Here is a 57,671-nt window from a genome sequence, read left to right on the forward strand (position 1 = left end):
ACAGGTTGAAAGTACCGGTTCCATACGTGCATAAATTCGGTATGCAACGTGCAGTGCCATTACTTTTTCACGGCTTGTGCCTTCAAACTCCGCAGAGCGCGCAAACAACATCGCCTCTGTTTTAAGTGAATGAATACACAGGGCTAAAACAACGTCTTCTTTGCTACAAAAATGGTTGTATATCGTCCCTTTTGAGTAAGAGCTTGCAGCGGTCAGCTTATCCATAGTTAAGTTACCAAAACCCTGCTCTCGAACGATATCTCTTGCCAACAACATAAGCTCTACCTCGCGTTCTGCGATCGCTTGTTGTTTTTTAGTCATGCCCGAGACACACCCTAGCATTCCTTTTATTTCATCTTTGCAACCTAAGCCAAACTTCATGTTTAGTCCGTACCTTAACTCAGCCTATATAATGGCATGGTCTGTTTTAAACCTTGTCTGTATTAAACAATACTCCTACTCAATATAATAACATGAATCCCATAATCATGTACGCTGCCATTTTGTGACGCTTCGTCATTTTTGACTTATCGTCATAATAGCGCAAACATTGATCAGATCAAGTTGATTTTATAATATTATTCGACTGATGAATCATTTCTGGTAATTACTCAACCAAGCTCATACATTTTCAAATGTCAGATACGACAAACACTTCATTCTCAAACGTTTATGAAACTAAAATGTGTCGCTTTAAAACTGAGGCGCGACTTTCAATACTGAACGATGGTTAATATTTGTTTAGCTGACATTGATTTAGGTGAAGTTGCTATAAATTCCGTTGAGTGTGGCTTACAATGGGGACATGAGTTGTACTTTATCAAGAGCATCATTTTGAGCGCCAAATTTACCTATCTTACTTGGAAAATTAATACCAGCAGCCCAGCTGAAAAGTTGGTGATGCTTTTACTCGCAGACAATGCCGATGATGAAGGCTACGCAACGATTGAACTTAACAGAGCTTCTGCGCTGACGGCCCTATCTGTTTTTGGATTAGCGGACTGCTTGAAAGCCCTAGTCGACAATGGTTGGCTAGATAAAGTGAAAGTCGAGCGCAGAGACAATCAAGAAATTCACGTGTTTAAGATGCTGCTGGAACAAGAGCAACCAACACAACCGGTCAACTCCATTCCAGTTTATTCACCTGCACCTGCACCTGCACCTGCACCTGCACCGAAATATCAGCCTGCTCCAGCGCAAATGCAAGTGATGTCGACCTCCCCTCGCCCACAAAGCCGGGGGGGAATGAACGGCAACACAATTTCGACTCACGATCTGGACGAAGAGAACATTCCATCTTGGGCTGAACGTGCATTTAAGTTTTCCGGATTGTCCGGTGACCATAATCTAATATGGAAGAAGTTTGTCCTTTGGTACAAAGCCAAAGCCAATGAATTAATGCCAATATCTCGAATTGAATCTAAGTTGCAGTACTGGCTAGTTAACGAGAAGCAAAATGAAAGACAACAACCGAAAACCGCTCAATATTCAGGAACTTCAGGACAAACTCAAGGAAATGGGTATCGACAAAAGCTTAGCCCATCTGAGCGCTTCAGGCAGCAACTCATCCAGAAAGGCAAAAAACCAACTTTCTGATCCTGAGCCTGCTGTTACTCCAGAAGTTCTGCCGGCCGCTGCTTCGCCCTCGGCACCTGTTGTTGAGTCAAATACAGGATCTAATCAACAAGTACCCGTTGTTGACCAAGATCCGGCTGATCTGGAGCTGTCTGACTGGTGCATCCATGTCTTTGGTTCTTTCCTAAGTGTGTATGAAACGCAGTGGGAGTATCAATACGGCAGTGAGCCAAGCGGCAAGTTCATCGAGTTCGCTAATACCATCGACTCAGACGGGTTGAATCGCGTACTGATGCACTGCCATGAGCGTATTCAACTGGGTAACAGCTGGCCTCCTCAAATGGGTGAGTTGTGGATCTTAAAAGATTCACTGACAGAAGAAGAGCTATTGGATAGCCGCATTCGTGTATTGTCGCGCTCTGCTATCAACCCAATTGAAAAATGGCTGATTCAGAACAAGCTATACGACTTGAAACGCACGGCTGAGAACAAGCTTGATGCCTTGTTTAAGAAGTACTACTTGGAAGCGAAAAGACTTGATGAGAAAGGCATGCTTCATACTGAACTGCCACAACATTTACTGGCTGCTAACTCAGTGAAGAACCTCAACGACTTGAAACGTGAAGAGTACGAAGAGAAGCACGGTAAGGCTCTGAACCCGAGAATCCAACAGATTCTAGACAGTAAAAAGTCTCGCTAGACTAGTTAGTTGTAATAGAGCTAGCTCCTTACAATAAACTTAGCTGTTCGCAATAAACTCGCTACTAAAAGCCCAAATACAAAAACGCCAGCAATTACGCTGGCGTTTTTATTAATTCGTTGTTTTTGGTGCTGTTCTAATCGAAAGCGCCAAAATGACGACTCACTGCTATAGAAAAATCTTACAGTAGGTGGATTGTCGCGTTTAGCGTGAATACACCTGAGTCATCGTCTTTCATCTTGAAGTTCTGGTAGCTTGCACCAACAGATAGTGGGCCAAAGATGAAGTACTCTGCACCAACACCGTACATGATATCAACATCGTCTTGCTTGAAAGAATCGCCCTTCAGCTCGTAAGAGTGCAGACCGCCTTTCGCGTAAACGTGTAGAGGGCCGAAGTCGATGCTTGGTTTAATAGCTAGGTATGCCGTGCTTGCATCCATGTTCTGAACGGTACGGTTACCGTACTTAACGCTATCGAAAGAACCTAGATCCCAGTAACCCGCTTCTACACCGATGATAGGTAGAATACCAGTACCTACGTGGATACCAACTGCCGTTTCTTTCTCGTTGCCTAGTGAGTTTTGGCCACCCATTACGCCACCGTATAACCATGAATCAGCCATCGCTGTTGAAGATGCACCTAGCAGAGCTAGCGCTAATAACGTTTTTTTCATACTTGACCTTCTCGTCCTAGCGACGCTTAAGTGGTAAATGATTGCCACTAAAACGTCTTTTTGTAATTACTATCCAATTAACAAGAAAATAAGCAAGATTCATACCTAAACCTTGCTCGTTATCTCGCTCTATCCTTAACAAGCATCGATAGCGTTTTTAACACGCTTATCCGATACTGGGTACGGCGTGCCAAGTTGCTGTGCGAAGAAGCTTACACGAAGCTCTTCTATCATCCAACGCACCTCTTTGACATTTTCTGGAACCGCGATCCCTTTTGGTACCTTATTCAGTAACTCTTTGTAGTCGTTCATTACTGATTCGACTTTAATCATGTGTAAGCGATCTTTGTTCGGGTCAATCGGCAGTTTTTCCATACGACGCTCAATCGCACGCATGTAACGTAGGATGTCCGGCAAACGCTTCCAACCACACTCAGTCGCAAAGCCCTTGAATATTAACCCTTCTATCTGCGCTTTGATATCCGACAAGGCAAATGCCATCGATAGATCAACACGCCCTTTCAGCTTTTTGTTGATGTTGAAAGCCGTGGTCAGAATGGTTTCAACTTGCTGAGCGATCTCTACAACCGTGTCACCAAGCTCTGCGCGAACGTGTTCTTTCAGTGCTTCAAACTGCTCTGGTTCCCAAACCAAACCGCCCTTCTCTTCGATAAGCTTATCGATACCACAAGCGATACAATCATCAATCAAATCAAGGACTTTACCGTAAGGGTTAAAGTACAGACCTAGCTTAGATTTGTTTGGCAGGTTCGAGTGTAGGTACTTAATTGGCGATGGTACGTTAAGTAAGATCAGACGACGCTGACCCGCTTTCATTGCTGAGATCTGCTCTTGCTCAGTTTCGAACAGTTTGATCTCTACGCTGTCTTTGGTATCCACTAACGCTGGGAAGGCTTTTACGTCGTAACCGCCACGTTTCTGTTGGTACACCTTAGGCAGTTCGCCAAAGCTCCACGTGTGAAGGTTCTGCTGCTCGATGTCGTCATCAGCCACTTTCGATAGTGTCTCTTGAACCTTGTCTTTCAAGCTCTCTTTCAGCTCGTGCAGTTCTTTGTGCTCTTTCAGCTTGCGGCGACGGTGGTCTACCGCGCGGAACGTTACTTTCAAGTGCTCTGGGATCTGGTCAAGTTTCCAATCATCACGCACTACTTCAACACCTGTCATGCGACGCAGCTCTTTCTCAAGAGAATCGAGCAGCGGCGCTTCAAGTGGAGTTACTCGCGCAAGGAATGCATCTGCATAGTTTGGCGCAGGCACAAAGTTACGCCGTAACGTCTTAGGTAGCGATTTGATAAGGCTAATGACAAGTTCTTGACGTAACCCTGGAATCTGCCAGTCAAAGCCACTCTGCTCTACTTGGTTCAGAATCGGCAGTGGTACGTGAACGGTCACACCATCGTTGTCATCGCCCGGCTCAAATTGATAGCTCAGTTTTAGCTTCAAACCATTTTGGTGCCAGAAGTTCGGGTAATCTAAATCGGTAACATGGCTCGCATCGCCACGGAACAGCATCGATTTCTCGAAGTTCAGTAGCTCAGGCGTCTGTTTGCTGGTTTTCTTCCACCACGTATCGAAGTGACGGCCAGAAACCACCTCTTCGCCAACGCGTTGGTCGTAGAAATCAAACAGCTCATCGTCATCAATCAAGATGTCACGACGACGCGATTTATGCTCTAGCTCTTCCACTTCTTGCAGAAGCTTGCGGTTCTGTTTGAAGAAAGCGTGTTTGGTTTCCCACTCACCTTCAACCAGTGCGCTGCGTACAAACAGTTCACGACTGACGGTCGGGTCAATCGCACCGTAATTCACAAGGCGCTTAGGTACGATTGGAATGCCGTAAAGCATCACTTTCTCGTGAGCCATGACCGCGGCTTGCTTCTTCGACCAATGTGGTTCGCTGTAGCTGCGCTTAATTAGGTGCTTAGCTAACGGTTCAATCCACTCTGGCTGAATCTTTGCGATGATGCGACCCCAAAGTTTTGAAGTTTCCACCAGCTCAGCGGACATGATCCACTTTGGCTGCTTCTTAAACAGACCAGACGCCGGGAAGATATGGAAACGAGCGTTACGCGCACCTTGGTACTCGTTCTTCTCTTGGTCTTTCATACCAACGTGCGATAGCAAGCCTGAAAGTAGCGACTGGTGAATACCTTCGTAACTACCTGGTTCATCGTTAAGCTTGGTATCTAACTCACGCATCGCTTGGTGGATTTGGAAGTAGACATCTTGCCACTCACGAATACGCAGGTAGTTCAGGTAATCTTGCTTACACTGTTTGCGGAACTGGTTGCTCGACAGCGCTTTTTGCTGCTTCTTGATGTAGTCCCACAGGTTCACAAAGGTGATGAAATCTGAGTCTTTATCGAAGAAACGCTTGTGCTTATCGTCAGACGACTGCTGTTTGTCAGACGGACGCTCACGCGGATCTTGAATCGACAATGCAGACGCGATAACCATCACTTCGTGTAGACAGCGATTGTTAGGTGCTTCAATAACCATACGCGCTAAACGCGGGTCGATCGGCAGCTTAGATAGCTTACGACCAATAGCGGTTAGCTTCTTAGTATCGTCACCTTGGTTCTTGTTCTTGCTGTTTGGTTTACCCGATGCAATCGCACCCAACTCTTCAAGCAGTCTTACACCATCTTGGATGTTGCGTTTGTCTGGCGCTTCTACAAATGGGAAGGCTTGGATATCACCTAGGCCAAGCGCCGTCATCTGTAGGATGACCGACGCTAGGTTGGTACGCAGAATCTCTGGATCAGTAAACTCTGGACGTGATTCGAAATCTTCCTCGGAGTAAAGACGAATACAGATACCTTCAGCCACACGACCACAACGACCTTTACGCTGGTTAGCACTCGCTTGAGAGATAGGCTCAATCGGTAGGCGCTGCACTTTCGTACGGTAGCTGTAGCGACTGATACGCGCAGTACCTGGGTCGATTACATACTTGATACCCGGAACCGTTAGCGAGGTCTCCGCTACGTTGGTTGCCAGTACAATTCGACGCCCCGTGTGAGATTGGAAGATGCGGTTTTGCTCACCCGCTGACAAACGAGCATACAGAGGCACGATTTCAGTATCACGCAGGTTACGTTTATTCAGTGCATCTGCCGTATCACGAATCTCTCGCTCACCGTTCATGAAGATCAGGATGTCACCTAAGCCTTCATCACATAGCTCATCAACCGCTTCGAAGATACCTTCCATTTGGTCGCGGTCAGAATCACTGTCTTCACCACCGAGAGGGCGGTAGCGAGTTTCTACTGGGTACGTACGACCTGATACTTCAATGATTGGTGCATTATTGAAATGCTTAGAGAAGCGTTCAGGGTCGATGGTTGCCGACGTGATGATCACTTTCAGATCAGGACGCTTTGGCAACAACTCTTTCAAGTAACCCATGATGAAATCGATGTTCAAGCTACGTTCGTGCGCTTCATCGATAATGATGGTGTCGTACTGGTTTAGATAGCGGTCGTGCTGAATCTCCGCCAGTAGAATACCATCGGTCATCAGTTTGATTTGAGTGTTGTCCGAGATTTGATCGTTAAATCGAACCTTATAACCCACAAACTCACCCAGTTGGGTTTCCATCTCTTCTGCAATACGGTTCGCTACCGAGCGCGCAGCTAGACGACGTGGCTGAGTATGACCAATCAGGCCATAGCGACCGCGTCCAAGCTCAGAACAGATCTTAGGAAGTTGAGTTGTTTTACCTGAACCCGTTTCACCCGCCACGATCACCACTTGGTTCTCTTCAATTGCCTTAGCGATATCGTCGCGCTTTTGGCTTACTGGCAGGATTTCTGGGTATTCGATGGTTGGCTTTTGCGCAGCGCGCTGGGTTGCCGTCATCATCGATTGGGCAATATCTAGTGCAATCTCGTCAAAGACGGCGTGTTTCGATTTCTCGTTTTTAATTCGGCTAGCACCTGCAATTCGCTTACTCAGACGGAAGCGATCGCGCATCATACATTCTTTGAGCGCTTTACGAAGAGAGGCAGGTGTATTTTGGGAGGCCTTAGCCTTAGAAGCAGAATTCTTGTCTGCCGCGTCCGAACGTGCGGCGTCTTGATTCTTATCTGCTTTTTCCGGAGACGAAGTCAAAGCGTGTCCTATTCTTTTCATTACATAAAACTTTGCGAATTGTAGCACACAAGGGCTAGAACAAGATAACGGAAAGCACCTTACGGATAGTACCCTTCTAGAGTTATTCAATTTTTTCGAACAACTTAAGCGAAACTATCGCCTTTTTAGCTTTCTTTGTTCCTCTATAATGCATCACATTACAAGAAAGCACTCATTCAAGGAAAACCATTATGTCTCGTGTATTAGCCCTAAAATCAAGCATCCTAGGCGACTACTCTCAATCAACCAAACTGGTAGAAGAGTTCATCAAGAATGTAGACCAAGACAAACTGACGGTTCGCGACCTAGCTGCAAATCCACTTCCAGTGTTGGACTTTGCGGTAGCCACTGCGCTTCGCGCAACGGAAGATCTTTCTCAAGATCAGCAAGCGATTGTTGACCTATCTGATACGCTAATCGAAGAGATTAAAGCGGCAGATACGCTAGTGATTGCTGCACCTATGTACAACTTCACTATCCCAACTCAGCTGAAAAACTGGATTGACCTAATTGCTCGTGCTGGCGTGACGTTCACTTACACAGAGAACGGCGTGAAAGGTCTAATCGAAGGTAAGAAAGCGATCGTGGTAACGACTCGTGGTGGCATCCATAAAGACGCAGCAACTGACAGCATGACACCTTACCTGCGTACAGTACTTGGCTTCGTTGGCATTACAGATGTGGAATTTGTTTACGCAGAAGCACTAAACATGGGTGAAGACGCAGCAGCAAAAGGCATCTCAGAAGCGCAGAGCAAACTGGCTGAATTGGCATAAGAGCACCCAACAACGTATGCGCGAACATCGAGCGTAGACGCTAAAAATTGCAATTAAAAAGCCTCATCACTATGAGGCTTTTGTCGTAAAATCGGGTTGGAGTTAAAACTCATACTGGAAATAGATGGTGTTATAGTTACTGCCACCTTTGATGCGACCAAACTGTGACGCATTTTCGAAGATAGCCGAACGGTGATGCAGTGAATAACCAAACCACAGATTGTTGAGATCACTCTTGCCGAACAGATCGCCTACATTGACATCAAACGAGAAGTCTAGGTAGTTCAATAGATGACTTGCCGTGTAGCCTTTGCGTTCCATTTCCGTCGCTTCAATATAAGTAATTGAATCGATGTATGACATACCTTCTGCCACACCAAAACGCCATTGAGTCGGCCAGTTGAAGGTGTAGTAAGCCTTAATTGCAACCACATATTCCGTACTGCTTGATTGAACCTCTGAGCTCCAGTGGTGAACGATACCGGGCGTTAGATAAATATCTAACGGGAAACCAAATATCTCATCCGTCAGTGGATGACCGTAGAAGAATGAGGTCAGTTGGTTATTGAACTCATCTTTCTCGCGATTGAACTTCATGATATCGCCGATGTTTGATGGCGTTGCCCAACCGTGTGCCACGCGCAAATAAGCAGGGTTACTTAATCGTGGTTTGGGCGCTTTCTCTTTGTCATTGAAGAAACCGAAACCAACGTAAAATTCACCTTGATAGCGATCTTCAACAATCGACGATTGGTAGGCGTTATCATCTAGACGAGTGACACTCGTCGAACCAAGCAGGTACAAGTTGGAAACAACATGGTATTTGGCTTCAATGCCCACATTGAAATCGGCACCAGCACCTATAGACTTTCCATCGACTTCGTAATATTCAGTGTTAAAGTCTGCACTCTTATAACGAAGTGTCGCACTAGGTGTGAACTCCCAATCTCCAACCTCGTAGTACCCTTTGGCTCTAAAATTGCCATGAAAACGGTAAGAGTCATCAGCCATCAGTTCGGTTTCTAAGCGCCATTGATCATCCAGTTGATAGGTAAGCTGCGCACCAAAATCAGCGGTATCTCCCTCAATCGCATTCTGTTCAGATGCGGGAATGTCGATAAAGCGCATACGCGAAATGGCGTTCAGTTGCCACTTTTCATCCTCTGACTCGAGCAGGTATGCCCCCATTTCTGTACCATCAATAAAGACATAATCATTTTTAAAAAACAGCATAGGTACAAACGAGCTTACCGTTTGATCGCCACCGGACGTGTCGTAGGGAATACTCGCCGTTCGATACATCGCGGCAATACCCCACTCCTGCTCTTCAATCGCTACCGCATTACCACAGCTAAGTAGCGCGCCCGAGCTCATCATGGTTGCTATTAATTTATTCTTCATTACTGTTTTTTTCTCTATTTATCCGATTTCTGCTAACGAATAAGTATTTCTTGACCAATTTTGGTTAACTAACTTAATTTTAAGTAACTAACTTTAGGTTTGATCGCCATTGATCGTTACAATGGCGATCATCCTATGGTCAATTTAAAGTATTGTGAAAGTTTCCGAATTACAAAACATTATAAACCAGCTTCCGAACGATGCAGATCCTGACGTCGTTATGGGAGAGGCTTGGTTACCTGAAAGACTTATCGACACTACGCTCGATGGTGAGCTTCTTTTTCTTCAATTTGATAACGCTCCTGAAGAAACACAGGGAGACGAAGAAGGTCGTGGTTTTGTGGAGCACGAAGTTACCATGATCCGAGAAAAACTCGAACAAATACTTGATGCTCCCTCAGACACAAAAACAAAAGCCGACGCGATGCTGGCTCTATTTTTGATGGCGCATGAACTTTCTAGCTCGGAAGTTATCGAAATACTCGAAACACCCGAATCAGATAAAGACTCAATATAACTATAGAATCGTCCACCACCTCGATTTTAGGAACACTGTGAAGCATTCGACACCTAAAACACTCCCTTTGCTTATTGCTGGTCCAATACTGCGTAAAACGACCAAGAACGAAATTGTAATCTGGATCGTTACCAGTCAACCACTTGTGGGCAGGATCTCGCTCTACCATCGCGATCAAGATCGTGCCTTTTTTCAGTCAAAGTTGGCTGAGCAGCAAAGCTTGAGAATTGGTGTGTCAGCTTGGGTAACGCTTATCCACCTTGAAGGAGATTTCCCAACCAATACGCCGCTCGAGTACGATATCGAGACGAACCAAGGCGGACTTAAAGCGTTAGCGTCACATCTTACTTACAAGGATCGCCAGCGTGTTGAGTTTGTTGTCTCAGAAGAGTCGAACTACATACTTCATGGCTCTTGCCGTAATCCACACCACCCAAGTAAAGACAGCTTGGTTGCCGCTGACAGCAAAGTTGAAACACAGCCTCCGCAAGAACGCCCTAATCTACTAATGATGAGTGGCGACCAAATTTACGCTGACCATGTAGCAGGGCCAACGCTAGATGCCATTTACCAAGTGATCCAACTGTTAGGATTGCCGGATGAACGCTTACCAACAGACGCTCAGGTGGGTCATATTCATGACGGCCAATCTCTGTTTGGAAGTGAATATCACCTGTATCAACGCCACCATTACCTGCCACATCACAAGCAATCAGACTCTTTGCTAGATAAGCTGTTTCCCAACCGAAAAGTGGCAATTTTCAGTTCTAGCGACTGTGAAAACCATCTAGTGACCTTGTCTGAATTTGTTGCAATGTACCTATTGGTCTGGTCACCTACCCTATGGCAATGCATTAACCGCGAGCGTTTGATTGAAAACAACTTTGTGCAAGGGGGGCGAAAGCTCACACCACTCGAGCAACAACAGTGGCGTGATGAAACTGAAATCATTAACGATTTCATCGAAGGTTTGCCGCAGGTTCAACGCTTGCTCGCCCACATCCCGACTTACATGATCTTCGATGACCATGATGTGACTGATGATTGGAACCTAACCATAGGGTGGGAACAAGCGGTACTGCAAAACAAACTGGCTACACAAGTGATTGGTAATGGTCTCGCGTCATACTGGCTTTGCCAAGGTTGGGGAAATGCGCCCGAAAAGTTCAATGATGAATTTATCGATCACGCTAAATCGGTGTTTGAGACTCAAGCCTCACAAGAGAACTCGCACCTTCAACACATGATCGACGAACAAACACATCAAGCGTTCATCGAATATTTGAACCGCTTTGAAGATTGGCATTACACCATCGATCTATCACCAAAAGTCATAGTGCTTGATACTCGTACACGTCGCTGGCGTTCAGAATCACGCATGAATAAACCGTCAGGCTTGATGGACTGGGAAGCGTTAATTGAGCTTCAACATCAACTTATGCATCAAGACAAGGTGATTATTATCTCTGCGGCTCCGATGTTTGGCGTTAAGTTTATTGAAGCTTTGCAGAAAATCATGACGACTTGTGGTCAACCGCTGCTGGTTGATGCGGAAAACTGGATGGCTCACCCTGGTAGTGCTAACACATTGATCAGCATTTTCACTCACACCAAAACACCGACCAATTTCGTGGTGCTTTCTGGAGATGTACACTACTCATTTGCATACGACATCAAGCTTCGTTATCGCAAGAACAGTCCAAACATCTATCAAATCACCTGTAGCGGGATTAAGAACAACTTCCCACCATCGCTGCTTAAGTTCTGTGACGTATGTGATCGCCTGCTCTACAGCCCACGTTCAATACTTAACTATTTCACTAAACGCAAGCGTTTGAAAATTGAGAAACGAAGCCCAGACAACCAAAACTTCTATCGCCTTTCAAACCGTAGCGCGATTGGTGAACTCAAGCTCGATGATTCGGGAAAACCTATTTCAATCGCTACCTTAAGTGGTGATGGCAAAGTAACTCGCTTCCCTGAGCCTGATAAAGAGTGATGGCGATTCAAACGACCTATAATTTTGTCAGCATCGTGTAAACCCGCTTGGGATTGACCAAATCAATCCCAATGTTATTAGCATTAGGGCGGCCTATCAGCCAACTATTGTTATGTTGAGCCTGCAAATAAATCCTGTTTCGTACGATTGGAGCTTATTATGTTTAATTCTCTTACCTCACTGTTCAAACAACTGATTGAAGGTGAAGACCTCAGTCAAACCTCAAAAGCATCACCCAATATTGCGATAGCGAGTTTACTGTGTGAAGTCGCAGGCGCTGATCACGAAATTGGTGAGAAAGAGCAAGCCGCTAAACTCATGCTGATTCAACGTCTGTTAGGTTTAACTGAAGAAGAAGCCGCTCAATTGCTCGATAAAGCGCAGCCACAAGTAGACCAATCGGTGTCTCTGTATGATTTCACATCGCAACTGCGCGAGCTTTCACAATCTGTACGCATCGACTTGATTAAGGCGATGTGGGAAGTGGCTCATGCTGATGGTGAGATTGATCCAATGGAAGATGCCGTGATTCGTAAAACCGCAGAACTGCTCTACGTAGACCACAGTGATTTCATCAAAACAAAACTGAGTGTTATTGGCAAACAGTAGCTTCACAGCCTTCCCTTCTACAACGCCATCGTACTCCTCACTGATGTTAGAGGCTAACCTAAGATGGTTAGCCTGTGCCCTATCTAATCACTAGAGAGAGAACGCCCGTAAAAGATCCCTTTCAGCTCTAAAGGGGCACCGTTTTTACGAATAAACAGTCCTCTTTGGTCTGATATCAACACACTACGTTTATTCTCTAGTTCCTGAATAAACAGGTTCTTTACATTGAATGCTTGAGGACTCGACGCTTGGTCTTGTTCCGTTTGATAGAAATAGTAATGGTCGCCCCAACGCAAGAAAACGCCAAAGAACTGCTTTGCATGAATCACACCGTCTCGGTCATAACCAATGTAGTGCATTTTTGAGCGACCATTTCTGAGGCGCAGCGTCAGTTCCTCATATCCTACGCCGTCATAAGTGACCTTAAACTGGTACGTATTATTGGTGGAGATCCCAGAAACTAACCCAACCGTTAAGAGCAGTACAATGACGAGGATAATTGGCAGACAAAAAAATCTCACGTTAGGACTCTTGGCGGCAAGTAAGTGACAAAAATTCAGAGGAAATCTCAACCCACTGCCCATCTATTAAAGCAACGGCTTGAATATTCTTGCATCCAACACCGCGTTCATGTAGATACACTCTAGTCACACCGCGTTTGGAGAGTTCTTCAAAAAGCGCCTCATCTTTCTTAATGATTTTAATGTCATCATGAACGACCTCTATCCCGGCGATAGTGTCATGATTCATGAAGAATGCCATTTGAGAAAAGGGGATTAAAAGCCCAACAGCTACTACAACTCCGAGCGCTCCTTTGACTAATGATGATAAACCAATACCAAACACCACTTTCTCTAAAGATTCATGAGTATCGGATAACTCAGATGCTGCGAGTTTAAACTGACTCACCGTTTTTGCTTTCACTGTCGTGCTGTCGGTAGTCGGAGTTGAAGTTGGAGTCGATGCTAGGGTATCAAAAGCTGGAATACAGTAACCCTCTTTTTGTACCGTCACCACTTTGAACGGTGCATTTAATGTACTCAACGCATTACGTAGGTTTTTAACGGCAACATTTAACGAACTACTCGTGACTACCTTTCCAGGCCAACACTGTTCGAGCAAAACGTCGCGCTTGATGGTCTTAGGAGACTCTCTGTACAAAAGACTTAAGATCAAACTCTCTGAACAAGATAGGTTAACTTGATGAGAAGTGGTCGTGCTTTGTAGGGTGCAAGTATCAAGATCAAGCATCAAGTCATCTAAGGTGATTTTATTGTTACCCATACAGTAAAAAGCGAATGTGCCAATCAACACAGACTAGCACATTTATAAATATTATTTCATAATCAGAGCGTTAGCTTAAAGCCCAGCTCACTAACATGGACATCCGCAAAGCCGAGCTTAACTGCTTCGAGTTCACTAGCCACTTGTCGAGCATGGTCTTCATCCTTGGCGAGCACTGCAATAGAGTAGACAGGACGAACCATCTTTGAGTCACCACCTGATGAACCTGAGATGTCTTTGTTATAAAGATAAGCGGAAGTGATGGTACTTGTCGCGCTCCAATCGACAATTTTCTGCAAGTCACGGCTGATAACCTTATCCACCAGCAATTTGTCTTCCGGTTTTTTCCAACTCAATTCTACGGCGTAGTTGACGAAGGCTACATCGGAATTTAACCACTTATTCCCGATATCTCTAACCTCGACAACCTCTGCTAGTTCTTTGTATTGTAGTGGTAAGTTGCCGATCGTATCCCGTACCTCTTGCTCACTATTCGCTTCCATCACGAATTTAATGATGGGAAACGACTTGTCACCGATGTTACTCTTACTCACAAACATATCGTGAATTAATCCAGCATCAATCAAGTTTGAGAAGGCTTTCTTTTGAATGGGCATCGTATCAAACACCGCTTGAGCATCGTCGGTTTTCCACGCAACAGCAACACCAAAGGCTGCCGCATTAATATTAAAAGATAAAAATAAGCTAAAAAAAGCTAAAGTCAGTGGGGCTGTGTATCGCATCAACATCATCTCTTAGTCTCGTACAATCCGGTATAGGTTAGGGTCAGCAGACACGCCTTTCATCATTATCGGCGGTAACTCCTTTCTCATGTTTGCTATCGCATTTTTGAACATGACCTCGCTCTCCCACTGCGCTACGTTAATAAAACGGTACGTCGCATCGTCATCAAGTGAACGATGCAATTTGGTCGAGATATATCCCGGTTGTTGCTCGAGAATGTCTCTCGCGGCCTCCCAATATTCGAGTGCTACCTCTTCGCTCGCTGCATCGACAGCAAACGTATTGATTAACACCACCGGCTCAGCCATTGCCAGGCTGCTAATCGTTACCATCAAAGCACCGAGTGTGTGCTTAATCGATTTTCTGATTATTGTCTCTTTCATACTCACTCCTTGTTAAAAACGAGAGAAACTTAACACATGTTTTGACGATAAAAAGACCACGAATCGATGTTTAATATTAATTAAAAATAGATGCGTTGTGCGAACTCAAAAACATACAAAAACCCACTATTACAATTTCTGAACTTCACTTTGGCAGCATTTTGATTCTCATATTGAGATATTCAAACAATCTCCTATTAGCAAAATAACAAAAACCCACAAACCCCTTTAATTTCATGAGGTTAAAAATTGGCATCCTCTTTGCTCTAGTTAGGTTTTTAGGGATAAGAGGGAATCGACCATGAGAAAGCTACTTCCAACCATACTAACGACAGCAGTTGCTCTCACCTTACATGGATGCGGTGGAGGTGGCGGCGGAGGCGGTGGCAGTACATCAACGCCTGCAGCATCTCAGAGTTTCTCAGATATTTCAGTACCGAGCTCTTTTGAGTGGAGCGGTTCGACTTCTCGAGATCTCACTATCAATGTTGTCAGTGATGTGTCACAGCGTGACGGAGAAGCGGCAGCGATCCGCGGCTCTCACATTATCAAGCTTTATAGCATGAGTAGTGGCACTACCGATTCGCAACCCTTCTATACCGGCATGACAAACAACGATGGTCAACTGACGAACACACTGAGCCTGTTAGACACATGGCAAGGCATTAAATTGGTAGCGCTTGTTCGTGGCAACGAGTGTATCTCTCAGGTTGATTCGACAGACATTACCGATGCGCTGTATGTCAGTTGCAACATCGTTTTAGACGCAGATTAAGGAGTGAATTATTATGGATAATATGAAGAAATCACTGCTTGTAGTCGGTTCCATAGCTGCGTGTAGTCTTTCCAATCAAGTATTTGCAGCGGCTTCAGACAGCCAAACTATTGATAACGGTGACGGCTCTACGACCGTAACTCAAAAGATCAATGCCAGCAGTACTTCTCCTCACTATGTTGCACCTTCTGGATACGGATTTTCGATCTACAGTAACAAGAATGAAGACTACTCTTGGCAACACAACATCTCTATTCCATCTGGTGATCAAGTCACCTCCGCGACACTCACAATCTATGCTTACGATGTGGATTCTGAAGCTCATCATGGTGAAAATGGGGAGTACGATAGTGTGACGGTTGACGGCACTATGCTCAATCCAGGTTTCCTTCAAGGCACCAACAACAACTGGTCTACAACGGTGTTCGATTTACCACTTGCTTCACTGGAAGACGGCTTGATCAACGTAGACCTCGACATCGATGTGAATGGTGATGGTTGGTTAACTACTCTCGATTACAGCCTATTGACGGTAACCTACACCGAGATTGAGAACGATCCTCCATTCACTCCATCCTTATCTCGCAGCAGCGGTTTAGGCGACAATGACCCACTAGTGGTATCAGTAACAGGCCCGAGCCCAGCCGATCCAGACGGTGACTCAGTCACGTACACTTATCGTTGGTTTGTCGATGTCGGACAAGGCTTCTATGTAGATGATGAGTTCGTCGGCAAGAGTGACAACAATGGTGCTACCCTACCTGCTAACCAGACTGAAAATGGTGAACTGTGGAAAGTGCAGGTGACCGCGGTTGACTCTAACGGTCTGATCAGTAACTTTGCAGAAATCAGTTGGCCAGAGATTGGTGATAGCGATGGCGACGGTGTGGCTGATGCCAATGACTACGCACCAAACGATCCGAATATCGCATTCTATAGCCGAACACCAACAACCGGCTGGCATACATTAGCGTACGAAGATCTATGGCCTTATGAGGGCGATTACGATCTGAATGATTTCGTCACTCGCTACGCTTACGGTGTTTACACCAACGCAAGCAATGAAGTCACTCGATTTGATTACTACGGTCAAGCCGTTGCTCGTGGTGCGGCTGAAAACAACAGCTTTGCGATATCTCTAGCTGGATTGGAAGCATCTGATGTTGGTACGTTAACGCGTACGATCGACGGTGTCACGACAACGGTGACTCCTGAATCCGGTCATAGCGGCGAAATGGTATTCATACTGATTGACAGCGTAAACGAACTATTGCCAGCCAGCAGTTCATCTAACTTCTACAATACCGAAGCGGGTGATAACCGAAGCGCGGTAGATTACAGTGCATCGATAGTCATTGATGGCTCTATGAGCAGCTTGGCACCAAAAGCGTTCAACCCGTTCATTTTCAAAGTAGGCTCTAGAAATAAAGAGATTCACTTAATGAACTACCCGAACACAGACCTAGCCAATACCAGCATATTCGGTGTCGGCGATGATGACAGTGTTGCTGAGAATAACGAGTTCTATCAAACGCAGGCAGGTCTACCTTGGGCATTAGATGTTCCAGCAAATTGGGCTCATCCATACGAGAAAACAGATACCAGCCAAGCTTACCCAGACATCACGCCTTGGGTAGAAAGCGGTGGTGCAACTCATACAGATTGGCACTCTAACCCTGCGCCATCTAAAACGTGGTAACAGAGTCGCTAGCCCAACTGATAAAGAGTAACTAATAAGAAAAAAGCCATCATTACAGATTGAGTAATGATGGCTTTTCTAATGAGTAACGCTGGGCTTTAAAGCATCGTTAAAGTGAGCTTGGCCAAGTTGTATGCATCGACATAACCTGAGTGCTGACGCCCTTCCCACTCGATATTTTGTGCTTCTTGAGCCGCTCGATGACCAATGCGCTTGTCTTTCAAGCGATGTTGAATGCGATACAAGGTCGCGATATTGAGGAACTCGGTAAACGGAGGTTCAATCCCTTTCTCGATACACTCTTTGTGTAAAATCAGGTCGTCGCGCCCCCACGCTGCATAAATCTTATTTGGACCGCCAAAGTTTTTGATCATCGACTGAACCACAGACGCCAATGGGCGACCCTGTTTTTCGATCTTACGCGGTGTAATACCGGTTAATTCCGCACAAAACAGAGAGACTTCATCTTTTTCAGGCTTAACGTAGTACTGAGCGCGTTTAACGATTTCTCCCGAAGCCAGATCAATCTCAGCCAGACCCACTTCAATGATCTCGCCCGTTGTTCCCACTCCATCTTCGTTCCAACAGCACATTTCCAAATCGAAACAAACTACTCGATTGTGATTCATACGTTGCCTAATTCTCTCATCTAAAATTTTAAAGCAGGGATTGTACCTGAGCCTTTTCAAGATCTCGACCCCAAGGCTGTTAAGTGTTCAAATCACCTGCAATTGTCACCTGGTTTCGCCCATTCACTTTACTTTGATAGAGCATGCTGTCGGTAAGTTGAAGAGTTTCTTCTACCCCCTCATTCACGCGAATAGTCGCACCGATACTCAATGTACAACGAAGTGTCTGACCATTGTGCTCACAAACTGTCTCTCGTACCTTATTTAGAATAGAGTCCAAGTAACTCGACAGCTGTTCTCTATCAGCAATAGATGAAAGAATACAAAATTCGTCCCCACCAATTCGGAACAAGTTATCTCCAGATTTGAGACTGACGGAAATAACCTTAACCACGTGCATTAACAAAGCATCACCAGCGGGGTGGCCGTATTCATCGTTGATCGCTTTAAATTTATCAATATCAAACCCAATGAGGCTAAAAGGCTTGTCACTTCGTATGGCATTATCGAGCATTTTATTAAACGCGCGGCGATTGTAAATCTCAGTCAAGCTATCGTGATTAGCAAGAAAACGAAGTTCTTCGGTACGCTTATCGAGCATTTGATAAAGTCTTTCTTTCTCCCTTACTTGCAAGTTCACAATATACGCCAGTAACAGGGAAATCATGGTTCCCACTAGCGCAATACCCGCCAATACCAAATAGCCATTGGAAGAGATGTAAGAGTTGATTTGGTAGTCGACTGTCCATTGTCGATTGGTCAGCATGATATGTTTAGTAATACGCTGCCCATCGATGTCCTCAAACCCGTCAGACTCGAATAAAATAGGGGCATCTTCTGCTTCAAATCCATGATCCGTAACACGAACATGCACATTCATATCACCCACAGTTGAAGCAAGAAGGTTTTCAAAATAGAAGGTTGTACGGATCACCCCAATCACCACACCGAGCAGATTATCGGTTTTTCCATCAAATACTGGGTGGTACACCAACATACCTGTTTTGGGTAGATCGCGACTCAAACCATCCTGTAATAATCGTACTTTATCCGAAATGTTCGCTTTTCGAGTCTCACGTATATTATCTATGATGAGCCTAAAGCGTTCACGGGAGGAATAGAACCCTAAGACTTGATTATTGCGCTCTGTATTTGGATAAACGTCGGTTGCGACAAATGCTGGCTCGCCATCTAGAACGTAGCCATAGGTTTTAGGGCCATGTTTAGGGATAGTGTAGAGTTCAAAAGTTGGGTACAGCGTTTTCATTTTCGCCGTATATTGATCAATTTCATCTGCTGTGACCTTTTGCATCCATTGCAGACCGATAAGACTTTTGGAACCGTTAACGGTTTGCTCAGCGAAACGATCGAACTTATCCCAATGTTGAGGATCATTGGAGTAAAAGAAATTTGCGCCAGAGCCAATATAGGCCACGTCGTTGTCAATAAAAGCTTCCAAACTCAGAGTTTGATGATCAGCAAAGCTGTTTAAGTTTGCCTTTAAGGATCGGCTTTGCGTTATGGCAACAACGACAAGACACAACAGTGTTATCAAAAACGTGACAGAAAAAGTAACTAACGGAAGTGTTCGTTTTTTCAACCCAGTTCTAGGGTCGATAGTATGGGGCATGGACCTTCCAAAACATATTATTTGATTCTAAATTATACACCGACAATATAACAGTCTCTATTACCCTTTAGGGATTATTTTGGATTAGTGCTGACACTATTCACAAACTGCGGACATAAACGGCGATTAAAGCAACAAATCTCGGTTACTTTTCAAGCTAACACACCAAAAAAACCTTTTATCAAAAACATTAAATAAAGCTCTTAGACCTTGAATATGCTAGTATCCATTCATATTTATAGCTTGAAAGAAACTCTCTTACCCCAAGGTAAATGACTCTTCTTTCCAACCAGTATATTCACATATACCAGCGAATATACCGTTAAATCAATCTAAAGAGAAATCACAATGAACTTTGATTTAAACCTTATCCCACAAACGTTTGATATGCTTCACGCAGGTCTAACTGCATCAAGCGTTTTACTACTGCTGATCGCTGTATCTCGCAAATCTAAAGTCGTCGAGAAAGTGGTTGAAAAACCAGTAGAGAAAATTGTTGAAGTTGAAAAGCCGGTTGAAAAGATCGTAGAAGTTGAGAAAGTTGTTGAAGTAGAAAAAGTTATCGAAAAAGTCGTAGAAGTTGAATCTAAGCTAGCAACAGCATCCACGGATTCTGCAATGCAGCTTCTATCTATCATGCAACAAGAAGCTCGCCTGATTGACTTCCTAAAAGAAGACCTAACGTCGTTCTCTGACGAAGAAGTTGGTGCTGCAGCACGTGTTATCCACACTGGCGGCCAAAAAGTACTGAGTGACTACGTAACTCTATCTCACATCCGTAGCGAAGACGAAGAGACGCGCATTACTGTAGCTGAAGGTTTCAACCCACAAGAAGTTCGTCTAACAGGTAACGTAACTGGTAGCGCACCATTCAACGGTACGCTTGTTCACAAAGGCTGGAAAGCAACTGAAATGAAGCTGCCTAAACTGGCTGAAAACTACGATGCGTCGGTTATTGCTCCTGCAGAGGTAGAACTATAATGGAACAGCATAACCACTTATCTCAAGACGCTTCGTCTCAAGAGCAACCAGCACAAGAGCAAGGCGCTAAATACAGCGTAGGTATCGACTTGGGTACTACCCACTGTGTGCTGTCTTTCATTGATACAACTAATGAAGATGCGCGAGTAGAAGTAATGCCAATCCCTCAGCTTACAGCTCCGGGTACAGTAGAAACACGCAGCCAACTGGGTTCGTTCCTATATCAGCCTCACGAACACGAGATGAACGAAGCGTCACGCGTGCTTCCTTGGTCAACAGAACCAAAAGCACTGGTTGGCGCAATTGCTCGTAACCTTGGTTCAAAAACACCAATCCGCCTAATCGCTAGCGCGAAATCTTGGTTATGTCACGGTGGCGTTAACCGTCGTGATGCTTTCCTTCCTGCAGGTAGCTCTGAAGAAGTTGAAAAAGTATCACCGCTGAAAGCCACTGAGCTTTACCTAGAGCACCTAAAAGATGCTTGGAACCACGCTAATCCATCACACCCGCTTTCTGAGCAAGATGTGACAATTACTGTTCCTGCATCTTTCGACCCTGCAGCTCGTGACTTAACGGCAGAAGCAGCACGTAACGTTGGTTTCACTCACCTGACTCTACTTGAAGAGCCACAAGCGGCACTGTACAGCTGGATCGATAACAGCAACGATCAGTGGCGTGATGAAGTTGAAGTTGGCGACATCGTACTGGTTGTCGATATCGGTGGTGGTACGACTGACCTTTCTTTGGTTGAAGTGACTGAAGACGACGGAAATCTAACTCTAAACCGTATCGCGGTAGGTGAACACATCCTACTCGGCGGTGACAATATGGATTTAGCGCTGGCTTACCGTCTGAAGATGAAGCTAGCACAAGAAGGCAAAGAGCTGGCTCCTTGGCAAGTTCAAGCGATGACGCACGCATGTCGTGACGCAAAAGAAGCGCTGCTGAACGATGCCGAGCTGCAATCTGTGCCAATCGTTGTTCCAAGCCGTGGCTCTAAGCTACTGGGTGCAACACTAAAAACAGAACTGACACAACAAGAAGTACAGCAAACTCTGGTTGATGGTTTCTTCCCTAAAGTAGCTGTAACTGATCATCCAGTTCAGAAAACACGTGGTGCACTGACTCAAATGGGTCTGCCTTACGCTCAAGATGCGGGCATCACGCGCCATATTGCGGCTTTCCTATCTAAGCAAGCAAACGCGCTATCAGGTGGCGAAGAAACGACTCAGCAAGATTTCAACCCATTCGCAAACATGCCAGGTATGCCGGGTGCTGAAGCGCCTGCTGCTGATTTCATCAAACCAACGGCTATCCTATTCAACGGTGGTGTTCTGAAATCTAGCCTACTGGCTGATCGTCTTTCAGATACGATCAACGAATGGCTGATCAATGCAGATGCAGAATTTGCTAAGCAACTTTCTGGTCTGGATCTTGATCTTGCGGTTGCAAGCGGTGCTTCTTACTACGGCGCTGTTCGTCGTGGTCAAGGCGTACGTATTCGCGGTGGTATCGCTTCTGCTTACTACGTAGGTATTGAAAGTGCGATGCCAGCTATTCCAGGTATGGCTCCTCCAATGGAAGCACTGTGTGTTGCTCCATTTGGTATGGAAGAGGGCTCAAGTGTTCAAGTACCAAGCCAAGAGTTCGGCCTAGTCATCGGTCAACCGGTTCACTTCCAATTCTTCGGTTCAACGACACGCCGTGACGATGAGGCGGGTACTCACCTTGACCACTGGGCACCAGAAGATCTAGAAGAACTGCCCGAGATCCAAGTGACTCTGCCTGTGTCTGAAGGTCGTCGTGAAGGCGAAGTCGTTCCTGTAACGCTTGCTTCACGCGTCACTGAGTTAGGTACGCTTTACCTAGAAGCAATCGCGACTGACAACGGTCAGAAGTGGCATGTTGAGTTTGACGTTCGTGAAGATTCGAACCAAGACTCAAACGAACAAGCATAATGATTCAACGGCACCTTCGCGGGTGCCGTTATTATATCAAAGCGTGATTCTCTAACGCCGATTGGGATGATCTAGAGAATCTGTTTTCAACCGATACATTGAAATCCAAAGTGATGATATTCCCGACTCAATTGTTTATCACGATTGATGTAATACCTCCTTATCGGGAATGACGTTTAAGAATTACGATAATAAGACCAACTCTTTCAACAAACTGGTCATCACTTGAGAAGAATAAGGTTTTGTATGGCATCTCCTCGTTTCTTAGTCGGTATCGATTTGGGTACCACCAACACTGTGGTGGCTTACTGTGAAATCACCGACGATTTACAACAATCCCCTGTTTCTCTGTTCGACATCGACCAGCTTATTGGCCCTGGCGAAGTGGTCCGTAAACCCCTACTCCCTTCTTTCCGTTATCACCCAGCTCAAGGGCAGATTGCGCAAAACGATCTTACCCTTCCATGGGACGTTGAACCTGTCGCTGGCGATATTAGTAATGTGATTGTTGGTGAATGGGCACGTGAGCTCGGCGCTAAAGTTGAAGGTCGCCAAGTATCCAGTGCAAAAAGTTGGCTCTCTCACCAAGCCGTAGACCGTAATTCGGACATCTTGCCATGGGCTGGTGCCAGCGACGTTGACAAGGTTTCTCCTGTTGTTGCGAGTGCAAGCTACCTCAACCATATCCGCCAAGCTTGGAACTACCGCAACCCAAGTAACAAGCTAGAAGATCAAGATGTTGTGGTAACAGTACCAGCATCGTTTGATGAAACAGCGCGTAAGTTGACGTTAGAAGCAGCTCAACTGGCGGGTCTTAACAAGATCTTACTGCTGGAAGAACCTCAAGCGGTTTGCTACGACTGGTATGCTCGCCACCAGCAAACAGCGGCAGAAGAGCTTGAACAACTGCCGCTGATCTTAGTGTGTGACGTGGGTGGTGGTACGACCGACTTAAGCTTGATTGAAGCACGCTTTAATTCCAACAATGGCGGTGAAGCAGAACTCGCCCTTGATCGTATTGGTGTTGGTGAACACCTAATGCTTGGTGGTGACAACCTCGACTTGGCGCTAGCTCACCTTGCTGAACAACGCTTCAACCAAACCAAAAAGCTCAACGCGTCTAGCCTAACCAAGCTTATTCAGCAGACTCGTAGCGCTAAAGAGAGTCTACTCTCAAGCCAAGCACCAGATGACGTAAAAATCACTATGCTGGGTAGTGGTTCGAAACTACTTGGTGGTACAAAGAGTATTGGATTGACCAAAGCCGAAGTACACCAGATTGCTCTGGAAGGCTTCTTCCCTCTTTCTGACTTTAATGAAGTTCCAGACAAACGCCGCAGTGCGGTGGTCGAGTTTGGTCTTCCTTATGTTGCTGATCCAGCGGTCAGTAAACACATCGCTGAATTCCTAACTCAGCATCAACAAGTGTCAAAAGCTGCATTGGAAAACTCTTCAATCGAGCATGATGAGTCTGCACCAGCGATTCCAGTAGCCATCCTATTGAACGGTGGTGTGTTTAACAGTGACTTGGTAACCGATCGTATCACTCAACTAATGAGTGGTTGGAAAGGCTCGGATATCACCGTATTAGATAACCCGCATCCAGATTGGTCGGTCGCTTTAGGTGCCGTTACCTTTGGTAAAGCACGTCGTGGCGCACAACTTAAAATTGGTGGTGGTGCCGCACGCTCCTACTTCTTGCACCTACAAGAAAAGAACAAGATGGGTAAAGCACTTTGTCTATTGGCTAAAGGTACAGAGGAAGGTCACGAGATTCGTCTAAGCAGTCGTCGCTTCTCTTTAACTCTTGGCGAACCAGTACGATTCAACCTACTGACTTCCACTCATGATCAGATCGCTCACGATACTGCGATTCAAAATGGCGTGATGGTTGACGTCGATGCGGATCTTTTTTCACCGTTACCGCCTTATATCTCAACGCTGGAAAGCTTGGATGACAAAGAGCTTCAAGCTAACCAGAAAGAGCGTGTTGAGGTTCAGCTTGCTTGCCAATTAACAGAAGTCGGCACACTGAAAATGGAGTGTGTAAGTGTTAATGATGACAACCAGCGTTGGTCGTTGGAGTTTGAGGTTCGCAATAAGCAAAGTGATAATACCGAGCAAGAGCAGCTCCACCCTCGCCTTGAAGAGTGTAAAGAGCTCATATCTCGCCTCTACAGTGGGAATAAGAAAAGTGCCGATTCAAAAGAGATTAAGACACTCGCTAAAGATCTTGAAAAGCGTTTAGGGAAACGGGATGAATGGGACTTCACCACCTTGCGTCACCTATTTGACACCTTCTCACTCGGTAGAAAACGCCGCCGCCGCTCTGAAGCCCACGAGAAAAACTGGCTTCGCTTGGCTGGATATTCCATGCGTCCCGGTTTTGGTGATCCAACGGATTCATGGCGTATGGAACAGCTGTGGGGTCTTTACCAGCAAGGTATCCAATTTAAGAATCATCAAGGCTGGACGGACTGGTGGGTATTCTGGCGTCGTGTTGCGGGCGGCTTAAACCAAGAGCAGCAAGAGACCATCTTGGCGGATATTGCTAAGTACCTGCACCCGGGCGCGATGAAGAATCCGAAATCAGCGAAAGATGCGCAAGACCATGGCTATGAGTCTATGGTTCGTTTAGCCGCATCTTTAGAGCAACTGGAAGTAGAAGACAAAGCGCTACTTTCGACTTGGTTCCTTAACAAAGCGATTAATCATAATCAGTTCGAGCAAGCGCACTGGTGGGCTCTGGGTCGTTTAGCGTCTCGTACGCCTCTGTACGGTAGCCAACACAGCGTCATTCCTCGTGAGCAAGCGGAGCAGTGGCTACCTAAGCTACTTGATCAGAACTGGCACAAAGAGCCTATGATCGCCTTTGCAGCCGTCATGATTTGTCGTAAGACGGGCGATCGCTTATTCGATATTTCTGATGATTTCCGCGCACAAGTTATCGACAAGTTGAAGAGCAGTAAAGTACCAGACTCATGGCTAACACTGGTGACTGAAGTGACTGAACTTTCAGAAAGCGAGTCTAAGCGTGTGTTTGGTGATGCGCTACCAAGCGGGCTGAGTTTGATTCAGAGCTAATCCGTTTTAATACGACCACTTGATAATAAAAAAGCCACTTTCGCTGATTGAAAGTGGCTTTTTAGTTTATGTTGGTTACCTTGTTTAACCATTTAAATCGTTGAACCATAACGTGGTTTGTCATTACTAATGTTTTGTTCCGGTTGGGTTAATCGTAAAATCCGTGTGTTCATAAATATCAGACAGTTTTTTAGGTTTCTTCGGTTTTGCTCCTCGTTTAGTTGGCTGATGAGTTTCGTTCAATATCCACTCCTCATGCATTTTTGCCGAATCCAAGAAATCTGGATCTTCCATTGCTTCCTTGCGAAGTTTATTTACACGTTCGAGAGTTTCCCAAATCATAATACTTCACCTCCACTAAGGCAGTACTATAAATTTAGTCCACAGGCGAAAAACTTCAAATAAACTAATGAGATAGCGATCTCATTTTGAGAATCTAGCCAATTATCAGGTCAGTTTTTATCCAATCAGCACGATCAAAAAAGCGAGCATCAAGCCCGCCTTTTTCATCTGATCACGCCAAAAGCATACCGAGATATTACTCTGCGCGATTACCGATCTTCACTGTACCATTGGTTGCAAACCATAGTGCTTGTGAGCGACGACGTCCGAGTAAAATCGGGCCATCATCGTAGAACAAAAAGTTCTTCCAATGCTTCTTAAATACCGACCATTTAGTCTCAAGAACATTGTATTTTTCATAGCAAAAATAAACAGTTACGTCATCTTGCCAGTCAATGAAGTCTAAGATCTCTTGTGGCATATCCGGTTCGTCAGCTTCCCAGTTTTCCATCCAACTGATCTCTTGCTCCCAGTTAGATGCTTTGCTTGGCCAGTCTTGCGAGCTCAATCTATCTGCATCTGGGCTCTGTGGGCTTACATTCTCTTTCCAGAACTGAGAAGCACGCGCCTGTGTCATAGGTTTGATCTTTTCTAAGTCTTCAGCAGGCAATGGCATTGACTGATGAGTGAAAATCCATTTTCTTTGGTATTCGTCCAAAGTTGTATATGACATCAAATTTCCTTAACTTTTAAAAAGCCTTGTTCAATCGGCTTGATATTTTTCCTACCGAGCTTAAACGCTCAGTAAATGCTAATTCTAGATCATCGCGATCATTTCTCTTCCCAATTTGGGTTGATCAATGAAGTGAGGACATGATCCCGCCACTGGCCGTCGATCAAAAGGTAATCTTTAGCAAACCCTTCTTTCTCGAAGCCTAAATGCTGTAATACCGCCGCACTTCTTTCATTATGTGGGATATACCCTGCCATGATGCGATGCATCTTTTGCACTTCAAACATGTAATCCAACGCCATACGAAGCGCTTTGCGCATGTAACCATTGCCCTGCGCATCTTTCGCTAGGGAATAACCCAAGTTACACGCATGAAATGGGAATCGAGATAGGTTACTGAACGACACAGTACCTAACATCTCGTTGGTCTCTGCGTTGATAATCAAGCAGTAATAAGCCAGCCCCATTTTGTGCAGTTCATTGAGCTTAATTAGACGCTGAGCCCAACCAGTGCGTTCAAAGAACGCCTCTTCGCGAGTGGGCTCCCAAGGCTTTAAGTGCTCACGGTTGGCTTGAAAATAACCACTGATCAAAGACGCATCGTCTATTTCTGCAGTACGCACAATCAGGTTACCTGAACGTTTATATAACCGCTCAGGAGTGCTCTTATCTTCCATCAAACGACCCTAATTCTTGCGGATACCATAATCTCGAAGCTTATTGGCAATCGAGGTATGAGACACATTCAATCGCTTAGCGAGTTTGCGGCTCGATGGGAAAGACTGATAAAGCTTCTCTAAGATTTGCGATTCGTAGTCTTTCATTATCTCATCCAGTGAACCGTCTAGGCTAAGATTAGCCATGCCAGAGTTCATGGTTTCTAGCTGCGGCAAATGGAACTGCTCAATCGCTAGAGTATCACCTTCCAGCTCTGTCAGCGCACGCAGCACCATATTATCAAGCTGGCGGATGTTACCCGGCCACTGATAGTTACCAAGCTGCTCAACCAGTTCTGCAGTAAGCTTAGGTTTTAGCATACCGAGCTGCTGTGCGTACTTCGCCACAAAAAGCTCAAGTAGCGGCGCAACGTCATTCGAGCGCTCTCTCAGTGCTGGAATCGACAGTGTCAGTACATTTAAGCGGTAGAACAGGTCTTCACGGAACGAACCAGAGTCTGCCAGTTCAGAGAGCTTGTGGCGCGTTGAAGCGATAATACGCACATCTGCATGCATCTCTTCTTCTTCACCAACACGTCTAAAGCTGCCGTCTTGTAGGAAGCGCAACAGTTTAATCTGCAGGTGTGGGCTCATCTCACCGATTTCATCGAGGAAAACCGTACCGCCATTCGCTTGCTCAAAGATACCTTTATGGCCCTGCTCGTGGTTAAACGAACCTGGAGCATGGCCGAACAGTTCCGTTTCTGCAACATCATCTGGCATTGAGGCACAGCTCAAGACAAGGAAAGGCGATGAAGAGCGATGAGAGCGGTTATGACACGCTTTCGCTAACATCTCTTTACCTGTACCCGTATCACCTTCAATAAGCAGCGGTTGGTCGAGCATCGCCAGTTTCTTAGCTTGGCTGATCAGCGCTTTATGACGGTTAGAGACACCGACAAAATGTTCAAAGCCTAAATTGTTTTGCTCTGATAGTGAATCTTGCTGCGCTTGATCTTGCTGACACGAGCGAATGGTCATTACACCACTTGCCAGCACTGGCTCATTAACGTCACCACCTAGATAAACAGGGAGGATCTCGATAGAGAAGTCTAAACCATCCAAAACCACAACCTGACGATGACGTTTTACGTCACCTTCAATCCAGCGACTGAAGTTGAAGTTAGGGACAAAAGTAGAGATAGGCTCACCCACGACCTCTTTTTCTGTCTTACCAAATAGATTAAGCGCGGCATGGTTAACCATGTCTACTGACCCTTTAAGGTCGATAGAGATAACCGGGTCAGGAAGGTTGGCAAGTAGTGCAATCAGCTCTGTGTTATGCCTTTCACTTGGCATAAACTGAATTTTTCGGACGTCCTTTACACCAGAAATTCGACGAATTTCAGCCATAAGTTCACTAAAGGCATCAAAGTCAATATCTGGGCAATTCAGATAAATAATACCTTTAACATCAATCTCGATACCGCGTAGATCGATGCTTTTGGTTGCTAAAATATCAAGCAGCTCACGGGTTAAACCGAGTCTGTCTTCACACAATACTTCAAGACGCACAAGTGTTCCTATTCAAGGTGTCAGGATAAGTTGACAGTAGTGTGAATTAAGGCCTCTATTCAGTCAAGAAGAAGAGTAAACAGATGTTTACTCTTCTCTCAATAATTATTTAATTGCGATACGTTTCAGCTCGTGAACTACCGCTTTGCGCATATGTGATAGCTTCACTTTGCGATCTTGATGCCAAGGCATTGGTCGCAGCAGTGCCATCGCCTTTAAACCTAAACGGGCTGTTAGTATACCAACACCCAAGCCTTGCCCCGCTCTCGCTGATACTTTGCCCGCCAAGTCCATCGAAACGAGATCCATGCTTGCATCGATTGCCAGCTCACTGGCACCCGCAGCCGCCATGTTCACCAATACCAGTTTGAACAATTTCAAACGCGACCAGTAACCTAACTCAATGCCATACACATCAGCCAGTTTGTCGATCATGGTGAAATTACGCCAAGCCACCAGCAACATATCTGCGGCAGCCAATGGGCTTACAGCGACAAGGGCTGCTGATTCTGTTGAGTATCGTGTAACAAGATTGGTAGCAATCTTATCTTGTTGCGACACGACAATCGCATCGTACATATCTAGCACTTCGGCATCGCTGTGCGCTGGGTTAATGCTGTTCTTCCATTTATCAAACGCTGGCGACTCAGCAATAATGCCGCCCTGCTTGGCGATGTCTTCACAGAAGGCTTTGCCCTTGCCGACGCTATCGCTTTTCAGTAGCACTTCGCTCTGCTCTTGAACACTGAAGTGGTTTCTCAAAGAACGCAGTTTCCACAACTCTTTACCCATAACACCAATACCAAGCGAAGCGATTGCCGCCATAAAACCAGCCCAACCAAGTGATAACCAGTCTGTAGTTTGGATAGCAGTGATAACACTATCGATAGCTTGCCAGCCCACTAAGCCTGCAAAAGCCGCTAGTAGACCTGAAGCCAGCCATTTACGTCCACGACTTGGACGGATGACCTGCTCCAGCTGTTTCTCTGGTTCCCCCTGCTGTTCGCTGTCTTGTTCTACAGCAGCAGGAATGAACTTCTCTTGCTGTTCAAATACGGTCTGTGCATTCAGCTCTGGCGTATCTTGACGTTTTTCCTCATCAGCAAACTCACTATTCAGTGGTTGGTCGAAGACTTGTTTGGTTTTCAATTCACTCATTCTTTCACCCCCTACTTCAGTTTATCGCCAATAAGATATTCAAGTGCTTTGTCCATTCTCACATGCTGACAAGGTTCATCAGAATGCTGAGGCATAGGCCTGAAGCTAGTGAAATCGAAGCTATTCTGTTGCCAATAGTCTTTGTGCGGTAACTTCTTCGGCACTTCACCTGGATACATGGTTTGTGGTTGCCCATCCAATGTGGTGCCTTGCAGCGCTGGTTGGCTACTCGAACCTGAGGCGATGAAGCCTGCACTGGTTGCTTGAATCGACGCGATACTCATGCAGCTCATTTCAATGTGTTCAAAGGCCGCTTGCTGCCAAGCTGGATGAACCATCTGCTGCAGTAAAGACACGAGATTGGGATGCTGATCCGGTGTTACATGATCTGCTTTGGTTGCTGCAAATAGGATCTTGTCGATTTTCGGCGCAAACAGACGACGCAAAACATTGCTACGCCCATATTTAAAGCTCTTTAATAACTGCTCTAGTGCACCACGCATGTCCATGAAAGAGTCATGTCCAGCATTTAGAGGCTGTAAGCAGTCGACCAACACGATTTGGCGGTCAAACGTAGCGAAGTGATTCTTATAAAACGCCTTTACCACTTTCTGTTGGTACTCTTCATAGCGCGCTTTTAATACCGCGTAATTACTCTGTTTGCCATATTTTTCGTTTGGCTCAAGGCAAGGAAAGAACTGAAGCACAGGTGCACCTTCTAGTTCACCCGGCAGGACAAATCTCCCCGGTTGAACCCAATGCAAACCTTGCTCTTTACAACCGTGTAGATATTGAGTGTATGTGTCCGCGATCTCAGCCAAGCGCTTTTCGTCCGCATCGACAAGTAGATCCAGTTCACTTGCTTGCTCTCTCCATACTTGTGCCAATTCAGCGCGCTGACCTTTCAGCGCGGCAAACTGAGACTGACTCCAAGTATCGAAATCCATATCCAGTAGCGGTAAGTCCAGTAGCCACTCTCCCGGATAGTCGATAATATCGAGATACAAGGTGCTATTTTTACTGAGCAGCTTCTTTGCGCCGCGCGCTGGCTTGTACTTGAGTGCCAAGCGAATCTCACTCACATCTCTCGTTGGCACTGGCCAAAATGGTGGCTCTGCATTCAGCGCATCCATCGCCTCATCATAAGAGAAGCGCGGAATCATCATGTTGTGCTGTGGGATGCGTTTTGCGCCAATTAAGCGTCCATCTCGCGCCGCAGTAAACAGGGGCAAGTTATTGTGGGTTGAGGTATGCAGCAGTTGGTTCACTAAGGAAGTGATAAAAGCAGTTTTACCCGCGCGCGATAAGCCAGTCACCGCCACTCTAATATGAGAATCCGTTCCTCGACTGATAAAGTCACTCACTTCTTGTGTTATTTTTTTCATTCGAACGACTCCGTTATACTTGGCTCGCATGCTTAACTGCCTACGAGCACATTTCAAAAACAGGGGATAAGAAAGAGAAGTAAATGAATGCACCTGCCCTGTTTATGCGAAGTATTATCTAACATCATTTCTTAATGCTAGATGAATAAAAGCCCCTGATTATCATTATAATCAGGGGCTTTTGACAATTTATCTGTTTGCATTTTACGATTAATCGTCTTCTATCAACTTATAGATAACAAATAGTGCAATCTCTGCAATCAACCACAACGCACATGTAATTGTGACGTATTTATTATCGAAAATGCTAATCCCTTTCAAGATCAGATCATAACCAACAAAACCACCAATCACTACGGCTAAAATAATCTGGAGGATCTGAATAAAACGAGGCATCCGTTTCTCCTATACTCTTATATCAAACTATGTGTTTATCACTATATCATTGATAATAAGACAAAAGTGCAGGAGTTGCTGCACTTTTCTCTTTTTCGAGCAAAAAATCTAAATTTTATGCCCTGATCATTCACTGATTACTGTGCTGCTTCAGCGATTTTGACCTTCCAAGTATCTGGACCAATTTGGTGAGCGTTAGCGCCTGTTGAATCTACTGCAACCGTTACTGGCATATCTTCCACTTCAAATTCGTAAATCGCTTCCATGCCTAGGTCTTCAAACGCGACAACGCGAGCTTTCTTGATCGCTTTCGCTACAAGGTAAGCTGCACCGCCTACTGCCATCAGGTAAACCGCTTTGTGTTCTTTGATAGACTCAACCGTTGCAGGACCACGTTCTGCTTTACCGATCATACCCATGATGCCTGTTTCGTTTAGCATCATATCAGTGAACTTATCCATACGTGTTGAAGTTGTTGGACCCGCTGGACCTACCGCTTCATCGCCTACTGCATCAACTGGACCTACGTAGTAGATAAACTTACCTTTGAAATCGACGCCTTCAGGTAGGCCCTCACCGTTCTCTAACATGCCTTGGATACGCTTATGTGCAGCATCACGGCCAGTAAGGATTTTGCCTGATAGAAGAACCGTTTCACCTGTCTTCCACTCTTGAACGTCTTCTTTAGTGACTTCATCAAGGTTAACACGACGTGTATTCGCGCCCGCTTCCCAAGTGATGTCTGGCCACTCTTCTAGCTTAGGTGGTGTTAGCTCTGCTGGACCACTACCGTCTAGAGTGAAATGTACGTGACGCGTCGCTGCACAGTTAGGGATTAAACATACAGGCTTAGACGCCGCATGTGTTGGCGCAGTTTTGATTTTCACGTCAACAACGGTAGTGAGACCACCAAGGCCTTGTGCACCAATACCTAGCTTGTTTACGCGGTTGAAGATGTCTAGACGAAGCTCTTCTTCTGCGTTCTCAGGGCCTTTTTCGATAAGCTCTTGGATATCGATATGCTCCATTAAAGACTCTTTCGCCAGTACCGCCGCTTTTTCAGCCGTACCACCGATACCTATACCTAGCATGCCCGGTGGACACCAACCTGCACCCATAGTTGGTAGTGTCTTCTCTACCCATTCTGCAATGTCATCAGAAGGGTTAAGCATCACCATCTTCGTTTTGTTTTCGCTACCGCCGCCTTTCGCCGCGATTTGGATTTCAACCTTGTCGCCTGGAACCATATTAATGTGAACAACCGCTGGTGTGTTGTCTTTGGTATTAATACGCTTACCTGCAGGGTCCATTAAGACAGATGCACGCAGTGGGTTATCTGGGTTGTTGTAAGCTTGACGAACGCCTTCATCAACCATCTCTTGAACGGTTAGGTCTGTTTCCCATTTCACATCCATACCGATGTTGACGAAGCAGGTTACGATCCCAGTATCTTGACAGATTGGACGGTGGCCTTCTGCCGACATACGAGAGTTAATCAGAATCTGAGCGATCGCATCTTTTGCTGCTTGGCTCTCTTCTTTCTCATAGGCTTTTTCTAGGGCTTGGACAAAGTCTAAAGGGTGGTAATAAGAAATGTACTGAAGTGCGTCAGCGACACTGCTGATCACATCTTGCTTACGAATAACCGTCATTGCATGCCTCTTTATTGTTCTAGTTCCATGTTGGGCTCATGGCACTATGGGTGTTTAGCTTATTATAATATTGAGCTTAATTTAGTTGCTTTGGCACTCGCTTATCTGAACCATCAAATAGCCAAGATAGTCGTCAGCTTCGTATTGCACTAAACCCCTTGTTTTGAACTGTGTGAACCAGGAGCCCATTTTAATTTCAATTTATGATACTCTTGCTTCCTCTCACACGCCATGCAGTGATCGAACTCTTTGTCACAAATTAAACAAATGAATAACAACGAACTCCAGTCTATCCAAATTAAGCCGCTCGAATATCAATCAAATTTAGCTAAACAGCTGTTTTCAGGTATAGAAACCCTACCGTGGGCAATGCTATTACGCTCAGCTTCAGAAAGCCATGTCGATAGTCGTTTTGATATTTTGGTTGCTCAACCAGTCGCCACTTTCGAGACCACTGGTCAAAGAACCACGATCAATGTTAATGAAAATCGTGTACTCCAAGAAGACCCTATAATTTCAGAAAGCGACCCGTTTGAGTTGCTTCATCAGTATCAACAGGAATTAATCCCAGATCTTAATTTTGAACATGACCTGCCATTCGTCGGTGGTGCTCTGGGGTATTTCAGCTACGATTTAGGCCGCCGTGTCGAGACCTTACCAGAGCTCGCCGAACACGATATCAAAGCGCCGGATATGGCCGTTGGACTGTATGATTGGGCAGTTATTGTTGACCATAAACTCAAAGCAGCGTGTGTGGTTGGTTTGAATGTTGAAGCTCGACTGGCATGGCTTCAGGAGCACAGTGCGGGATCGCAAGCTCCATTTAGCTTAATCGGTGAATGGCAATCGAATATGAGTCAGGAGAGCTACGTAAGCAAGTTCGATTCTGTTCAAGAGTACCTATTGTCCGGTGACTGCTATCAGATTAACTTGGCGCAGCGCTTCAAGGCTCAGTACCAAGGCTCAGAGTGGCAAGCGTATGAAAAGCTTGAGCAATATAACAGCGCCCCCTTCTCTGGCTTTATTCGCCTTGAAGATTGCTCTATTTTAAGTGTCTCTCCAGAACGCTTCCTTGAACTTAAAGACAACACAATTGAGACCAAGCCAATCAAAGGGACTCGCCCTCGCTCTGAAGAAGCTCAAATCGATGCTGAATATGCCAACGATTTAGCTCATGCAGAAAAGGACCAAGCTGAGAACCTCATGATCGTAGACCTACTGCGGAACGACATTGGTCGCGTGGCTAAGCCGGGTACAGTACACGTCCCGAAACTGTTTGATATCGAAAGTTTCCCTGCAGTTCATCACCTAGTGAGTACCATTCGTGCCGAGCTCGATGAACAATACCATGCAACGGATCTATTGAGAGCTTGTTTTCCAGGAGGCTCGATTACAGGCGCTCCGAAAGTAAGAGCGATGCAGATTATCGAAGAACTTGAACCGCACAGGCGCTCTGCTTATTGCGGCAGTATCGGTTACATTAGCCGTCATGGTCGTATGGATACCAGCATCACCATTCGTACTCTAGTTGCAGAAGATCAGGTGTTATACGCTTGGGCGGGTGGTGGCGTTGTTGCAGACAGTGACTGTCAATCAGAATATCAAGAGACGCTAGATAAGCTGAGTAGAATCCTGCCAGTGCTTGCTAAGGACTAGCCGAAACCCCAGCGGAATGCTCTGTATGTACTTGATGCTCTATATGTAATAGATGTTCTATATGTACTAACAACATAAAAAATCAGAAGCTCGAGCTTCTGGTTTTTATGTAAGTCACGCTAGCAAAGTGTGCAAGCTACTATTTGGGCACACTTTTGCCATAACTATTGAGTAACAGAACTCATTCCCCACTTTTTAAGCATCTCTTTCAGATCGCTAGCTGTATAAGGCTTACTAAGGATGTCGTCCATCCCGCATTCGATGCAACGCTCACGTTCCTCTAAAGTTGTTCCCGCGGTCAAAGCCACAATCGATTTGGTGTAGCCTTGTTCGCGAAGCTTCTCGGTAGCCTCAAAACCATCCATTATTGGCATCCGGCAATCCATGAATACCACGTCGTACTCATTAACACTGGCTAACTCAAAGCCTTCTACACCGTTGTTCGCAATTGCCGGCTCTATCTCATGCTTACGCAGCATCTGTTGAATAATAATTTGATTCATCTTGATGTCATCGACCACCAGCACTTTCAATAGTGATAAACCCGTATCGGAAACGATATTCTCTTTGACCTTCTCTTCGTAATGAGAGGTGTCCACTACGATAAGAGGGAGCGCGATGGTAAAGGTTGTCCCTACCCCTTGCTCACTTTTTACAGAGATGTGACCGTTCATGAGGCTAACTAACTTGCGACATATGGCTAAACCTAAGCCAGTGCCTTCATAATTTCGACTGCTGGATCGGTCAGCTTGTGTGAATGGATCAAACAAGGTAGTCATAGCGCTTTCGGCAATACCTACCCCAGAGTCTTCCACTGCAAAAACGAATTGGCCGTCTTTCCAATTTACGTTGACTCGAACATAACCTTCTTCCGTAAACTTAATAGCGTTACCAATTAAGTTCACAAAAAGCTGAGTAATTCGCTCCAAATCGCCATTAAAGTAAGATGGAACCTGTTTACCTATTGAAATAGTAAAGTCTATCTGCTTTTCCGTCGCTCGGTTGACGAAAATACTTTCGATGGTGTTTTTCAGATCACGCAGCGCAAATGTTTTCGGGATAAGCTCCAGCATACCTGCATTGATTTTGCTGTAGTCGAGCAGGTCATTGATGATGGTTCTGAGAAATTCACCGGATTGACTGAGGTTGTTGACAATTTCACGTTGCGGTTCGGTCAGCTCTGTGTCGCTAATCAGTTCTGCGCTACCTAACAATCCATTGAGCGGTGTTCTAAGCTCGTGGTTAATCATTGCAACAAAATCACGTGTTGAGCGTTCGGACTCCTCAGCGCGTCGTCTTGACTCTATATTTCGATTAATGGCGAGTTGATGAGTGATAGCACTGCAAATGAGATCCGTCACCAACATCAGCTGACTCTGAATAAAGTCGCTATCTTGATCGACAAGGTTTACCTTTACTAGCAGCGAACCAATAATAACCTTCTCTACCTCTAACGGAATCAACAACACATCGCCTTGCCAAGTCAGCTCTTGTGTATCCAAATCGATCCCACCAAGTATTGCATCTCCATAATCATTGGTTTTGAGTTCAGGGAGCAGTTTGGGAGGCAGCACTAAACGGCTAGCTTCAATTAGGTAACTATTGGTGATATTGGTGGTTAACTCTTGGAGCATAACGTCGTCAAGATCGTTGCGCAAAAACGCGCGACCAAAGTTGATCAGCAAGTTATCTATTTGCTCTTGGAATTCAATCCGACGTAAGTTGGCGTTGGATCGCTTCTCTAACTGACGGAGCGCTAGCTCGAGCTGCTGGTTTGCCTCGAAGAGTTCTAGGCTTTTCTGCTCTAGTAACCTCTCCGCTTCCTTTCTCGCAGCAATCTGTCGTTTAAGCTTTCGCTCAATGGCCGACTCTGAACTCATACTGCTATTCTACTCTCAGGTTAAAACGTACAACGCTTTGGTCTTCATTCTGAGGGATCATCTCAATCGCGATAGATTCGTTATGATACTCTGCACACCCCTCTATCAAACCTAAGCATACGTGAGACATGCAGCGCGCGCTTTTATAATCAAACACCAGCTGCGCTTCGTCCGTAGTCAAAAATGTAAACTGAGGAGGCTCTGCATCTGGGTAGAGTTTCTTCACTTCGACGTGGATGTAGCGTTCAACATGCTGAATAAACTGAAAAGTGGTATTGCTGTGCGCAAGACTGGCTTTGTCAGGCAGTGAATCGAGTAGGTTTTTAAATACTGATTGACCAAATACTCGCTGCAGACTAGCGGCATCAATATCGGTCTTTTTACTAAGGTTGATGATGAGTTTCACTAAATCTTTGTGGTCATAGCTGCCGACTGAGGTGTAGATACCCTCGTCGTCAGACATTTCAAGTACCTCTTCAAGGAGGTCCAGACCAAACTTATCTTCAACAAGCTCTAAGAATTCGGTAAATATGATTCCTTTCATTGCATACCTTCATTTTTTGTTTTTAGAATTCCGACATCAAAGTAGAGTTCTAGATGTCCGGTTTGCATAGCAGTGTCTTTGCTAAGTACTTAACAGCCCAGTGAAAACTCAAAAGTTGGGCGATCTTTTTTATCAATATAGCAAATATGCAACACTTCGCACCTCTTCTTCTTTAAAACTGTCGAGTTTTACCGATTGGTGTTGAGCTAGAAGTTATGTCTATACTTATTAGCATAATAATCAGTACATTGGCTCGATATGAATAAACAAAACTTTTTGCAACAGTTCCAACTCAACCCAATTGTCGGCTACCACCCCGAATCCATAGAGCGTGTGGCACAGTTTCGTGACGAAGATCTACGCCAAGCCGCTGTGGTTGTCGGATTAGTAGAACGCAATAATGAACTTAACGTAATTTTTACTAAACGCGCTGCGCATTTGAAACATCACCCCGGCCAAGTGAGCTTTCCTGGTGGAAAATATGAACAAAGTGACCCTTCGTTGCAACACACTGCACTCAGAGAGCTTCAAGAAGAGATTGGAGTTGTTAAAGAACAGGTCAAAGTAATAGGTCAGCTTCCCGCTCTGAATACCATCAGTAAATTTTCAGTGACACCAGTCGTCGCACTGATTGACCCTGACTACACACCCAAAATCGATCCCAACGAGGTAGATTCGATTTTCGAAGTTCCTGCCGAATATGTGTTCGACCAAGCCAACTTACACAGTCATTTAGTGGATTTTAAAAAGATCAAGCATCGAGTGTTTGCGATGCCGTTTAAAGACCAGCTGATCTGGGGTGTAACAGCACAAATTGTACAATCTATGCAGCGACACGTAGTGAAACAAATTACATAAAATGGAGGGTTCAGTTATTTTTTATTAACAAACGCTCAAAATTACATGGAACAGATTTATTAATACTTATTTTACGCAAACGGTTACTTTGTATAATTATAGAACAGCCCACCCTCCACATAAGAAAAACTAATACCAAACATAAACAAAAATCATCTGTAGCACGCCAAATTCGTGATCATAAAATCGTTTTTCGCCTATCATATAACAAGCCGTTTCATTACATGATTTAGATCTATTTTTTGCCGAAGAAAATTCTGCAAAATTAGCCCCAACTTATTTCCTGTTCCCAAAAAATGAGTAATTTAACATGAATACAACAATTTCTTCGGCAAATGCCGTAAAGAATTCGAGCAAGTTTACTTATAAAGATTTTACTTGGTGTCTTTCGCTGTTCGGTACTGCAGTTGGTGCTGGTGTACTATTCCTTCCAATCAAAGCTGGTGCGGGTGGTTTTTGGCCATTAGTTATCCTAGCTCTAATCGCAGCACCAATGACTTGGTTTGCACACAAATCTCTAGCACGTTTTGTACTGTCTGCAAAAAATCCTGAAGCAGATATCACTGATACAGTAGAAGAACACTTTGGTAAGACTGGCGCGAACCTTATTACTTTCGCTTACTTTTTCGCTATCTACCCAATCGTTCTAATTTACGGTGTTGGTATCACAAACACTGTGGACTCTTTCCTTGTAAACCAAATGGGTATGGAATCTATTCCACGTCCTCTTCTTTCTGGTGCACTTATCCTAGCTATGACTGCTGGTGTTGTATTCGGTAAAGAACTCATGCTGAAAGCAACTTCAGCGATGGTTTACCCACTAGTATTCATCCTACTAGCACTGTCTTTCTACTTAGTTCCTGACTGGAACACATCTATGATGGACGTAAATCCAGAATGGTCTGCAATGCCTTCTATCATCTGGCTTGCAATTCCAATCATTGTGTTCTCTTTCAACCACAGCCCAATCATTTCTCAGTTCTCTAAAGAGCAACGTCGTGTACACGGTGAAAACGCAGTTAAGAAAACTGACGCTATCACCGGTGGCGCAGCAATGATGCTGATGGGTTTTGTCATGTTCTTCGTATTCTCTGTTGTACTTTCTCTATCTCCAGAGCAACTAGCAACAGCGCAAGCGCAAAACATCTCTGTACTTTCTTACCTAGCTAACGTTCACGAGTCTCCACTTATCTCTTACATGGGTCCTCTAGTGGCGTTTGCAGCAATCACTTCTAGCTACTTCGGTCACTTCCTAGGTGCACACGAAGGTCTTGTAGGTCTAATCAAATCTCGCTCTAACACTCAAGTAAGCAAGATTGAAAAAATCTCTCTAGCGTTCATCGTTGTAACGACTTGGATTGTTGCTGTGGTTAACCCAAGCATCCTAGGTATGATTGAAACAATGGGTGCGCCAATGATTGCAGCTATCCTGTTCCTAATGCCTGTATTTGCGATGAACAAAGTTCCAGCAATGGCGAAGTACAAAACTTCAGCACCTGTACAAATCTTTACAGCTTTATGTGGTCTAGCGGCTATTAGTTCTGTAATCTACGGCGCTCTTTAATCTCAGCATCGTTACACTAAAGCACATGAGTGAAACAATACTCATTAAGCAAGCTGTGCATTAAAACCAAAATATAATGATAATAAATGAACCTCCCTACTCCCCTTGGGAGGTTCTCTTTTGAGGTAATCACTATGATTAGTGTTTTTGATATCTATAAAATCGGTGTTGGTCCATCGAGCTCACACACAGTTGGACCAATGAAAGCGGGCAAAGAGTTTATTGATGACCTACGCTCAATGGGAAAATTGCGCGACATCACTAAAATCACCGTTGACGTATATGGTTCACTATCACTGACAGGGAAAGGTCACCACACAGATATCGCTATCATCATGGGTCTTGCTGGCAATACCCCTGAGAAAGTAGACATCGATTCTATTCCGGGCTTTATTGCTCGCGTAGAAGAAACTGAGCGCCTTCCTGTTGGCATGCACTGTCACACAGTATCGTTCCCGAAAGATGGTGGTATGAACTTCCATACTACTAACCTTGAGCTACATGAAAACGGCATGAGCATCCACGCGTGGATCGATGACGAAAAAGCGTACTCAAAAACTTATTATTCTATTGGTGGTGGCTTCATCGTTGACGAAGAGAACTTCGGCAAGGAAGAAGAGAACCCAATTAAAGCGCCTTACGAATTCACAACGGCTGAAGAGCTAGTGAACCAGTGTAAAGAGAGCGGTCTATCTATCAGCACCCTTGTGATGAAGAACCAGGCTGCCCTTCACTCTGATGAAGAGTCTCGTACTTACTTTGCGAATATCTGGAAAACGATGCGCGAATGTATGGATCGCGGTATGAATACAGAAGGCATTCTCCCTGGTCCACTACGTGTGCCTCGTCGTGCAGCTGCGCTTCGCCAACAACTGATGACTTCAGAAAAAACAACGAACGATCCAATGTCAGTCGTTGACTGGGTAAACATGTTCGCTTTCGCTGTAAACGAAGAGAACGCAGCTGGTGGTCGTGTTGTTACAGCACCAACAAACGGCGCATGTGGCATCATCCCTGCAGTTCTGGCTTACTACGATAAGTTCATCCAAACTGTGACTGAGAAAGACTACATCCGTTACTTCGCGGCTTCTGGCGCTATCGGTGGTCTCTACAAGCGTAACGCGTCTATCTCTGGTGCAGAGGTTGGCTGTCAGGGCGAAGTTGGTGTGGCATGTTCGATGGCGGCAGCTGGTCTTGCTGAGCTTATGGGTGGTAGCCCAGAGCAAGTATGTATGGCTGCAGAGATCGCAATGGAGCACAACCTAGGTCTAACATGTGACCCAGTTGCTGGCCAAGTACAAGTACCATGTATCGAGCGCAACGGTATTGCTGCAGTGAAAGCGATCAACTCGACTCGTATGGCACTGCGTCGTTCTTCTGCTCCTACTGTATCTCTAGATAAAGTTATCGAAACAATGCTAGAAACGGGTAAAGACATGAACGCGAAATACCGTGAGACTTCTCAAGGTGGTCTAGCAATCAAAGTGGTCTGCTAATTAGCACTTGCACTTAATTTGCTTATAAAGAAAAGGAACGCCGAGGCGTTCCTTTTTTGTATCTACTATGTTAACGCTTATGGCTAGCGTCGAATTAAATCACTTGAGAGATAATCAAGAAGCAACCAAACAGTAGAGAAAATAGCATCATCACGCTGCCACCTTCCGCTGAGTATCTATCTTCAGCCACTTTCATGAAACGCTGCTTGTGCACCATCACAAGCGGGATAAACACCGCTAGAAATACCAAGATAATACCTGCGTAGTTCAGTACCTGTAGAAACTTGTCTGCTGCTAACAGTGAACCAGCTAGAGGCAGAATAAAGCTGATTACGTAAGTGACCGCTGTATTCTGATTAAACATGTCTCGGTTTTGGTTGAACAGAGCCATCGCGACACCAAAGAAAGAGGTCAATAGTGCCAAGCCAGTAAAGGTCGACAGAATGTTACCAATCCAAGGAGACTTAGTCTCAAACGCGGCCATCAAGTCTGACACGTTATGGAAGCTTCTAAATTGCTCTTCGCTTAGGTTACCCACTACCGCAAATAACCAACATAGGTAGCACACAAGTGGAATTAAAGAACCGACAATCACCATGTTGCGCAGTTGCTTGTCGGTCGCTTCTTGGTTGTATGAAACCAAAGTAGGAATCACCACCATAAAACCAAAACTGGTAAACAAGATCGCGCTGGTTTTAATCAGTGCTACGTGGTCATGACTCGTAACTTGCGTCAGATTTTCTTGAGTCATACCTGGAGCAAGGAAAGTCATAGTAATCACAAGGCTTGCCAGCATCACAAAGAATAGCGCTCGGTTAAGCTTATCAATCACACCTGTACCACACGCAACCACTGCACCAGCAATCAAGGTGAACGCTATCTGGCCTGTCGTGGCACTAACATTAATACCAAGGCTTGCCAGTAGTTGGCTCAGAAGATCGCCAGCACCTAGGATATATGCCATCAATAAGCAGATCAGCAAAGCGTAAAGCAGACCATTAGTAATCAGCTGACCTTGTCTACCTAGAGTTTTGCGCGCGATTGAGTTCAAGCCAAGGCCGCCACCTGCCTTGATTGTCGCTTCAAGGAGCAGAAGCGCCGCATAAGTAGTACCGAAGCAGATCAGTACCATTAAAAGTGAACCGTATAGTAACCCAAATTGGGCAAGAACCATTGGAATTGCAAGCATACCAGCACCCAAAGCGGTACCAGCGATAATTAGGGAGCTCCCCATCATTTTAATATTCATGTCTTTAACTTATTTATTTAATTTTTAATAGATGTAGTTCTCTGTCATCAATCAAGATGCAAAGAGAATTCGAAAGAAGTTAAGCTTTAAAACGAATATCGATAGGAGCGATAAGCGGAGTTAAATCGCGAAAAGGCAGTAGAAAGCGAGCTGTGATAAAAGCGAAATTGTAGAGAAAGAGAGGCAACCGAAGAGTTCGGTAGCTGATGTGGTGAACCTTCTGTCGGTTCGATGATTGGTGATGTAATTTTGAATTTCATCTATGTGTCCAAATGAGTCACATTCCGTGTTATTGAAGCAGCCATCCTTTGCTGCCCTCCTCACGTATTGAGGTAGATTCATCTTAACGAAAGACACCTGAAAAACAACGGCACAACCTTATTTTCTGCTACTTTTTACTCATCTGTATGTAATTTAGACAATCAGAACTAAAAAACATCACATTTATTCTAATTAAGCCATGGAGATGATCCAGTTAATTACATTGATACAAAGTAATTAACTAAAAATTACATGTTGTTTTCATTTCTAATCTCACACACACCTATATCGACAAACTCATCAATTAAAAAACCAATTAGTTGAAAGAAGATCAAAACATGACGCTAAGTGCGCTGTTTTTATGACGTTTTTACGCCAATTTTCCATCACAAAGCTGCTACATCACAGAAACATAACCACAATCGGAGTATGGTCACACAATTACCCCTTTATGGTAGGTACCGCATAACTTTACCGCTACAGTATGCTCGTCATTATAAATTATAAAAATATGTGTTCAGTATGCGCTCAACAATAACGTTTAAAATACTGGTAGCACTGGCCGTAGTTTTCTCACTACTCCTCGCTATCTCTACATACTTTCAATACACCCAGCAAAAGCAACTTGTGAACTCAGTTTTGAGCGAGCAATTGCACGATAAAGCCAGCAACTATTTCGACAGCCTCAATATGATGATGTTGACAGGCACCATGTCGCAAAAAGAGACGCTACGTCATAAAGCACTGGCACAAGAAGGCATCGAAGATGTTCGCGTACTTAGAGCAGACACTGTGAGCAAACTTTATGGCCCTGGTAGTGCAGATCAACTGCCGAAAGACGACATCGATAAGCGCGCACTGGCAGGCGAAACGGTCATTGAACCTTTCAGTGCGGACTGGGGGAAAGGTCTGGTTATCGCCCTGCCAATGAAATCGAGTGAGAATTACCGTGGTACGAATTGCGTATCTTGTCATATGGCACCGGAAGGCGAAGTATTGGGCGCTATTCGCTTAGAGTACAACTTGAGCCATGTTAACGAACTGATTCACACTCAGACCATTACCGCAATAGTCATTATGGCGGTGATTTCGTTTGTCGGTTTCGGTCTCACCATGACATTAATTCGCAAGATCATTGTCCGCCCTCTTCAACAAACCGCTCGCTTTATGACTCGAGTCAGTGACGATAAAAACCTTTCTGAGCGACTACCGGTTGAGCGTGATGACGAAATTGGCTCGCTATCCGCAGCGATCAACTCTTTCATGAAGACCGTCTCGAACAGTTTAGGTCAAGTACAAGACACCTCACATAAACTGAATGCGTCTGCAAACCAACTGACAAGCGTAGCTCACATTACAGAGACTGCAGCCAGCGATCAACAAGGCGAAACAGCCGAAGTACAGAGCAATATTGAAGGTATTCAAGCGCAACAAGTAAGTGCAGAACAGGCAACGGTTACCGCTTCTAACCTCATTAATCATACTGCTGAAGTGGCGTTTCAGAGTGCAAATCAAGCTCACAATGCTAGCAACGAGATTAAGAACCTGGTCACCAGTATCGAAGGAGTAAAAGATAAGATCTCCTCACTCAATCAGCAAACAGGTGAAGTGTCTTCGATCTTGACTGTGATTCATGGGATTGCCGAGCAAACAAATCTGTTGGCGCTCAACGCAGCGATTGAGGCAGCACGAGCTGGGGAACAGGGTCGTGGGTTTGCAGTGGTTGCCGATGAGGTTCGCCACCTAGCCTCTCGCACAGCCGAAGCCACTGACAATATTGAATCAATCATCAACCAGTTCAAACAAGGTAGCGAACAATCTCTACAATCTGCGGATCATGTGTGTGCTCAGGCTTACCAAAGCTCGACCGATATCGACGCGCTAGCTGAAGAAATGAATGGCGTTGTTGAGGAGATGAAACAAGTATTGGCGCATGCTCAAGATATCCAACATCAGACTCAATCCACCACTCATGCTACCAAAGATGTGCAGAACAAAATTGAAGCGATTACCTCTCATGCCAACAACACATCGCAATCGGCAGCAAGTACTCGTGACATCAGTAACGACCTTGAAGAACTGTCTGATCACCTAGAGAGCTTAATCAACCAATTTACCCTTTCTAACAAGCGACAAGAACGCTAATTACCTTCCCTCCTATCGCACCAAGGCCGACTTTTGGAGTAAAAAGTCGGCCTTTAAACAAAAATAAGTCCATATAGGAAATATTTCTTTCTTCAACTAACAATAAAGGTTGAAGCTCTCTGTGTGACAGGTAATATGTTCCATTGATTTAAAAAGTTTATACAACTCAATGTTTCGATTGTTTTTTGTTCAAGTATCAGAAAATTAAAACTATCGTGAATTAGCATTGGGTTGAATTTGTCCCTCAATGGAGAATGAAACCAACATGACTTACGCGCCTGTAAAAGACGTACTTGGCGGCAAGCTAGCGGTAGACAGTGAAGTAACTGTTCGCGGCTGGATCCGTTCACGTCGTGATTCCAAAGCTGGAATCTCTTTCCTTGCCATTTATGACGGCTCTTGTTTCGACCCGATTCAGGCCGTGGTCCCTAATAATCTTAATAATTACGAAAACGAAGTGCTAAAGCTGACTACAGGCTGCTCTGTCGAAGTAACAGGTAAGATTGTTGAGTCTCCTGCGAAAGGCCAAGACTTCGAACTTGCTGCAACTGACGTTAAAGTTGTAGGTTGGGTTGAAGACGCAGAAACTTACCCAATGGCGAAAACTCGTCACTCTATCGAGTACCTACGTGAAGTAGCACACCTACGTCCACGTACTAACGTAATCGGTGCGGTTGCGCGTGTTCGTAACTGCCTATCTCAAGCAATCCACCGCTTCTACCACGAGCAGGGTTTCTTCTGGGTATCTGCTCCACTGATCACAGCTTCTGATGCAGAAGGTGCTGGTGAGATGTTCCGCGTTTCTACTCTAGACATGGAAAACCTACCTCGCACAGAGAAAGGCGATGTTGATTACAACGAAGACTTCTTCGGTAAAGAGACATTCCTAACGGTATCTGGCCAACTAAACGCAGAAGCTTACGCTTGTGCACTAAGCAAGGTTTACACGTTCGGTCCTACGTTCCGTGCTGAAAACTCAAACACAAGCCGCCACCTAGCTGAATTCTGGATGGTTGAGCCTGAAGTTGCATTCGCTGACCTAGAAGACGTGGCTAAGCTGTCTGAAGACATGCTCAAGTTCGTATTCAAAGCAGTACTTGAAGAGTGTCGTGACGACCTTGAGTTCTTCGCTCAACGCATCGACAAAGAAGCAATCACTCGTCTAGAGCAGTTTGTTTCTTCTGACTTCGCACAAGTTGACTACACCGACGCAATCCAGATTCTTCTAGATTCAGGTCGTGAGTTCGAATTCCCTGTTGAATGGGGTATCGACATGTCTTCTGAGCACGAGCGTTACCTAGCTGAAGAGCACTTCAAGGCACCAGTAATCGTTAAGAACTACCCTAAAGACATCAAAGCATTCTACATGCGCGCGAACGATGACGGTAAGACAGTAGCGGCAATGGACGTACTAGCACCTGGCATCGGTGAAATCATCGGTGGTTCTCAGCGTGAAGAGCGTCTAGACATCCTAGACGAGCGTATGCGTGAAGTAGGTATCGACCCAGAGCACATGAGTTGGTACCGCGACCTACGTAAATACGGCACAGTGCCACACGCTGGTTTCGGCCTAGGTTTTGAGCGTCTAGTATCTTACGTAACAGGCATGGGCAACGTACGTGACGTTATCCCATTCCCACGTACTCCTCGCTCTGCGAACTTCTAATTCCGCTCTACGCTGAATTAAAAGAATGAAAACAAAAACCTCCGCAATTGCGGAGGTTTTTTTGTGTCGAATAAATAAGTAAGGCACAGAACCAATTTAGCATTTTAGCTTTGATCTTGTTTTTCTGCGTAGCGGATAGCTAATGCACAGATACCAAACAGAACAAATGGTATAGCAGCTGTGGTGTATTCAGTCCACGCCATATCAGCGAAAGCTTTTGCCAACAGCACATGGCCTAAAATCAGCAGTGCCGCACAGACAATAGCCACGAAGATAAGTTTGATCTCATTTCCAGCAGGTGATTTCAACATAACGGTTTCTCCAAGATTTGGTCTACCGTTATTCAAACACAGATTATCTTATTGAAAGGCGTACAGTTATGCTTGATTCAAGGCGTACAGTTTTTTAATACCGACGTTTATGACTGGCGCAACAGTTGGTGAGCAAGCTGGCCGACTGTTTTCAACGCAGAGCGGCGTTCTTGAGTGAGTTCATGAGAAAAGTTAAGTCGAATCGCATGAGAGACCATATCACTCTCACTGAACAAATCACCCGAAGCGATACTAATCCCCTCCCTCATCGCTTGCTTATATAGCTTATGGCTGTCAAATGAACTCGGGAAACGAATCCATATAAAGTAGCCCCCGTTCGGCTCTTCTACTTCTATAGATTTAGGGAAGTATTCAAATACTGCATTGATAAACTCTTGTTTTCTTGCCTGCAGGTGCTTGCGCAGCTTACGCAGATGATTGTCGTAACTTTCATGGGTTAAAAAGTGTGCCACACCCAGCTGTACCGGAGCGCTACTCGATAGCGTTGATAGAAGTTGCTGTTTTTGGATCTGGTTATGGTAACGAGCATTAACTACCCACCCCACTCGATAACCAGGACATAGGCTCTTAGAATACGAACCGCACAATAGCACAGAGTCATTAGTGTCGTATGCTTTCAACGGTTTAGGTTTGTCTCTATCGTAGTAGAGGTCAGCATAAACATCATCTTCAATAATTAAGGCGTGATGTTCACGAGCAATGGCTACCACTTCTTGTTTGCGCTCATCTGACAGGCAGGTACCGGTTGGGTTTTGGAATGTCGTCATTAACCAACACGCTTTGACATCATGGTCAATCAGCGCTTTTTTGAACGCAGGGATATTCAATCCATCCCTGGGGCAAACCTCAACCTCAATTGCATTTAAGCCAAGTCTCTCCACTGCTTGTAGCGCGCCATAAAAGGCTGGTGCTTCTATCACCACTGTATCACCAGGTTTGGTCACCGTTTGCAGGCTAAGGTTTAAAGCCTCCATCGCGCCAGACGTGATCACGATGTCTTGATGACTAACGACAATCCCTTGCTGGAGATACCGCTGGGCGATTTGACGTCTTAAAGACTCGCTCCCGGGTGGAAGGTTATTAATGACGCTCGCCCCCGTCATCTTACGTCCAGCGCTAGCGAGGTTCCTTGTCAGAACAGGAAGTGGGAACAGGTCTGGATCTGGAAACGCAGAACCGAAGGGCACCACGCCTTCGGCAGAGCTAGAGGTCAAAAAGTCGAACAACCTATCGTTGATCGCACGTTTTGGCTCTGAGACCTTAGGTGAGGAGACCAAGCTCTCAATTTTAGGCGCGACAAAGTAACCAGATTGAGGCTTGGCAATGATCCAGCCTTCACTCTCTAGCAGTTGGTACGCCTGAAGAACCGTGCTGTTGCTGACCTTATAGTTACGGCAACTCATGCGAACTGACGGGATCTTCTCGCCAGATCGCCAAGTATTATTGGCTATCTGCGTGCGAATGTCCTTTGCAAGCTCTTCGTAACGTGCCATAAGTTGTACTACCTAAAGAATCCATAAACCCAATACTCTAGCATTAACATGGGTTTAGATTGTATCTATCCTACTGATTAAACGTCATTTGTATAATTGTGTGAAAAACTTCACAGAACTCATGACTTGCTCTGCTAGCTTTGATGCATAGCGAGAAATTCATCTCGCTCTAAACTTAAACAGATGTTCACAATAAAAATGCGAGACCATCATGAAAAAGATAGAAGCAGAAAACTTAGAGTACAAAGGTGAATCAAACGGTGTCCATAGCTGGACAACACCAAGTGGGCAACCTTACTACTGGCATCCTGATTGGCTGCATATTGCTGAAGATGCAACTGGTTCGCACCCAAAAGAGAAACTCGATCTCGTCGATGATCAACCGGCCACTAAGAAACACGCAGTATCAGCAATCCTAAAGCACATTAACCAATGGGCCGCAGACAAGCTAGCATCACACCCAGAAATAGAAACAGGTTCAGTTGAAGCTGAGATCCACCTTAAGAAATAGTCGCTAATGGTTCACTGACCTCAAGTGCTGAGTGCAAGACAAGGTCAGTGAACCTAGCCCTTCTAATAGAAACAGCGCCCAGACAAACGCTACACTTAACAATTCTATAAAACCGCTTACCTTGTTATATCAATTGCTCCTGCCCACCGATAGAATTATCAAAATACATTTAGAAGAAATATTTTTTAGCCTGTCTCGTTCTACTAATAAGTCATTGGAAGCAGGCTAGGATAATAACAAGGATTAATTGATGGATTCGTCACATCACAATAACAATCTAACCGCCAAGCTCTACGTTCTCGCCGGTGTTCTTTTTGGCACATATGGCAGTCGAGTGTGTCCGATGTTAGAGACATTAACCGCTATTGAAACGATCACTCACGTCAGCACAATCTTCTCTATTCTGTTTGTTATTCGTTTTATCATTGCTCCTCGTTGGTCTGTTTACCAACAGGGGCAATACATCAAGCTAGATACCAGCCTATTCTTCGCAATGAGTCTCCCACTCGCGACCTATTACAACCTAAGTTATGAATTTACGCTTGATAGTAACCTGAAGGTTTTGTTCGGGTTGGCGTTATTTGGATTTTTTACCGGCAGCATTTTAGAGCTGGACTCAAAACTAAAGCAGATGAATACCTATCAAAATCGAGGTGTCAGCAACCTACAACTTACTGGTGTGCGCCAATCTTTGGTGAAGCAACTGCTAGGCTTGGTGATGGTGCTCCTAACCTCACTACCCCTGATGCTAAGTATGGTTGCGATAAAAGATGTCTTTTGGCTCGAACACAATCCGGAGCGCATTTTAGACGGCACAGGTAAAATCAGCATCATGAAAGAGTTTGCCTACTTATCCTTAGTTCTAGGTGGTTACGCCGTGGTGATCATGACAATGTGGAGCAAGCTGATTAAGAAGATTCTCCTTAGTCATGAATGTGCGCTGGTTGAAGTAACAAAAGGCAACATTCATTCTCGACTCCCTGTCTTTAACCATGATGAACTTGGCTCAATGGCATCATTGACCAACAATATGCTTGATAGTCTGCAATCCGTCCAACAAGAAGTTAAAACCACCCGTGATGTCGCAATTGTCAGCTTGTCTGCACTCGCCGAATCTCGTGACAATGAAACAGGCGCACATATTCTACGCACACAAGAGTACGTAAAAGCGCTGGCAGAACAAATGAGCCTATCGCCTAAACACTCGGCATTACTAACACCTGAATACATTGAACTGCTCTACAAATCTGCACCGCTTCATGATGTTGGGAAAGTCGGCGTACCTGACAACGTGCTGCTCAAGCCAGGTAAGTTAACCGATGAAGAGTTCGATATCATGAAAAAACACCCACAGATTGGTGCAGAGGCGTTGTCTATTGCTGAAGGTCAGCTAGGCAGCAGCTCATTCCTGAGAGTCGCCAAAGAAATATCACTGACTCACCATGAAAAGTGGAACGGTCAAGGTTACCCAAATCAACTAGCGGGCGAAGACATTCCGCTTTCTGGCCGCCTAATGGCATTGGCTGACGTCTATGATGCCTTGATATCAAAACGAGTATACAAGCCTGCTTTCAGTCACGATAAGGCCAAAGACATCATTATTGAAGGTAAAGGTCAGCACTTTGACCCTGAAGTTGTTGAAGCTTTCTTGGCGGTAGAACATCTATTTGTTGAGATTGCCGCAACGCATAAAGATGGTAAGCATGATGTCAGCGAGTTAGAGCGAGAAAACTTGACTTTACAAGCTGTTTAACTGATGTAAAACACACTAATTTCTTACACCCTACTGGTTTATCCGTAGGGTGTTTTATTAGATATATTCGTACTTTACTGATAATTCCCATCGAAATAGATTTTTTTTCCTGTTTCTTCTCAATTCATATTGTCTTCAAATTTTCATAAAGGTATAAATACCACTAGATACTATCCCCTCTCAATTGACATGGATGAAGATTATGTTTGAAAAAGTACTCGCAGCACCAGCAGACCCTATTCTTGGCCTGACTGAAGAGTTTAAAAAAGACGATCGTGCAGAAAAAATCAACCTTGGTGTTGGTATTTACAAAAACGAAGATGGCCAAACGCCAGTTCTAGCTACCGTTAAAAAAGCGGAAGCGGCTCTTCTAGAAAACGAGAAAACGAAATCTTACCTAACAATTGAAGGTACAGCGGAATACGGCCTAGCAGTACAGAAGCTGCTATTCGGCGCAGACGCTGAAATCGTCACAGCTCAACGTGCAAAAACAGCACAAGCTCCAGGTGGTACAGGTGCTCTACGTGTCGCTGGCGAATTCATTAAACGTCAACTTGGCGATGTAAAGATCTGGATCAGCAACCCAACTTGGGCAAACCACAATGGCGTATTCTCTGCTGCAGGTATTGAAACAGCTCAATATAGCTACTACAACGCTGAGACTAAAGACAAAGACTTCGCAGGTATGGTTGCTGACCTAGAGAAAGCGTCTGAAGGCGATATCGTTCTTTTACACGGCTGCTGTCACAACCCAACGGGTATCGATCCAACAGCGGAAGAGTGGGAAGTATTGGCTAAGCTAGTTGCTGAGAAGAAGCTTCTTCCACTATTCGACTTTGCTTACCAAGGTTTTGCAAAAGGCGTTGAAGAAGATGCGGCTGGCCTTCGTACTTTCGCTAAGTACAACAAAGAGATCCTAGTCGCGAGCTCATTCTCTAAGAACTTTGGTCTATACAACGAGCGTGTAGGTGCATTCACGCTAGTAGCTGAATCTGCAGACGTTGCAAACACGGCATTCTCTCAAGTTAAGAGCATCATCCGTTCTATCTACTCTAACCCACCAGCGCACGGTAGTGCCGTTGTTACTCACATCCTAGGCGATGCTGAACTGCGTGCAGAATGGGAAGCAGAAGTCGCTGAAATGCGTGACCGTATCCAAGAGATGCGTGAACTGTTCGTTGCAACACTGAAAGAGCAAGGTGTTGATGCTGACTTCACGTTCATCGAGCGTCAAAACGGTATGTTCTCTTTCTCTGGTCTAACTAAAGAGCAAGTGACTCGTCTGAAAGAAGAGTTTGCTATCTACATTGTCGGCTCTGGTCGTATCAGTGTTGCAGGTATGACTAAGTCAAACATGCTACCGCTATGTAAAGGCATCGCTGCAGTACTTTAAGCTTTCACCCTTTCAAACACCGGAAAAGCCAGCGTACATGCTGGCTTTTTGTCACTTCGACGATTTTAACTACGTTAACTGCTATTTTAGAAACTTATCAAAAGCGTTAGTACTCTAATCTAAACGCCAAACCTAGCTCGTTAGTTCGTTCACCACCGTTATCACTATCACCGTTTCGGTGCTGATACACCCCCTCAATAGAGAACTTAGACGTGATCTTATAGCGTAAACCTAAGTGATAAATCTCTTCATCAAACAGTTCACTTCGATTTGCTTGAATACTGCCGTTAGCAACCCATCGCTTTGCAAAACCATAGTTTAAGTCGAGCTTACCACCGTGGATAAACTCGGTGTCCGACTCAAGCGTCTGGTTATTTGAATTCAGCTCAACTTCACCCTTGGTCACACCCAATAGATAGGATGCCACGATATCGAGATCTTTGCGGATGTTAAAACGGTAACCGGCGCCACCCATCAGAGTATCAATTCGAGTCGTACTCTCATCGGGGTGAATAAAGCGCGCGGTATAGTCGCCAACAAGCAACCACTTATCCGTCAACTCATAACTGACACCCAGCCCAAACACAGAGGCGTTGTTGTTGCCGCCAGCATCTGCGTTGAGACTGCCGGAATAAACCGAGGCGGTAACATAATTAAAATCGAGATCTTTTGACTCATTATCTTGGGCCATACCCTCGAAAGAGAAAGCAGCACATACAGAGACTAAGCCCAGCTTCCATATCGACATTTAACCCTTCCTTAACACTGTCTTATTTTTATCAAAGGTTAGTCTATCCATCAGACTTTAAAAAGGTTTTACCTCACAGAATGATTTGTCGCGGCAAATTATTATCAAATGATGTACCATGAATTCATATTAACTTACGGATGAACACTATGGATGCTGAGTTATTAGAGATTCAAAACTTCCTCGCACAATACCCTCCCTTTAGCGAATTACCGGAAGATATACTCGCCAAAGTCACGAGTAGCGTGGAAATTTCCTATTATCGTCAAGACACACCGATTATTCACTTCGGCGACCAAATCCACGACTTATATGTGGTTCGCAGTGGTGAGGTCGAAGTCTACAGACGAAAAGGAGAACTCTATAACCGTTTAGACCAAGGTGATCTGTTTGGTCAGATGGGCCTACTGACTAATAACAAGGTACGTTTCCCAGTTAAAGCGATCGAAGACACCCTTCTTTACTGCATCCCAGAATCCATTTTTCAAGAGCTTTATGACAATTACGACTCATTTGCCGATTTTGTTGAAGTAGAAGATAACGCGCGTTTACGTCAAGCCATCTCAAACAACAGCGACGCTAACGATCTCACTACTTCAAAAGTGAAGACGCTACTGACTAGCGATGCACCGATGATCGAAAAAACGCGCACCATTCAACAAGCGGCGACTATGATGGCGGAAGACAACGTCTCTTCGTTGCTGATTATTGACTCAGACATCGTAGAAGATGATGAAGATGATTCAACGCCTGTAATCGGTATCATTACTGACCGAGATTTATGTACTCGTGTTCTTGCTGAAGGGCTTGATCCATCAGATGAGGTCTCAAGCGTGATGACTCCTGAGGTTATCTCTCTCGACCACAACGCTTATGTCTACGAAGCTATGTTGACGATGCTACGCTACAACGTACATCACCTACCTGTACTCAAAGATAAAAAACCAATAGGCATTATCGAAGCGACAGATATTGTTCGCTACGAATCGCAAAACTCTCTCTTATTGGTAAGCAGTATCTTCCAGCAACAAAGCATTGAGGATCTCAAAGTATTGTCAGAGCAAGTTAAAGATAGCTTTGTACGCCTTGTAAACGAAGATGCGAATGCTCATATGGTGGGCAGCGCAATGTCAGTGATTGGCCGAAGCTTTAAGCAACGTATTATTGAGCTTGCTGAAGAGACGCTAGGCAACGCGCCAATTCCATATTGCTTCCTTGCTTTAGGATCTATGGGTCGCGATGAACAACTCCTTGTGACCGACCAAGATAACGCCATTATTCTTGATGACTCATACGATGAAGCCAAACATGGCGCTTACTTTGAAGCCTTCTCTAAGTTCATTTGCGACGGCTTAAATCAGTGTGGTTACAGCTACTGTACAGGCGACATCATGGCGACCAATCCAACTTGGCGAATGACACGCACTGAGTGGGAAGAGTGCTTCGCAGATTGGATTGATAACCCGAACCCGAAAGCGCTGCTAAACGCCTCAATATTCTTCGACCTTGACGGTGTCTATGGCCGCCTAAAATGGGCTGAACAACTCAATAGCTTCATTGTACGCCGCTCGCGCAAGAACAACCGATTCTTAGCATGTTTAGCTCGTAATGCACTCAACCGCACCCCACCACTTGGCTTTTTTAAAGACTTCGTGATGGAAAAAGATGGCCGTCATAATAACTCTATCAATTTGAAACGACGCGGTACTGCGCCACTGGCCGACTTGATCCGTGTGCACTCTCTTGCGGTCGCATCACGCTCTAAGAACTCCTTTGAGCGCCTCGACGACATCATTGACGCCGGTATCTTACCTAAAGGACGAGCTCAAGACCTGAAAGATGCGATGGAGTTTATCTCTATGGTTCGTATTCGACATCAAGCTCTGGACGTTGACAACAACATCGAGCCGGATAACAACATAGAGCCCGAGAATCTGTCGGACTTTGAACGTCGCAACTTAAAAGATGCATTTCAGATTCTCAGTAACGCGCAGAACTTCCTCAAGTTCCGTTACCAAGCCAACAACAAATTTAAGTAGAGACGATGACGAGAATATTTAAGTCACCCGCTGTAGATTGGCATTTCAAATTTGCCCAGAAGCTCGAGCGTGTTAAAGATGAGCGTCTCAAAGAGTACTACAGTAAACCGTTACCTGCGGCTGACACTCCCATATCTGAAGTGACCTTCTTAGCATTGGACTTTGAGACCACTGGCCTCAATCCATCTAAAGATGGCATTATTACCATCGGCTTAGTCCCGTTTACACTTAACCGTATCTATCTAAAACAAGCGCGTCATTGGACGCTAAGACCCAGACAAAAACTGGAAGAAGAGTCTGTGGTGATTCATGGCATCACTCACAACGACATCCTGGATGCTCCAGATTTAAACGAAGTACTCGATGAAATCTTAAAAGCGATGGCTGGACATATCCCGGTTGTCCACTATAGACGCATAGAACGTAACTTCTTAGATAATGCGCTGCGCTCACGCCTTAATGAAGGCATTGAGTTTCCAGTATTAGATACATTGGAAATTGAGTCACAAGTGCAGCATAAGCTCGCTGGCGGCTTTTGGAACAAGTTAAAAGGCAAGAAGCCCGGCTCAGTCAGATTAGGACAAAGCCGTCGTCGCTATCACTTACCTGACTACACACCACACCATGCGTTAACGGATGCCATTGCGACAGCAGAGCTACTCCAAGCACAGATTGCACACCATTACGATGCAAGTAGACCGCTGAAAGAGTTCTGGTTGTGATTCACTAATCGGTTTTAGTCAATCCATCAACCATCAAGAAAGCCAAACTAAAAAGGGTGTCATACTTTGACACCCTTAATGATAAGCTTCGTTTGTTTGACGCTATGCGTTTTCTTTCTCGAACTCTTTCATAAAGTTCACCAATGCTTGCACACCCTCAAGCGTCATCGCATTGTAGAGAGACGCACGCATCCCACCTACTGCTCGGTGACCTTTTAGCGACTTAAGACCCGCTTTATCAGCAAGCTCCAAGAACTTACCGTCAAGCTCTGGCTTAGCCAATTGGAAAGGTACGTTCATACGAGAACGGTTTACTGGGTGAACGTCGTTACGATAGAAGTCTGATTCATCAATTGCGTTGTAAAGAAGCTGAGCTTTCTCTTGGTTCACTTGCTCAACTGCTTCTACACCACCTTCTGATTTCAACCACTTAAATACTAGGCCAGACAAGTACCAAGCAAACGTCGGTGGAGTATTGAACATAGAATCTTTCTCAGCCAGTACCTTGTAGTTCAAGATGCTTGGTAACACTGAGTTTGCCAGATCTAGAAGGTCGTCACGAACAATCACAATGCAGATACCCGCTGGGCCAATGTTCTTCTGCGCACCCGCGTAAATCACACCGTATTTTGATACGTCAATTTTACGAGAAAGAATATTTGAAGACATGTCCGCAACAATTGGCTTGTCCGTTACAGGCAGCTCGTTGATTTCGATACCATCGATAGTCTCATTCGGACAAAAGTGAACGTAAGCCGCTTCTGGATCGATTTTCCACTCACTTGCTGCAACAACGGCTGCTTTGCCATCGACAGTTGTCTTAGCGTTGAACACGTCAATCTCTGCGTATTTGCTCGCCTCTTTTACTGCACTCTCAGCCCAGTAACCCGCATCAACGTAAGTCGCTTTAGTTTTGTCACCCAGTAGGTTTAGTGGAACTGCTGCAAATTGAGCGCGCGCACCGCCCTGACAAAATAGAACTTTGTAGTTGTCTGGGATGTTCAGAAGATCACGTAAGTCTTGCTCCGACTCATCCGCGACTTGAATAAACTCTTTGCTGCGATGGCTAATTTCCATCACGGATGTGCCTAGGCCATTCCAGTCAATAAAATCCGCTTGCGCTTGCTTCATTACTGGCTTTGGTAATGCTGCTGGACCTGCACTGAAATTAAAAACGTTATCTAAAGTGTTTTCCATGGGGGGTGATGCTCCTGCTCATAATAACTGTGGCTCGATGTCACGTTAGATCAAATAACTGTAAATCGATATAACTATGCAAGTAATACCACGTTTTACCCAACATAAAAAGCAACAAAAGAGGTCTACAGACCTCTTTTGTTGTGTATCGATTAAAAACCCGAGCTTTAGCTAGCTAATAGACGTGTTCACGATGATTGTGCTTCAATTTACTGCATTAAAGCTGGCATTAATAACGCAATTAATGGAATTTCTTGTCCGTTTTCAAAGACTAAATTTCCATTTTCTAGTGCAGCGTGAATTTCGTAACCTGTTTCTGTTTGCTCAATCATCTCCATTACGATCAACTCATCAATGCCCTCTTGAATAAACGGGTACTCTTGTACCAGTTCATTAGAGAAGCTTGAACTAATATCCCCCTTCAGGGCTGGAATAATAAGGCTTGGATCGCTACTGATGTTTTCTGTACCTTCTGGAACACTGACTAGCCACTTAGAATGAAACTCACCCTCGCCCAAATCCAACGAGATATTCTTCATCGAAAGATCGAAACCTTTTGCGAACAGGGTATCAATGTAAGGAATGATCTGCGCAATATCTTCCTGAGTGAGTACTGGGTTCGATTGATAGATCTCAAACACTTTCTCAAAAGATTGGCTGTCTAGCTTATCCATCTCAAAATCAACATTAAGGTTGTTCACCTCACCATCGCTGGTTTGAATCGATGCAATGTTCAGTTTCAGATTGCTGCG

Annotated in this window: 48 protein-coding genes (2 of these 48 cut by a window edge); 22 read left to right on the forward strand and 26 right to left on the reverse strand. The window is 45.0% G+C overall.

From position 1 onward, the window contains the following. On the reverse strand, window positions 1-381 hold the 5' end (the start) of the coding sequence (locus tag vsple_RS07920) for a TetR/AcrR family transcriptional regulator (protein WP_255230587.1). It extends 408 nt beyond the left edge of the window; 381 of the gene's 789 nt are visible here — the first part of the coding sequence; its start codon is at window positions 379-381; the stop codon falls past the left edge of the window. A gap of 453 nt (window positions 382-834) precedes the next feature. Between vsple_RS07920 and vsple_RS07925 the strand changes: the two genes are divergently transcribed. Next, entirely contained in the window at window positions 835-1,596 is a 762-nt protein-coding gene (locus tag vsple_RS07925) for a hypothetical protein (RefSeq protein WP_261881671.1), read from the forward strand. Next, on the forward strand, window positions 1,517-2,275 hold the full coding sequence (locus tag vsple_RS07930; RefSeq protein ID WP_261883149.1) for a hypothetical protein: 759 nt from the start codon (window positions 1,517-1,519) through the stop codon (window positions 2,273-2,275). The genes vsple_RS07925 and vsple_RS07930 overlap by 80 nt, the downstream gene beginning before the upstream one ends. A 181-nt stretch (window positions 2,276-2,456) precedes the next feature. On the opposite strand, the gene vsple_RS07935 is transcribed toward vsple_RS07930, so the two are convergent. Together vsple_RS07935 and hrpA are read right to left on the reverse strand one after the other, a co-directional pair. Next, window positions 2,457-2,951: an outer membrane beta-barrel protein gene (locus tag vsple_RS07935; protein ID WP_255230583.1), complete on the reverse strand. Its 495-nt coding sequence runs from the start codon at window positions 2,949-2,951 to the stop codon at window positions 2,457-2,459. Window positions 2,952-3,086: 135 nt separating this feature from the next. Beyond that, window positions 3,087-7,085, reverse strand: coding sequence for an ATP-dependent RNA helicase HrpA (gene hrpA / locus vsple_RS07940; protein WP_261883150.1), 3,999 nt, complete (start codon window positions 7,083-7,085; stop codon window positions 3,087-3,089). Window positions 7,086-7,297: 212 nt separating this feature from the next. On the opposite strand from hrpA, the gene vsple_RS07945 reads away from it, so the two are divergent. Beyond that, on the forward strand, window positions 7,298-7,882 hold the full coding sequence (locus vsple_RS07945; protein ID WP_261881672.1) for an FMN-dependent NADH-azoreductase: 585 nt from the start codon (window positions 7,298-7,300) through the stop codon (window positions 7,880-7,882). Window positions 7,883-7,984: 102 nt separating this feature from the next. Here vsple_RS07945 and vsple_RS07950 read toward each other — a convergent pair whose 3' ends face one another. Further along, complete coding sequence (locus tag vsple_RS07950) at window positions 7,985-9,283, reverse strand: MipA/OmpV family protein (protein ID WP_261881673.1); 1,299 nt, start codon at window positions 9,281-9,283, stop codon at window positions 7,985-7,987. A gap of 154 nt (window positions 9,284-9,437) precedes the next feature. Between vsple_RS07950 and vsple_RS07955 the strand changes: the two genes are divergently transcribed. The 3 genes from vsple_RS07955 (at window position 9,438) to vsple_RS07965 (ending at window position 12,408) form a co-directional block, all read left to right on the forward strand. Continuing rightward, window positions 9,438-9,800 (forward strand): VC1380 family protein, encoded by a 363-nt coding sequence (locus vsple_RS07955; protein ID WP_255230580.1) that lies wholly within the window; start codon window positions 9,438-9,440, stop codon window positions 9,798-9,800. A 37-nt stretch (window positions 9,801-9,837) separates the two neighbouring features. Continuing rightward, on the forward strand, window positions 9,838-11,799 hold the full coding sequence (locus vsple_RS07960; protein ID WP_261881674.1) for an alkaline phosphatase D family protein: 1,962 nt from the start codon (window positions 9,838-9,840) through the stop codon (window positions 11,797-11,799). A gap of 159 nt (window positions 11,800-11,958) precedes the next feature. Beyond that, a complete protein-coding gene (locus vsple_RS07965; protein ID WP_255230578.1) occupies window positions 11,959-12,408 on the forward strand; it encodes a tellurite resistance TerB family protein in 450 nt (149 codons plus the stop codon). A gap of 83 nt (window positions 12,409-12,491) precedes the next feature. Here the strand turns inward: vsple_RS07965 and vsple_RS07970 are convergent, their stop codons facing one another. From vsple_RS07970 to vsple_RS07985, 4 genes are read right to left on the reverse strand one after another with little or no spacing between them, the layout of a single operon-like run. Then, window positions 12,492-12,929: a hypothetical protein gene (locus tag vsple_RS07970; protein WP_261881675.1), complete on the reverse strand. Its 438-nt coding sequence runs from the start codon at window positions 12,927-12,929 to the stop codon at window positions 12,492-12,494. Between the two features lies 1 nt (window position 12,930). Then, on the reverse strand, window positions 12,931-13,722 hold the full coding sequence (locus vsple_RS07975; protein ID WP_261881676.1) for a winged helix-turn-helix domain-containing protein: 792 nt from the start codon (window positions 13,720-13,722) through the stop codon (window positions 12,931-12,933). 32 nt (window positions 13,723-13,754) lie between these two features. Beyond that, window positions 13,755-14,435 carry a hypothetical protein gene (locus tag vsple_RS07980; protein WP_261881677.1) on the reverse strand — a complete coding sequence of 227 codons (681 nt, stop codon included), beginning with the start codon at window positions 14,433-14,435 and terminating at the stop codon, window positions 13,755-13,757. 12 nt (window positions 14,436-14,447) lie between these two features. After that, the gene (locus tag vsple_RS07985; protein ID WP_420833803.1) at window positions 14,448-14,804 is read right to left on the reverse strand and encodes an antibiotic biosynthesis monooxygenase family protein; all 357 of its coding nucleotides are present in this window, start codon (window positions 14,802-14,804) and stop codon (window positions 14,448-14,450) included. A 316-nt stretch (window positions 14,805-15,120) separates the two neighbouring features. On the opposite strand from vsple_RS07985, the gene vsple_RS07990 reads away from it, so the two are divergent. Both vsple_RS07990 and vsple_RS07995 read left to right on the forward strand, forming a co-directional pair. Then, window positions 15,121-15,594, forward strand: a complete 474-nt coding sequence (locus vsple_RS07990) for a hypothetical protein (protein WP_261881679.1) — start codon at window positions 15,121-15,123, stop codon at window positions 15,592-15,594. A gap of 13 nt (window positions 15,595-15,607) precedes the next feature. Further along, complete coding sequence (locus vsple_RS07995) at window positions 15,608-17,293, forward strand: LruC domain-containing protein (protein ID WP_261881680.1); 1,686 nt, start codon at window positions 15,608-15,610, stop codon at window positions 17,291-17,293. Between the two features lie 98 nt (window positions 17,294-17,391). On the opposite strand, the gene vsple_RS08000 is transcribed toward vsple_RS07995, so the two are convergent. Both vsple_RS08000 and vsple_RS08005 read right to left on the reverse strand, forming a co-directional pair. After that, complete coding sequence (locus tag vsple_RS08000) at window positions 17,392-17,922, reverse strand: 3'-5' exonuclease (RefSeq protein WP_032548762.1); 531 nt, start codon at window positions 17,920-17,922, stop codon at window positions 17,392-17,394. A gap of 79 nt (window positions 17,923-18,001) precedes the next feature. Further along, entirely contained in the window at window positions 18,002-19,552 is a 1,551-nt protein-coding gene (locus tag vsple_RS08005) for a sensor domain-containing diguanylate cyclase (protein ID WP_261881681.1), read from the reverse strand. A gap of 348 nt (window positions 19,553-19,900) precedes the next feature. Here vsple_RS08005 and vsple_RS08010 point away from each other — a divergent pair, with 348 nt between their 5' ends. From vsple_RS08010 to vsple_RS08020, 3 genes are all read left to right on the forward strand, one after another. Next, window positions 19,901-20,533 carry a DUF2760 domain-containing protein gene (locus vsple_RS08010; protein WP_032548760.1) on the forward strand — a complete coding sequence of 211 codons (633 nt, stop codon included), beginning with the start codon at window positions 19,901-19,903 and terminating at the stop codon, window positions 20,531-20,533. Beyond that, window positions 20,533-22,491 (forward strand): Hsp70 family protein, encoded by a 1,959-nt coding sequence (locus vsple_RS08015; RefSeq protein ID WP_261881682.1) that lies wholly within the window; start codon window positions 20,533-20,535, stop codon window positions 22,489-22,491. Before vsple_RS08010 ends, vsple_RS08015 begins: the two co-directional genes overlap by 1 nt. A 246-nt stretch (window positions 22,492-22,737) precedes the next feature. Then, window positions 22,738-25,575 (forward strand): Hsp70 family protein, encoded by a 2,838-nt coding sequence (locus vsple_RS08020; protein ID WP_261881683.1) that lies wholly within the window; start codon window positions 22,738-22,740, stop codon window positions 25,573-25,575. Between the two features lie 126 nt (window positions 25,576-25,701). Here the strand turns inward: vsple_RS08020 and vsple_RS08025 are convergent, their stop codons facing one another. The 8 genes from vsple_RS08025 to vsple_RS08060 all read right to left on the reverse strand — a co-directional run bounded on the left by vsple_RS08025 (window position 25,702) and on the right by vsple_RS08060 (window position 33,412). Beyond that, window positions 25,702-25,917 (reverse strand): hypothetical protein, encoded by a 216-nt coding sequence (locus vsple_RS08025; protein WP_032548757.1) that lies wholly within the window; start codon window positions 25,915-25,917, stop codon window positions 25,702-25,704. Window positions 25,918-26,113: 196 nt separating this feature from the next. After that, window positions 26,114-26,590 (reverse strand): DUF2947 domain-containing protein, encoded by a 477-nt coding sequence (locus vsple_RS08030; RefSeq protein ID WP_152468896.1) that lies wholly within the window; start codon window positions 26,588-26,590, stop codon window positions 26,114-26,116. A 98-nt stretch (window positions 26,591-26,688) separates the two neighbouring features. Next, entirely contained in the window at window positions 26,689-27,267 is a 579-nt protein-coding gene (gene rimJ / locus vsple_RS08035) for a ribosomal protein S5-alanine N-acetyltransferase (RefSeq protein ID WP_255230571.1), read from the reverse strand. A 9-nt stretch (window positions 27,268-27,276) separates the two neighbouring features. Further along, window positions 27,277-28,821, reverse strand: a complete 1,545-nt coding sequence (gene tyrR / locus vsple_RS08040) for a transcriptional regulator TyrR (protein ID WP_261881684.1) — start codon at window positions 28,819-28,821, stop codon at window positions 27,277-27,279. 105 nt (window positions 28,822-28,926) lie between these two features. Next, window positions 28,927-29,979, reverse strand: coding sequence for a YcjF family protein (locus vsple_RS08045; RefSeq protein WP_261881685.1), 1,053 nt, complete (start codon window positions 29,977-29,979; stop codon window positions 28,927-28,929). Window positions 29,980-29,990: 11 nt separating this feature from the next. Continuing rightward, entirely contained in the window at window positions 29,991-31,364 is a 1,374-nt protein-coding gene (locus vsple_RS08050; protein WP_261881686.1) for a YcjX family GTP-binding protein, read from the reverse strand. Window positions 31,365-31,574: 210 nt separating this feature from the next. Further along, on the reverse strand, window positions 31,575-31,760 hold the full coding sequence (locus vsple_RS08055) for a hypothetical protein (RefSeq protein WP_032548748.1): 186 nt from the start codon (window positions 31,758-31,760) through the stop codon (window positions 31,575-31,577). Window positions 31,761-31,897: 137 nt separating this feature from the next. Next, window positions 31,898-33,412 carry a fumarate hydratase gene (locus vsple_RS08060; RefSeq protein WP_261881687.1) on the reverse strand — a complete coding sequence of 505 codons (1,515 nt, stop codon included), beginning with the start codon at window positions 33,410-33,412 and terminating at the stop codon, window positions 31,898-31,900. Between the two features lie 267 nt (window positions 33,413-33,679). Between vsple_RS08060 and pabB the strand changes: the two genes are divergently transcribed. After that, window positions 33,680-35,068, forward strand: coding sequence for an aminodeoxychorismate synthase component I (gene pabB / locus vsple_RS08065; protein WP_261881688.1), 1,389 nt, complete (start codon window positions 33,680-33,682; stop codon window positions 35,066-35,068). Window positions 35,069-35,232: 164 nt separating this feature from the next. Here the strand turns inward: pabB and vsple_RS08070 are convergent, their stop codons facing one another. Further along, the gene (locus vsple_RS08070; protein ID WP_261881689.1) at window positions 35,233-36,948 is read right to left on the reverse strand and encodes an ATP-binding protein; all 1,716 of its coding nucleotides are present in this window, start codon (window positions 36,946-36,948) and stop codon (window positions 35,233-35,235) included. Between the two features lie 4 nt (window positions 36,949-36,952). Then, a complete protein-coding gene (locus tag vsple_RS08075; RefSeq protein ID WP_255230564.1) occupies window positions 36,953-37,492 on the reverse strand; it encodes a heme NO-binding domain-containing protein in 540 nt (179 codons plus the stop codon). Window positions 37,493-37,750: 258 nt separating this feature from the next. Between vsple_RS08075 and vsple_RS08080 the strand changes: the two genes are divergently transcribed. The 3 genes from vsple_RS08080 to vsple_RS08090 all read left to right on the forward strand — a co-directional run bounded on the left by vsple_RS08080 (window position 37,751) and on the right by vsple_RS08090 (window position 41,410). After that, entirely contained in the window at window positions 37,751-38,350 is a 600-nt protein-coding gene (locus tag vsple_RS08080; RefSeq protein ID WP_261881690.1) for a CoA pyrophosphatase, read from the forward strand. Window positions 38,351-38,660: 310 nt separating this feature from the next. Continuing rightward, complete coding sequence (locus vsple_RS08085) at window positions 38,661-39,914, forward strand: aromatic amino acid transport family protein (protein ID WP_261881691.1); 1,254 nt, start codon at window positions 38,661-38,663, stop codon at window positions 39,912-39,914. 134 nt (window positions 39,915-40,048) lie between these two features. Next, window positions 40,049-41,410, forward strand: coding sequence for an L-serine ammonia-lyase (locus vsple_RS08090; RefSeq protein WP_255230561.1), 1,362 nt, complete (start codon window positions 40,049-40,051; stop codon window positions 41,408-41,410). 94 nt (window positions 41,411-41,504) lie between these two features. Here vsple_RS08090 and vsple_RS08095 read toward each other — a convergent pair whose 3' ends face one another. Continuing rightward, window positions 41,505-42,647, reverse strand: a complete 1,143-nt coding sequence (locus vsple_RS08095; RefSeq protein WP_261883151.1) for an amino acid permease — start codon at window positions 42,645-42,647, stop codon at window positions 41,505-41,507. Window positions 42,648-43,442: 795 nt separating this feature from the next. Here vsple_RS08095 and vsple_RS08100 point away from each other — a divergent pair. Together vsple_RS08100 and asnS are read left to right on the forward strand one after the other, a co-directional pair. After that, window positions 43,443-45,065 carry a methyl-accepting chemotaxis protein gene (locus vsple_RS08100; protein ID WP_261881692.1) on the forward strand — a complete coding sequence of 541 codons (1,623 nt, stop codon included), beginning with the start codon at window positions 43,443-43,445 and terminating at the stop codon, window positions 45,063-45,065. 265 nt (window positions 45,066-45,330) lie between these two features. Continuing rightward, window positions 45,331-46,731, forward strand: a complete 1,401-nt coding sequence (asnS, locus tag vsple_RS08105) for an asparagine--tRNA ligase (protein WP_150868825.1) — start codon at window positions 45,331-45,333, stop codon at window positions 46,729-46,731. A gap of 104 nt (window positions 46,732-46,835) precedes the next feature. Here asnS and vsple_RS08110 read toward each other — a convergent pair whose 3' ends face one another. Both vsple_RS08110 and vsple_RS08115 read right to left on the reverse strand, forming a co-directional pair. Beyond that, window positions 46,836-47,042 carry a hypothetical protein gene (locus vsple_RS08110; protein WP_261881693.1) on the reverse strand — a complete coding sequence of 69 codons (207 nt, stop codon included), beginning with the start codon at window positions 47,040-47,042 and terminating at the stop codon, window positions 46,836-46,838. Between the two features lie 107 nt (window positions 47,043-47,149). Continuing rightward, on the reverse strand, window positions 47,150-48,556 hold the full coding sequence (locus vsple_RS08115; RefSeq protein WP_261881694.1) for an aminotransferase-like domain-containing protein: 1,407 nt from the start codon (window positions 48,554-48,556) through the stop codon (window positions 47,150-47,152). A 211-nt stretch (window positions 48,557-48,767) separates the two neighbouring features. Here vsple_RS08115 and vsple_RS08120 point away from each other — a divergent pair, with 211 nt between their 5' ends. The 3 genes from vsple_RS08120 to vsple_RS08130 all read left to right on the forward strand — a co-directional run bounded on the left by vsple_RS08120 (window position 48,768) and on the right by vsple_RS08130 (window position 52,213). Beyond that, the gene (locus tag vsple_RS08120) at window positions 48,768-49,067 is read left to right on the forward strand and encodes a hypothetical protein (protein ID WP_255230555.1); all 300 of its coding nucleotides are present in this window, start codon (window positions 48,768-48,770) and stop codon (window positions 49,065-49,067) included. 250 nt (window positions 49,068-49,317) lie between these two features. Further along, on the forward strand, window positions 49,318-50,820 hold the full coding sequence (locus vsple_RS08125; protein WP_261881695.1) for an HD-GYP domain-containing protein: 1,503 nt from the start codon (window positions 49,318-49,320) through the stop codon (window positions 50,818-50,820). 202 nt (window positions 50,821-51,022) lie between these two features. Then, window positions 51,023-52,213 (forward strand): amino acid aminotransferase, encoded by a 1,191-nt coding sequence (locus vsple_RS08130; protein WP_261881696.1) that lies wholly within the window; start codon window positions 51,023-51,025, stop codon window positions 52,211-52,213. Between the two features lie 106 nt (window positions 52,214-52,319). Here the strand turns inward: vsple_RS08130 and vsple_RS08135 are convergent, their stop codons facing one another. Beyond that, window positions 52,320-52,904, reverse strand: coding sequence for a porin family protein (locus vsple_RS08135; RefSeq protein ID WP_261883152.1), 585 nt, complete (start codon window positions 52,902-52,904; stop codon window positions 52,320-52,322). A 206-nt stretch (window positions 52,905-53,110) separates the two neighbouring features. Here vsple_RS08135 and vsple_RS08140 point away from each other — a divergent pair, with 206 nt between their 5' ends. Next, window positions 53,111-55,000 carry a DUF294 nucleotidyltransferase-like domain-containing protein gene (locus vsple_RS08140; RefSeq protein ID WP_261881697.1) on the forward strand — a complete coding sequence of 630 codons (1,890 nt, stop codon included), beginning with the start codon at window positions 53,111-53,113 and terminating at the stop codon, window positions 54,998-55,000. A 5-nt stretch (window positions 55,001-55,005) separates the two neighbouring features. Beyond that, window positions 55,006-55,722 (forward strand): 3'-5' exonuclease, encoded by a 717-nt coding sequence (locus vsple_RS08145; RefSeq protein WP_261881698.1) that lies wholly within the window; start codon window positions 55,006-55,008, stop codon window positions 55,720-55,722. Between the two features lie 102 nt (window positions 55,723-55,824). Here the strand turns inward: vsple_RS08145 and serC are convergent, their stop codons facing one another. Beyond that, entirely contained in the window at window positions 55,825-56,919 is a 1,095-nt protein-coding gene (gene serC / locus vsple_RS08150) for a 3-phosphoserine/phosphohydroxythreonine transaminase (RefSeq protein WP_261881699.1), read from the reverse strand. Window positions 56,920-57,128: 209 nt separating this feature from the next. Next, window positions 57,129-57,671: the 3' portion of a YdgA family protein gene (locus vsple_RS08155; protein ID WP_261881700.1), read on the reverse strand. Its footprint extends 720 nt past the window's final position; 543 of the gene's 1,263 nt are visible here — the last part of the coding sequence; its start codon lies off the right edge, out of view — the gene reads right to left on this strand; it ends in the stop codon at window positions 57,129-57,131.

This window comes from Vibrio pelagius, from assembly GCF_024347575.1.
In the GTDB taxonomy this organism is placed as follows: domain Bacteria; phylum Pseudomonadota; class Gammaproteobacteria; order Enterobacterales; family Vibrionaceae; genus Vibrio; species Vibrio pelagius.

Excerpts from the sequence above, each read along its gene's own strand:
- vsple_RS07930 (WP_261883149.1), top strand. The coding sequence starts at position 1,517 with ATGGGTATCGACAAAAGCTTAGCCCATCTGAGCGCTTCAGGCAGCAAC.
- vsple_RS07935 (WP_255230583.1), bottom strand. The coding sequence starts at position 2,951 with ATGAAAAAAACGTTATTAGCGCTAGCTCTGCTAGGTGCATCTTCAACA.
- vsple_RS07945 (WP_261881672.1), top strand. The coding sequence starts at position 7,298 with ATGTCTCGTGTATTAGCCCTAAAATCAAGCATCCTAGGCGACTACTCT.
- vsple_RS07950 (WP_261881673.1), bottom strand. The coding sequence starts at position 9,283 with ATGAAGAATAAATTAATAGCAACCATGATGAGCTCGGGCGCGCTACTT.
- vsple_RS07965 (WP_255230578.1), top strand. The coding sequence starts at position 11,959 with ATGTTTAATTCTCTTACCTCACTGTTCAAACAACTGATTGAAGGTGAA.
- vsple_RS07980 (WP_261881677.1), bottom strand. The coding sequence starts at position 14,435 with ATGCGATACACAGCCCCACTGACTTTAGCTTTTTTTAGCTTATTTTTA.
- vsple_RS07990 (WP_261881679.1), top strand. The coding sequence starts at position 15,121 with ATGAGAAAGCTACTTCCAACCATACTAACGACAGCAGTTGCTCTCACC.
- vsple_RS07995 (WP_261881680.1), top strand. The coding sequence starts at position 15,608 with ATGGATAATATGAAGAAATCACTGCTTGTAGTCGGTTCCATAGCTGCG.
- vsple_RS08000 (WP_032548762.1), bottom strand. The coding sequence starts at position 17,922 with ATGAATCACAATCGAGTAGTTTGTTTCGATTTGGAAATGTGCTGTTGG.
- vsple_RS08005 (WP_261881681.1), bottom strand. The coding sequence starts at position 19,552 with ATGCCCCATACTATCGACCCTAGAACTGGGTTGAAAAAACGAACACTT.
- vsple_RS08010 (WP_032548760.1), top strand. The coding sequence starts at position 19,901 with ATGAACTTTGATTTAAACCTTATCCCACAAACGTTTGATATGCTTCAC.
- vsple_RS08015 (WP_261881682.1), top strand. The coding sequence starts at position 20,533 with ATGGAACAGCATAACCACTTATCTCAAGACGCTTCGTCTCAAGAGCAA.
- vsple_RS08020 (WP_261881683.1), top strand. The coding sequence starts at position 22,738 with ATGGCATCTCCTCGTTTCTTAGTCGGTATCGATTTGGGTACCACCAAC.
- vsple_RS08025 (WP_032548757.1), bottom strand. The coding sequence starts at position 25,917 with ATGATTTGGGAAACTCTCGAACGTGTAAATAAACTTCGCAAGGAAGCA.
- vsple_RS08030 (WP_152468896.1), bottom strand. The coding sequence starts at position 26,590 with ATGTCATATACAACTTTGGACGAATACCAAAGAAAATGGATTTTCACT.
- rimJ (WP_255230571.1), bottom strand. The coding sequence starts at position 27,267 with ATGGAAGATAAGAGCACTCCTGAGCGGTTATATAAACGTTCAGGTAAC.
- vsple_RS08045 (WP_261881685.1), bottom strand. The coding sequence starts at position 29,979 with ATGAGTGAATTGAAAACCAAACAAGTCTTCGACCAACCACTGAATAGT.
- vsple_RS08050 (WP_261881686.1), bottom strand. The coding sequence starts at position 31,364 with ATGAAAAAAATAACACAAGAAGTGAGTGACTTTATCAGTCGAGGAACG.
- vsple_RS08055 (WP_032548748.1), bottom strand. The coding sequence starts at position 31,760 with ATGCCTCGTTTTATTCAGATCCTCCAGATTATTTTAGCCGTAGTGATT.
- vsple_RS08060 (WP_261881687.1), bottom strand. The coding sequence starts at position 33,412 with ATGACGGTTATTCGTAAGCAAGATGTGATCAGCAGTGTCGCTGACGCA.
- pabB (WP_261881688.1), top strand. The coding sequence starts at position 33,680 with ATGAATAACAACGAACTCCAGTCTATCCAAATTAAGCCGCTCGAATAT.
- vsple_RS08070 (WP_261881689.1), bottom strand. The coding sequence starts at position 36,948 with ATGAGTTCAGAGTCGGCCATTGAGCGAAAGCTTAAACGACAGATTGCT.
- vsple_RS08075 (WP_255230564.1), bottom strand. The coding sequence starts at position 37,492 with ATGAAAGGAATCATATTTACCGAATTCTTAGAGCTTGTTGAAGATAAG.
- vsple_RS08080 (WP_261881690.1), top strand. The coding sequence starts at position 37,751 with ATGAATAAACAAAACTTTTTGCAACAGTTCCAACTCAACCCAATTGTC.
- vsple_RS08085 (WP_261881691.1), top strand. The coding sequence starts at position 38,661 with ATGAATACAACAATTTCTTCGGCAAATGCCGTAAAGAATTCGAGCAAG.
- vsple_RS08090 (WP_255230561.1), top strand. The coding sequence starts at position 40,049 with ATGATTAGTGTTTTTGATATCTATAAAATCGGTGTTGGTCCATCGAGC.
- vsple_RS08095 (WP_261883151.1), bottom strand. The coding sequence starts at position 42,647 with ATGATGGGGAGCTCCCTAATTATCGCTGGTACCGCTTTGGGTGCTGGT.
- vsple_RS08100 (WP_261881692.1), top strand. The coding sequence starts at position 43,443 with ATGCGCTCAACAATAACGTTTAAAATACTGGTAGCACTGGCCGTAGTT.
- asnS (WP_150868825.1), top strand. The coding sequence starts at position 45,331 with ATGACTTACGCGCCTGTAAAAGACGTACTTGGCGGCAAGCTAGCGGTA.
- vsple_RS08110 (WP_261881693.1), bottom strand. The coding sequence starts at position 47,042 with ATGTTGAAATCACCTGCTGGAAATGAGATCAAACTTATCTTCGTGGCT.
- vsple_RS08115 (WP_261881694.1), bottom strand. The coding sequence starts at position 48,556 with ATGGCACGTTACGAAGAGCTTGCAAAGGACATTCGCACGCAGATAGCC.
- vsple_RS08120 (WP_255230555.1), top strand. The coding sequence starts at position 48,768 with ATGAAAAAGATAGAAGCAGAAAACTTAGAGTACAAAGGTGAATCAAAC.
- vsple_RS08125 (WP_261881695.1), top strand. The coding sequence starts at position 49,318 with ATGGATTCGTCACATCACAATAACAATCTAACCGCCAAGCTCTACGTT.
- vsple_RS08130 (WP_261881696.1), top strand. The coding sequence starts at position 51,023 with ATGTTTGAAAAAGTACTCGCAGCACCAGCAGACCCTATTCTTGGCCTG.
- vsple_RS08135 (WP_261883152.1), bottom strand. The coding sequence starts at position 52,904 with ATGGCCCAAGATAATGAGTCAAAAGATCTCGATTTTAATTATGTTACC.
- vsple_RS08140 (WP_261881697.1), top strand. The coding sequence starts at position 53,111 with ATGGATGCTGAGTTATTAGAGATTCAAAACTTCCTCGCACAATACCCT.
- vsple_RS08145 (WP_261881698.1), top strand. The coding sequence starts at position 55,006 with ATGACGAGAATATTTAAGTCACCCGCTGTAGATTGGCATTTCAAATTT.
- serC (WP_261881699.1), bottom strand. The coding sequence starts at position 56,919 with ATGGAAAACACTTTAGATAACGTTTTTAATTTCAGTGCAGGTCCAGCA.